58 protein-coding genes and 1 riboswitch (2 of these 59 only partly in view) are annotated in these 57,671 nt (G+C 37.4%); of the genes, 7 read left to right on the top strand and 51 right to left on the bottom strand.

All coding sequences use genetic code 11. The annotated features are described in order from the left end of the window. The 9 genes from JNUCC51_RS21190 to mce all read right to left on the bottom strand — a co-directional run. Positions 1–972, bottom strand: the 5' portion of a protein-coding gene (locus JNUCC51_RS21190; protein WP_337989629.1) for an LCP family protein. It extends 39 nt beyond the left edge of the window; the window shows 972 of its 1,011 coding nt (coding positions 1–972); the start codon lies at positions 970–972; its stop codon lies off the left edge, out of view. After that, entirely contained in the window at positions 962–1,489 is a 528-nt protein-coding gene (locus JNUCC51_RS21185; RefSeq protein WP_337989628.1) for a sigma-70 family RNA polymerase sigma factor, read from the bottom strand. Before JNUCC51_RS21185 ends, JNUCC51_RS21190 begins: the two co-directional genes overlap by 11 nt. A gap of 484 nt (positions 1,490–1,973) precedes the next feature. Further along, positions 1,974–2,861 carry an amidase gene (locus JNUCC51_RS21180; protein ID WP_337989627.1) on the bottom strand — a complete coding sequence of 296 codons (888 nt, stop codon included), beginning with the start codon at positions 2,859–2,861 and terminating at the stop codon, positions 1,974–1,976. A 43-nt stretch (positions 2,862–2,904) separates the two neighbouring features. Continuing rightward, positions 2,905–2,992: riboswitch (cyclic di-GMP riboswitch) on the bottom strand. A gap of 236 nt (positions 2,993–3,228) precedes the next feature. After that, complete coding sequence (locus JNUCC51_RS21175; RefSeq protein WP_337992273.1) at positions 3,229–3,426, bottom strand: DUF6366 family protein; 198 nt, start codon at positions 3,424–3,426, stop codon at positions 3,229–3,231. A gap of 244 nt (positions 3,427–3,670) precedes the next feature. Next, positions 3,671–4,159 (bottom strand): chemotaxis protein CheW, encoded by a 489-nt coding sequence (locus tag JNUCC51_RS21170; protein ID WP_328008209.1) that lies wholly within the window; start codon positions 4,157–4,159, stop codon positions 3,671–3,673. Positions 4,160–4,184: 25 nt separating this feature from the next. Beyond that, a complete protein-coding gene (locus JNUCC51_RS21165) occupies positions 4,185–5,300 on the bottom strand; it encodes a M20/M25/M40 family metallo-hydrolase (RefSeq protein WP_337989626.1) in 1,116 nt (371 codons plus the stop codon). Between the two features lie 312 nt (positions 5,301–5,612). Continuing rightward, positions 5,613–6,578, bottom strand: a complete 966-nt coding sequence (locus JNUCC51_RS21160; protein ID WP_337989625.1) for a hypothetical protein — start codon at positions 6,576–6,578, stop codon at positions 5,613–5,615. 151 nt (positions 6,579–6,729) lie between these two features. Beyond that, the gene (locus JNUCC51_RS21155) at positions 6,730–8,277 is read right to left on the bottom strand and encodes an acyl-CoA carboxylase subunit beta (RefSeq protein WP_100544425.1); all 1,548 of its coding nucleotides are present in this window, start codon (positions 8,275–8,277) and stop codon (positions 6,730–6,732) included. Positions 8,278–8,282: 5 nt separating this feature from the next. Then, a complete protein-coding gene (mce, locus tag JNUCC51_RS21150; RefSeq protein WP_337989624.1) occupies positions 8,283–8,696 on the bottom strand; it encodes a methylmalonyl-CoA epimerase in 414 nt (137 codons plus the stop codon). Positions 8,697–8,821: 125 nt separating this feature from the next. On the opposite strand from mce, the gene prli42 reads away from it, so the two are divergent. Continuing rightward, entirely contained in the window at positions 8,822–8,917 is a 96-nt protein-coding gene (gene prli42 / locus JNUCC51_RS21145; RefSeq protein WP_152911477.1) for a stressosome-associated protein Prli42, read from the top strand. A 20-nt stretch (positions 8,918–8,937) separates the two neighbouring features. On the opposite strand, the gene JNUCC51_RS21140 is transcribed toward prli42, so the two are convergent. The 10 genes from JNUCC51_RS21140 to JNUCC51_RS21095 all read right to left on the bottom strand — a co-directional run bounded on the left by JNUCC51_RS21140 (position 8,938) and on the right by JNUCC51_RS21095 (position 22,520). Further along, complete coding sequence (locus JNUCC51_RS21140; RefSeq protein WP_100544427.1) at positions 8,938–9,915, bottom strand: aromatic acid exporter family protein; 978 nt, start codon at positions 9,913–9,915, stop codon at positions 8,938–8,940. A gap of 754 nt (positions 9,916–10,669) precedes the next feature. Then, a complete protein-coding gene (locus tag JNUCC51_RS21135) occupies positions 10,670–11,110 on the bottom strand; it encodes a BrxA/BrxB family bacilliredoxin (protein WP_053483738.1) in 441 nt (146 codons plus the stop codon). A 191-nt stretch (positions 11,111–11,301) separates the two neighbouring features. Then, the gene (gene meaB / locus JNUCC51_RS21130) at positions 11,302–12,399 is read right to left on the bottom strand and encodes a methylmalonyl Co-A mutase-associated GTPase MeaB (RefSeq protein WP_337989623.1); all 1,098 of its coding nucleotides are present in this window, start codon (positions 12,397–12,399) and stop codon (positions 11,302–11,304) included. Then, positions 12,399–14,552: a methylmalonyl-CoA mutase gene (gene scpA / locus JNUCC51_RS21125; RefSeq protein WP_337989622.1), complete on the bottom strand. Its 2,154-nt coding sequence runs from the start codon at positions 14,550–14,552 to the stop codon at positions 12,399–12,401. Before scpA ends, meaB begins: the two co-directional genes overlap by 1 nt. Beyond that, positions 14,549–16,240, bottom strand: coding sequence for a methylmalonyl-CoA mutase family protein (locus JNUCC51_RS21120; RefSeq protein WP_443136961.1), 1,692 nt, complete (start codon positions 16,238–16,240; stop codon positions 14,549–14,551). The genes scpA and JNUCC51_RS21120 overlap by 4 nt, the downstream gene beginning before the upstream one ends. A 132-nt stretch (positions 16,241–16,372) precedes the next feature. Then, a complete protein-coding gene (locus JNUCC51_RS21115; RefSeq protein WP_337989620.1) occupies positions 16,373–17,734 on the bottom strand; it encodes a dihydrolipoamide acetyltransferase family protein in 1,362 nt (453 codons plus the stop codon). Between the two features lie 56 nt (positions 17,735–17,790). Next, positions 17,791–18,774: an alpha-ketoacid dehydrogenase subunit beta gene (locus JNUCC51_RS21110; RefSeq protein ID WP_049664234.1), complete on the bottom strand. Its 984-nt coding sequence runs from the start codon at positions 18,772–18,774 to the stop codon at positions 17,791–17,793. Further along, complete coding sequence (locus tag JNUCC51_RS21105; protein ID WP_337989619.1) at positions 18,774–19,790, bottom strand: thiamine pyrophosphate-dependent dehydrogenase E1 component subunit alpha; 1,017 nt, start codon at positions 19,788–19,790, stop codon at positions 18,774–18,776. The genes JNUCC51_RS21110 and JNUCC51_RS21105 overlap by 1 nt, the downstream gene beginning before the upstream one ends. Positions 19,791–19,836: 46 nt before the next feature. Next, positions 19,837–21,264 (bottom strand): dihydrolipoyl dehydrogenase, encoded by a 1,428-nt coding sequence (gene lpdA / locus JNUCC51_RS21100; protein ID WP_337989618.1) that lies wholly within the window; start codon positions 21,262–21,264, stop codon positions 19,837–19,839. Positions 21,265–21,425: 161 nt separating this feature from the next. Next, positions 21,426–22,520, bottom strand: coding sequence for a Leu/Phe/Val dehydrogenase (locus JNUCC51_RS21095; RefSeq protein WP_337989617.1), 1,095 nt, complete (start codon positions 22,518–22,520; stop codon positions 21,426–21,428). Between the two features lie 309 nt (positions 22,521–22,829). Between JNUCC51_RS21095 and JNUCC51_RS21090 the strand changes: the two genes are divergently transcribed. Then, positions 22,830–23,066 (top strand): DUF2627 domain-containing protein, encoded by a 237-nt coding sequence (locus JNUCC51_RS21090; protein WP_049664227.1) that lies wholly within the window; start codon positions 22,830–22,832, stop codon positions 23,064–23,066. 67 nt (positions 23,067–23,133) lie between these two features. On the opposite strand, the gene JNUCC51_RS21085 is transcribed toward JNUCC51_RS21090, so the two are convergent. The 5 genes from JNUCC51_RS21085 to JNUCC51_RS21065 all read right to left on the bottom strand — a co-directional run bounded on the left by JNUCC51_RS21085 (position 23,134) and on the right by JNUCC51_RS21065 (position 26,702). Continuing rightward, positions 23,134–23,859 carry a glycerophosphodiester phosphodiesterase gene (locus tag JNUCC51_RS21085; protein ID WP_337989616.1) on the bottom strand — a complete coding sequence of 242 codons (726 nt, stop codon included), beginning with the start codon at positions 23,857–23,859 and terminating at the stop codon, positions 23,134–23,136. Further along, entirely contained in the window at positions 23,852–25,423 is a 1,572-nt protein-coding gene (locus tag JNUCC51_RS21080; protein ID WP_337989615.1) for a flagellar assembly protein A, read from the bottom strand. Before JNUCC51_RS21080 ends, JNUCC51_RS21085 begins: the two co-directional genes overlap by 8 nt. Positions 25,424–25,809: 386 nt before the next feature. Continuing rightward, positions 25,810–26,004: a hypothetical protein gene (locus tag JNUCC51_RS21075; protein ID WP_337989614.1), complete on the bottom strand. Its 195-nt coding sequence runs from the start codon at positions 26,002–26,004 to the stop codon at positions 25,810–25,812. 77 nt (positions 26,005–26,081) lie between these two features. Beyond that, positions 26,082–26,282: a hypothetical protein gene (locus JNUCC51_RS21070; protein WP_337989613.1), complete on the bottom strand. Its 201-nt coding sequence runs from the start codon at positions 26,280–26,282 to the stop codon at positions 26,082–26,084. A gap of 39 nt (positions 26,283–26,321) precedes the next feature. Then, on the bottom strand, positions 26,322–26,702 hold the full coding sequence (locus JNUCC51_RS21065) for a PH domain-containing protein (protein WP_337989612.1): 381 nt from the start codon (positions 26,700–26,702) through the stop codon (positions 26,322–26,324). Positions 26,703–27,468: 766 nt separating this feature from the next. Between JNUCC51_RS21065 and JNUCC51_RS21060 the strand changes: the two genes are divergently transcribed. After that, on the top strand, positions 27,469–27,921 hold the full coding sequence (locus JNUCC51_RS21060; RefSeq protein ID WP_337989611.1) for a hypothetical protein: 453 nt from the start codon (positions 27,469–27,471) through the stop codon (positions 27,919–27,921). Between the two features lie 116 nt (positions 27,922–28,037). Here the strand turns inward: JNUCC51_RS21060 and JNUCC51_RS21055 are convergent, their stop codons facing one another. The 14 genes from JNUCC51_RS21055 to nusB all read right to left on the bottom strand — a co-directional run bounded on the left by JNUCC51_RS21055 (position 28,038) and on the right by nusB (position 43,062). Next, on the bottom strand, positions 28,038–28,715 hold the full coding sequence (locus tag JNUCC51_RS21055) for a GNAT family N-acetyltransferase (RefSeq protein WP_337989610.1): 678 nt from the start codon (positions 28,713–28,715) through the stop codon (positions 28,038–28,040). A 157-nt stretch (positions 28,716–28,872) separates the two neighbouring features. Further along, positions 28,873–29,055 (bottom strand): hypothetical protein, encoded by a 183-nt coding sequence (locus JNUCC51_RS21050; protein ID WP_337989609.1) that lies wholly within the window; start codon positions 29,053–29,055, stop codon positions 28,873–28,875. Positions 29,056–30,341: 1,286 nt separating this feature from the next. After that, positions 30,342–31,133 (bottom strand): sporulation transcription factor Spo0A, encoded by a 792-nt coding sequence (spo0A, locus tag JNUCC51_RS21045; protein ID WP_100544442.1) that lies wholly within the window; start codon positions 31,131–31,133, stop codon positions 30,342–30,344. A gap of 340 nt (positions 31,134–31,473) precedes the next feature. Then, complete coding sequence (locus tag JNUCC51_RS21040) at positions 31,474–32,421, bottom strand: SpoIVB peptidase S55 domain-containing protein (protein ID WP_328010888.1); 948 nt, start codon at positions 32,419–32,421, stop codon at positions 31,474–31,476. 119 nt (positions 32,422–32,540) lie between these two features. Next, a complete protein-coding gene (gene recN, locus JNUCC51_RS21035) occupies positions 32,541–34,232 on the bottom strand; it encodes a DNA repair protein RecN (RefSeq protein ID WP_337989608.1) in 1,692 nt (563 codons plus the stop codon). A 35-nt stretch (positions 34,233–34,267) separates the two neighbouring features. Then, the gene (ahrC, locus tag JNUCC51_RS21030; protein WP_337989607.1) at positions 34,268–34,717 is read right to left on the bottom strand and encodes a transcriptional regulator AhrC/ArgR; all 450 of its coding nucleotides are present in this window, start codon (positions 34,715–34,717) and stop codon (positions 34,268–34,270) included. 101 nt (positions 34,718–34,818) lie between these two features. Further along, on the bottom strand, positions 34,819–35,637 hold the full coding sequence (locus JNUCC51_RS21025; RefSeq protein WP_337989606.1) for a TlyA family RNA methyltransferase: 819 nt from the start codon (positions 35,635–35,637) through the stop codon (positions 34,819–34,821). Then, positions 35,637–37,538 (bottom strand): 1-deoxy-D-xylulose-5-phosphate synthase, encoded by a 1,902-nt coding sequence (dxs, locus tag JNUCC51_RS21020; RefSeq protein WP_337989605.1) that lies wholly within the window; start codon positions 37,536–37,538, stop codon positions 35,637–35,639. The genes JNUCC51_RS21025 and dxs overlap by 1 nt, the downstream gene beginning before the upstream one ends. 163 nt (positions 37,539–37,701) lie before the next feature. Next, entirely contained in the window at positions 37,702–38,583 is an 882-nt protein-coding gene (locus tag JNUCC51_RS21015) for a polyprenyl synthetase family protein (protein WP_337989604.1), read from the bottom strand. Positions 38,584–38,586: 3 nt separating this feature from the next. Then, a complete protein-coding gene (xseB, locus tag JNUCC51_RS21010; RefSeq protein ID WP_053483717.1) occupies positions 38,587–38,820 on the bottom strand; it encodes an exodeoxyribonuclease VII small subunit in 234 nt (77 codons plus the stop codon). A gap of 2 nt (positions 38,821–38,822) precedes the next feature. After that, entirely contained in the window at positions 38,823–40,175 is a 1,353-nt protein-coding gene (gene xseA, locus JNUCC51_RS21005; protein ID WP_337989603.1) for an exodeoxyribonuclease VII large subunit, read from the bottom strand. A gap of 646 nt (positions 40,176–40,821) precedes the next feature. After that, on the bottom strand, positions 40,822–41,637 hold the full coding sequence (locus JNUCC51_RS21000) for an undecaprenyl-diphosphate phosphatase (protein WP_337989602.1): 816 nt from the start codon (positions 41,635–41,637) through the stop codon (positions 40,822–40,824). A gap of 144 nt (positions 41,638–41,781) precedes the next feature. Then, on the bottom strand, positions 41,782–42,648 hold the full coding sequence (gene folD / locus JNUCC51_RS20995; protein WP_337989601.1) for a bifunctional methylenetetrahydrofolate dehydrogenase/methenyltetrahydrofolate cyclohydrolase FolD: 867 nt from the start codon (positions 42,646–42,648) through the stop codon (positions 41,782–41,784). A gap of 33 nt (positions 42,649–42,681) precedes the next feature. After that, positions 42,682–43,062, bottom strand: a complete 381-nt coding sequence (gene nusB / locus JNUCC51_RS20990) for a transcription antitermination factor NusB (protein ID WP_337989600.1) — start codon at positions 43,060–43,062, stop codon at positions 42,682–42,684. Positions 43,063–43,719: 657 nt separating this feature from the next. On the opposite strand from nusB, the gene JNUCC51_RS20980 reads away from it, so the two are divergent. Then, complete coding sequence (locus JNUCC51_RS20980; RefSeq protein ID WP_337989598.1) at positions 43,720–44,889, top strand: MFS transporter; 1,170 nt, start codon at positions 43,720–43,722, stop codon at positions 44,887–44,889. A gap of 82 nt (positions 44,890–44,971) precedes the next feature. Here the strand turns inward: JNUCC51_RS20980 and JNUCC51_RS20975 are convergent, their stop codons facing one another. After that, positions 44,972–45,382 (bottom strand): Asp23/Gls24 family envelope stress response protein, encoded by a 411-nt coding sequence (locus JNUCC51_RS20975; protein WP_049664196.1) that lies wholly within the window; start codon positions 45,380–45,382, stop codon positions 44,972–44,974. A gap of 398 nt (positions 45,383–45,780) precedes the next feature. On the opposite strand from JNUCC51_RS20975, the gene JNUCC51_RS20970 reads away from it, so the two are divergent. The 3 genes from JNUCC51_RS20970 (at position 45,781) to JNUCC51_RS20960 (ending at position 46,985) form a co-directional block, all read left to right on the top strand. Next, complete coding sequence (locus JNUCC51_RS20970; protein WP_337989597.1) at positions 45,781–45,933, top strand: hypothetical protein; 153 nt, start codon at positions 45,781–45,783, stop codon at positions 45,931–45,933. A gap of 223 nt (positions 45,934–46,156) precedes the next feature. Next, on the top strand, positions 46,157–46,576 hold the full coding sequence (locus JNUCC51_RS20965) for an NUDIX hydrolase (protein WP_337989596.1): 420 nt from the start codon (positions 46,157–46,159) through the stop codon (positions 46,574–46,576). 4 nt (positions 46,577–46,580) lie between these two features. Beyond that, on the top strand, positions 46,581–46,985 hold the full coding sequence (locus JNUCC51_RS20960) for an NUDIX hydrolase (protein WP_337989595.1): 405 nt from the start codon (positions 46,581–46,583) through the stop codon (positions 46,983–46,985). Between the two features lie 294 nt (positions 46,986–47,279). On the opposite strand, the gene JNUCC51_RS20955 is transcribed toward JNUCC51_RS20960, so the two are convergent. The 12 genes from JNUCC51_RS20955 to JNUCC51_RS20900 all read right to left on the bottom strand — a co-directional run. Then, positions 47,280–48,404, bottom strand: a complete 1,125-nt coding sequence (locus tag JNUCC51_RS20955) for an ABC transporter permease (protein ID WP_337989594.1) — start codon at positions 48,402–48,404, stop codon at positions 47,280–47,282. Further along, positions 48,401–49,534 carry an ABC transporter permease gene (locus tag JNUCC51_RS20950; RefSeq protein WP_337989593.1) on the bottom strand — a complete coding sequence of 378 codons (1,134 nt, stop codon included), beginning with the start codon at positions 49,532–49,534 and terminating at the stop codon, positions 48,401–48,403. The genes JNUCC51_RS20955 and JNUCC51_RS20950 overlap by 4 nt, the downstream gene beginning before the upstream one ends. A gap of 20 nt (positions 49,535–49,554) precedes the next feature. Next, positions 49,555–50,487 carry an ABC transporter ATP-binding protein gene (locus tag JNUCC51_RS20945; protein ID WP_337989592.1) on the bottom strand — a complete coding sequence of 311 codons (933 nt, stop codon included), beginning with the start codon at positions 50,485–50,487 and terminating at the stop codon, positions 49,555–49,557. Between the two features lie 273 nt (positions 50,488–50,760). Then, positions 50,761–50,991, bottom strand: coding sequence for a hypothetical protein (locus JNUCC51_RS20940; RefSeq protein ID WP_337989591.1), 231 nt, complete (start codon positions 50,989–50,991; stop codon positions 50,761–50,763). Positions 50,992–51,838: 847 nt separating this feature from the next. After that, on the bottom strand, positions 51,839–52,960 hold the full coding sequence (locus JNUCC51_RS20935; protein ID WP_337989590.1) for an S-layer homology domain-containing protein: 1,122 nt from the start codon (positions 52,958–52,960) through the stop codon (positions 51,839–51,841). Between the two features lie 351 nt (positions 52,961–53,311). After that, on the bottom strand, positions 53,312–54,670 hold the full coding sequence (gene accC / locus JNUCC51_RS20930) for an acetyl-CoA carboxylase biotin carboxylase subunit (protein ID WP_337989589.1): 1,359 nt from the start codon (positions 54,668–54,670) through the stop codon (positions 53,312–53,314). 13 nt (positions 54,671–54,683) lie between these two features. Beyond that, complete coding sequence (gene accB, locus JNUCC51_RS20925) at positions 54,684–55,187, bottom strand: acetyl-CoA carboxylase biotin carboxyl carrier protein (RefSeq protein ID WP_337989588.1); 504 nt, start codon at positions 55,185–55,187, stop codon at positions 54,684–54,686. Positions 55,188–55,389: 202 nt separating this feature from the next. After that, a complete protein-coding gene (locus JNUCC51_RS20920; protein WP_337989587.1) occupies positions 55,390–55,947 on the bottom strand; it encodes a SpoIIIAH-like family protein in 558 nt (185 codons plus the stop codon). Then, complete coding sequence (locus JNUCC51_RS20915) at positions 55,948–56,367, bottom strand: SpoIIIAG-related protein (RefSeq protein ID WP_337989586.1); 420 nt, start codon at positions 56,365–56,367, stop codon at positions 55,948–55,950. Positions 56,368–56,429: 62 nt separating this feature from the next. Further along, positions 56,430–56,573: a hypothetical protein gene (locus tag JNUCC51_RS20910; RefSeq protein ID WP_166672062.1), complete on the bottom strand. Its 144-nt coding sequence runs from the start codon at positions 56,571–56,573 to the stop codon at positions 56,430–56,432. A 1-nt stretch (position 56,574) separates the two neighbouring features. Next, positions 56,575–57,486, bottom strand: coding sequence for a stage III sporulation protein AE (locus JNUCC51_RS20905; RefSeq protein WP_337989585.1), 912 nt, complete (start codon positions 57,484–57,486; stop codon positions 56,575–56,577). Positions 57,487–57,498: 12 nt separating this feature from the next. After that, a protein-coding gene (locus JNUCC51_RS20900; protein WP_100544812.1) for a hypothetical protein crosses the window boundary here: on the bottom strand, positions 57,499–57,671 show its final stretch. 205 nt of this gene lie beyond the right edge of the window; 173 of the gene's 378 nt are visible here — the last part of the coding sequence; its start codon lies beyond the right edge, outside the window; the stop codon is at positions 57,499–57,501.

The following is a 57,671-nucleotide window of genomic DNA, read 5'->3' as shown; positions in this document are numbered from 1 at the left end:
AAAATCTTTCTCAAACACAATATAGTATTTACCATCTATCATTTTCGATTGTATTCCCTCACTTAAAGATAACAATTTTAAGGATTTAATTTCCATTTTATTCTCTAACAAATGATCAAATGATGTATTGGCTTCTATTTTAGTAGTAAGTTCTTTTAATTGAGTTTGGGGGATTTCGTTTTTTGTTTTATTAACAACAGCATGAATGAGGTTTAATAGGTTTTCTTCATCGAATTCGTATCTTTTTCCCTCTGAAGCAGCCATCATTAATGCCACAATCTCTTCTCCATTCAAACGATTCGCCCCTTTTTTGAATTCAAATGCCTCTCTGGATATAGCTCTTACTCGAATATCTTCTGGCAAGTCGTAATCTATACCATTCACTGAATCAATCAACGTTGAAAGGGTTGCTATATCCATAACAGCATAATAATCAATTGTTAAACCAAATAGCTTAGAAACTGTTGTTCTTACATTTTCAGCTCCTCCCGAACCGTCAACATAAGCAAATGTCAATTTATCATATGAAGTAGTTCCATTATTCTTATCCAAAATCGGAGCATAAGTATCACGAGGGATAGACAGAACTTTCACCATCTTCTTATCTTTACTATAAGAAAGTAAAAGGTTAACATGTATTCTATTATTCTCATCTTTCACCGTAAATAGAGTCGTGAAAATCTCGTCTTCTTGTAATACTGTTCCGCTTGGATCACTTCTGTTATATTCTTTATTAAAGTTTCCATGAAAAATCGATGGAATAAACAAAAATATACACAAGCCTATTACTAATAAAGAAACTGTAAGTGGAGCGAATTTTTTTGAAAAAGAAACAAGAGACTTGTTATGTGTATTATTATTCTTCTCCAGTTTATCAATTTGTTCAAATACTTCATTACGATCTTCTTTCGTAAATCTTAGTTCTTGTTCAGACATATTATAAAATTTATCTCTTAATCGTTTATCTGCCATTAAGTTCTGCCTCCTTTATCATCGACTCTAATCTTTGTTTTGCTCTTCTTAATCTAGTTTTCACTGTATTAACTGGAATATCCAAAACTTCGGCAATTTCCTCTGTCTTTAATGAATCATAGTAATATAGATAAACCACTTCCCGATACACTTTCGGAAGAGAAAATATCGTATCTTTTATTTCTTCATTATTGTATTTATCGATAACCGTTTTTTCTGTTGATGGTAAAATTGACTTTGCTGTTTCATTTATAAAACTTTTTACCTGTACCATTTTGTAATTCCAACTTTTTAAATAATCTTTACATTCGTTAATTGTTATACGATAGAGCCAAGTTTTTATTTGTGCGTCAAATCGAAACGAATCAAGATTCTTGTAGCATTTGATAAACGTATTTTGAACCACATCCTTAGCAATCTCTGTATCTTTCACATAAGAAAATGCCAATCGTACCAACTCATTACCATATTCAATCATCATTTTTTCTAATATGAAATCTTTTTCTTCTCTGTCCAATCTACTACCCTCCCTTTCAATCTACTTCAAATTCTGCTATTAGACGACTATCAAATCGTAATAGGTTCAATTTTTAAAAAATATTTATTTTAACAAAGATTCTCTTTTAATCGGCGTGTTCAATATTTAATTGATTTTTATAAATATTCCATAAAAAAAGATCCATACAATTATAGCTGAAATAAAAAACCTGTATCTTAGATTTACCAAGTAATCATAGATACAGGCTTATTGTTTATAATTATTCCTTATTCCATTAAACTACTCCGTTAGCCATCCATGTAGCGCAAAAACCAGCGATACACCACAGAGAATGAAAGATTATTTCGTTCTTTCATGGGAATTAAATAATACTTTTTGATTGACGCTCTCAATGTGCTGAAAGAAGTTAAATTGTCTGTAGTAGTCGATGGTGCAATTTCTTTCATCCTAAGCCGGTATTCTCCTAGGGTTAATATGTTCCCATCCTAATGGAGAGGATTCTTTATGGCTGCATATTCATCCAACTATCAACATGATGAATGGCAAAACCATTATAGCTTTTTTTATTTGCATATTGTTGATGAACTTGTGCTAACTGTTTATTCATATAGGCTTCTCCATCATCATAGAAGGTAATATTTTGTCCTTCATCAGAGGCTCCTATTTCCACACCAATTACAATTGATTTCTTTACTTTTTTTGCATAGTTTATTTCATGTTCTACAATATTTATAATATCTTTAGCAGCATCTCGATAAGCCATTATCGAAACACTTTCCACTTGGTCAATCACCCAATCAGCTAATAACCCTTTACCAAATTGGTTTTTGTAAGTAATTTCGTCAAACCAAAATGGCATATCAACTTCCAATGGCAAGGGTAATCGATCGGTATCCCCTTTCGCTCTAGTAAGAAGCGCTTGATAGGATTCAATTGTTTTCGCTTGGTTCGAGCTCCAACCACTATTTAAGTAGGGCTCTACATCAAGATGAACGCCAGAAAATTGCTCTGTTGCTGCTGCATTTTCATTATATGTATGTAACCAATCAAACAGCTGATCCTGCATTTTATAGCCCTCTGTTGAAACCCAACTTTCAGAACCATCTAACGCGTATACTTTTATACCTTTTACCGTTGCTTTATCGATAAAACTTTTGTAATAGTTAATAGCTATATCACTATTAATTTGTAAATATAATTTATTAACTTGTTTGCTTTCTAAAAATGAGAGTACTCCTGATTCATCTTCGACAATCCTCGTCGTATCCCATAACCAGGTAGCCCTATCTTGCATGGCCATTGCGTCTACCTTCCCCATTGATAATCCTAGCGTACTTACAATTGTTACTATAAAAACAATGATTGCTTTTGATAGTAAACGACTTACCATATATTACATCTCCATTCTATTTGCCGAGGCTCATAGAACAGAACCTGGCAACCTGACAATCATGCACTAAATAGTGTTTAGACTCATGGCTTTGCGTCCTTCCCTTTCGGTGAAGTTTGCCTTTGACAGTAGTTTTCTACCTAACATAATACGGCGTTAGAATGATTATGTCTGTAGGTAAAACGCATAATTTTATTGAAGACTTTTATATAAGATAATACGAACACAGGTTATTTTTACTATATCAGCATAAAAACGTAGTTGTGATGATCAAGGTGAACATATTGAATGAATGATATTGAAGATGTATGCGTAGCAATTGAGGATTAAGGAATGCAAAATTAGATAAAGATTCCTTTCGATATCTTTAACTGAAAAACAATTTATATGTAATGTATCCTATAAATAACACTAAAACCAGTACCACCGTCTCTTTCCAACCCATACCATTTAGATTTCCACTAGTTCCTCTATTTATTCCATCGTTTAAAGAACCAGTAGCATTGTTTTTTAATTCAGCTTGTTTTAAACGCTCTCTTTTTTCATCTGGTGTTTCCTTTTTCATTGAATCCATATGACAAATACCTCCCCTAAATTAATATTTACTTATTTACACTATAGAAAGACATATTCATATTTATGCTTATTTGTTATTTAGTGGCTTATTGGATGCCTCCAGGAAAATGCGCCCCGTCGAAGTAGACAAGAGGTTAAAAAGAAAGGCAGAATCACAAACTTGCAATTCTGCCTAAAACATCAACTATGATGTGTAAATTATTGTATTGAATTAATTCTTAATTATAAAAAAATCATGCCTCTACGTTTTCTTTTTCATTTTCAAGCATTTTGTGTAAATAATTTATTATTTCACGTATACCTTCTAATGAATTCACAAGTATTTTCGGGTCAACGTATGTGATCATACGATTTTCAAGATTGGCCACAGCTGTAAAATAGCGTGTTTTTGAATAATTGACAAGTCCCATCTGCTTTAAAACCGACTCATCTAAATCGAGAATTTCACGAGCTTCTGTTACAAGTAACCCATAATTCACAACATCCGTGTTCAACACAATAATCCGTGCTGTTGCAGCATTAGAGGAACGATTATAAAGAATACGCTCAAAATCAAGCACAGGCACAAGCTCGCCACGAATTCTTGTGAAGCCTAGTAGATAATTAGGCAAATGAGGAATCGGTGTTACTTGCTCTAATTTTTCAATCGAAATGGCTTGTTCCACAGGCACTGCATATTCCTCCGTACCACAAGCAAAAACTACTGCCTTTACACTTTCCATGCGGTCACTTCCTTAGATTCTGTTGTTATTTTTGTGCAGACTCTTTTACGATTTCAACAAGTAAATCTGCTAATTTTTCTAATTCTTCTACTGGAATTTTTTCATTTGTTGTATGAATGTCCTCGTATCCAACAGAAAGGTTTACTGTAGGGATGCCAAAGCCTGCAATAACATTAGCATCAGAACCCCCGCCTGAAATACCAAGCTTTGGTGTGCGTCCGATGTTGTTAGCAGCTGCCATAGCTACTTGCACAACTTTATCTGATTCTGTTACACGGAATCCAGGATACATTAGCTTCACTTCAACTTCAGCCTTTGCTCCTAATGAAGCTGCTACTTGCTCAAACGTCTCCTGCATATGCTTAGTTTGTGCATCTAGCTTCTCTTTGTCAATTGAGCGAGCCTCTGCAATAATCGTTACTTCATCACACACAATATTTGTTGCCTGACCACCCTCAAAGCGACCAATATTAGCTGTTGTTTCTTCATCTAATCGACCAAGCTTCATTTGTGCAATACATTTGGAAGCAACCGTAATCGCAGATATTCCTTTTTCTGGAGCAACACCAGCGTGAGCTGTTTTCCCAATTATTTTAACGAAGATTTTTGCTTGGAATGGAGCTGCAGTTACAATTCCTCCTACTTTGCCATCGCTGTCTACTGCAAAGCCATATTTTGCTTTAATTTTAGATGAATCTAACTCTTTAGCGCCAACGAGTCCACTTTCCTCACCAGCTGTAATAATAAATTCAATATCACCATGTTCAATATTTTGCTCTTTTAAGCGTTTAGCCATTTCAAATAATGCAGCAAGACCTGCTTTGTCATCAGCACCTAAAATAGTTGTACCATCTGAAACGATATAGCCATCTTCACGAAGAGATGGTTTAATCCCTTTACCCGGAACAACTGTATCCATATGAGACGTAAAATAAATTGGTTCGATGTCTAATGAACCCTTAAGCGTAGCAAGTATATTACCTGCTCCATGCCCGTTACGTGTATGTGCATCATCTTGTTCTACTGAAAAACCAAGTGCTGTTAATTTGTCGATTAAAATCGGCGCAATCACTTCTTCATGTTTTGTTTCTGAATCGATTTGTACGAGCTCAAAAAACTCTTCTACTAAACGACTTGTCATGTTGTAGGACTCCCTTAGTTTACGTGTTTTTCCACGTTATAGTATATGTATTATTTTAGCACAACGTCTAAAGAGTTGAAATAATTCGCTTACAGGAACTTCGCTATTTATTAAAGAATAGCAATTACTTCTTTGCAAAACGTGGGGTTGATTTCCGTTCTGCTGGGCTCTTTCGGGGCGTCCAGTCTCCACTCCAATCAACATTTTCACACCGCTCACCGCGGGAAAACCAGTAAATTGAAACATATATCACCAATCATCCTATGTTGATAAATAAAAAAAATGTGAAAAGAGGGAAAGTCTTTTCACATTTTACTTTATATCTGGGTTTTGAAAGATTGCTTCTTTTTCTTTATGTAGAGACTGCAAATAGCCATCTGCCTTGTTATGTTTATCCTGTAGACGCAAAATCGTATTATGTACATCATCTTGTACACGAGAAACCTGCTCTCTTGCGGTAGATATTTTAGAATGGACAGACCAAGCTGAAAAAATATCATCAAAGAAATAGTCCGCAAATTTTACAAATCCATCTGTTTCAATTGCTAACGATTTCGTTGACATGTCATGTACATCCAGTAGTTCGTTATGGAAGCGCTGTAACGCAATTTGAGCATTATGAAGATAATTTTCGGACTGATCAAGTGCATCATGCTTTAAATGTGTAGCAATGAGTCCCCCACCAAAGAACGTATCCCAAGCTGAGTAACCATTTGCGGAATGCAAGGACTCTGCAGCTTGCCCAAGCTTTGTAAGCGCTGCTTCACCAGCTTCTTCTGCTTCCCCTATTTCTGTAATTAGTTGTTTCGTTAACATTTCTTCATGTGCTAATTGTTCAAGCCTTTTTGCCTGTTCAGGCTCATGTAATTGTAAATAGCCTTTCTTTTTAGCATTTAATTGGCTTAAAACTTCTTGCAACTCTTGTTCATTAATTTGAGTAAGTTTAGTGTTTATTTGCCCTAAATCATCTGTCAAATCAAGTTCCATCTTCTTTGCTTCATTTATTTTTAATTCAAGAATGGCCGCTTTATCAATTTTTTCAGCACGTAGCTCATCTTGTTGCCCTGTCCACGTACGAATCATATTCATAAAAGAAAAGCCTTCTAACTTATCTAGTTTCAAACGAATTTGATTGAGTGCTTTAGAATGTTTATAAATTTCCTGTTGTGCACGCTCGATTTGCTTTTCAATTAAATCCTTTTGTTCACTTAACCTACTAGCAGTTCTTAATTGTGCATGAATCATTTCTTGCTCTTTTTGTAATTGTTTCCATTCCATTCATCTCAACTCCTCTACATATATGTACGAATGAAGTGAGGATATGTTTCAATTATTTAACATCTTTAATAAAATCTTTTATTATCTAAAGTTCTTAAAAATCAGAAAGTAAAGCCTAGTAATCTCAAAGGATACTAGGCTTTTACAATTTTTATAGAGGAATGTTTCCGTGCTTTTTCTCTGGACGTGTTTCGTGTTTGTTCGATAACATATCTAGTCCTTGAATTAGCTTAATACGTGTATCACGTGGATCGATAACATCGTCTACCATACCGCGAGATGCTGCCACGTAAGGGTTTGCGAATTTTTCTTTATATTCTTCGATTTTCGCTGCACGTGTTGCTTCTGGATCTTCCGATTTTGCAATTTCACGCGCGAAGATAATGTTAGCTGCACCTGCTGCACCCATAACAGCAATTTCTGCGTTAGGCCAAGCAAATACTAAGTCAGCCCCAATTGATTTAGAGTTAAGGGCAACGTACGCTCCACCGTATGCTTTACGCAGAATCACTGTAATTTTTGGTACAGTTGCTTCTGAGTATGCATATAGGATTTTCGCTCCGTGACGAATGATACCGCCATGCTCTTGTTTAACGCCTGGGAAGAAACCAGAAACGTCTTCAAATGTGATGATTGGTATATTGTAAGCATCACAAGTTCGAATGAAACGAGCAGCCTTGTCTGAAGAATCAATATCTAATCCACCAGCTAATACTTTAGGTTGGTTACATACAAGACCAACTGATTCACCAGCAATACGCGCAAAACCAACTACAACGTTTTTCGCAAATTCTGCATGAACTTCCATAAATGAGCCTTCATCCACTATTTGCTCGACTACTTTACGTACATCATAAGGACGAGTAGTTTCGATTGGTACAGTATCCACGATTTCTGGACGATAGTCATCACCCTCTGGTCGTGCCTGACGCGGCGCTTTTTCTTTATTATTTTGTGGTAAGTAGCTTAATAGTTTCTTAATTTCATTAATAGCTTCTTCTTCAGATGGTGCGCGGAAGTGTGCGTTACCACTTACAGCGTTGTTTACTTTAGAACCACCTAAATCTTCAGCAGAGATTTTTTCACCTGTTACCGTTTCGATAACTTTAGGTCCTGTAATAAACATTTGAGATGTTTTATCAACCATTAAAATAAAGTCTGTAATTGCTGGAGAATATACCGCCCCTCCAGCACATGGACCCATAATAACTGAGATTTGAGGAATTACCCCAGAGTAGATTGCATTACGGTAGAAAATATGTCCATAACCATCAAGTGAAAGTACACCCTCTTGAATACGAGCGCCACCTGAGTCATTAATACCGATAAATGGTGTACCATTTTTTGCAGCTAGATCCATCACTGTTGCCATTTTCTTTGCGTGCATTTCACCAAGCGCTCCACCAAATACAGTGAAATCTTGAGAGAATAAGTATACTGGACGTCCATTAATTTTACCGAAACCAGTGACTACACCATCACCAGGACCTTCCATCTTGTCCATGCCAAAGTCTACTGTACGGTGTGTAATGAATGGGTTGATCTCGAAAAATGTACCTTCGTCTAGTAATAATTCTATACGCTCACGAGCAGTTAGCTTGCCTTTATCATGTTGCTTCTCGATGCGCTCATAGCCGCCACCAAGTTCAATTACTGTCTTACGGTCATACAAGTCATTAATTTTGTCGAACATATCCATACTAATCACTTATCCCCTTTTCCACTTTTATCGCATAATTCATATAACACACCGAAAGATGATTTCGGGTGCATGAAAGCAACCTCTGCACCACCAGCACCTGGTCCTGGCTCTTCGGATAAAAGACGTACGCCTTTTTCACGAAGCTCTGCCATACGCTCACGAATTCCAGTTACTCCGAAAGCTACATGGTGAATACCTTCTCCACGTTTTTCGATGTATCCGTGAATAGTACTTTTTTCACTCATCGGTTCTAATAACTCAATTTTTACATTACCCGCATCAATGAATGCAACACGAACCTGTTGAGATTCTACTTCTTCCACTTTCAGCAGCTTTAAGCCTAAAGTTTCTGTATAATATGTAATGCGTTCATCAAGATCGCGGACTGCAATCCCAATATGATCTACTCTCTCCATGGTGACATCTCCTTCTGTTATGGTACATAATCTATTTTACAGACTTTTTCGTCAAAACTCTACTACTTGAGAAATTTTTCAGATTTGATAAACTATTTATAAGAAAAGAAGGAGCGAACGAGCATATGAGTAATAAAAAATTTCAAAAAATCGTCGTTTATACTATGATTGCTATTATGGTAATTTCATCTCTAGCATTCGGCTTATCAATGTTTGTGTAATGAAAAGCTAGGCGTCCGCATTACTGCGGGCGCTCTTTCTTTACCTTTAACCCCTTAAAAGATTGCTTAATTTCTAAATATCGATCCATTTCCTCAATAAATTGATAGAGTGCCGCTTGTGCTAGAAATTGCTCATGATTTTCCGGTAAAGGTAACTGGGCGAAATCTAGCTTTACCTGCTCTAACTTCTCTCTAAAATGACTAGCCGTATTTCCTGAATGAACATGCTCACCGAGGTCCTGTAAAAAGTCAGCGACAATCACCGCCTCTTGTACTATAACAGGCAGTGCCGTTATTTTCGGTAAAACCCTATCGATAATTTCTAGCTGCTGTTCACGCATATCAAAATACACGTAGTAGTCATTTTTTCGTCTCGTAAAATGATTTTCAACATCTTTAAACGCTAGGGATTTTGCACTATTTAATGCTTTAATCGCCTCAATAATTTCCTGCCCATCCCACAATGTATCGCCTTCTCTTAAATAGTTGGCGATTTCTAAAAAAATCTTACTGTAGAGCTCCTCAATTTTAACTCGATAGTAATTTAATTCCTTTTGAATGTCTGGCATATACATATTTATAGCTATTCCCGTACCATAACCAATTGCCATTAATGCAAATTCATTAGAAACAAGCGCCAATGAAAAACTTTTAGCTGCATAAATATGCATGATAATTACTGCACTAGAGACAAAGCCGTCCGCTACCTTTAAAGACACAATTGTTGGTATGAAGACGATTAGCATACCTGCTAATGTAAGCGGATGATAGGAAAATAGCTCAAAGCTCAAAAATGCATAAAGCATACCGATAATACTTGCGACGAATCGTGTATAAGCCGCATGAAGAGATTTTTTCTTCGTTGGCTGTACACATAATATTGTTAGAATACCAGCAGATGCATAAGAAGCTAATTCAAAGTATTGGGCAATGGCAATAGCGATAGCTGCACCAAATGCCGTTTTTAATGTACGATAGCCGATTGAAAACTTCTTCAAGTCGACTGCCTCCTATCTTTCAGTACTCTAATTTTACAAACGTGTTTATTAGCTATATTTCACTACAAACATAGGATCATCACCATAATGTGGGGTTGATTTCCGTTCCGGCTGGGCGCTTTGTTGCTGCCGCTTCGCTTTCGCACAGATAAAACATTTGCCGCTGACGCTTCGCTTTCGCGCAGAGCAGAGCTTCCTGGGGGCGTCCGATGAGCCGCTTGGGCCAACACGATGTTGGTCACGAAGGCGTTATCACAGGATGTGATGTTTTTAGCCTTCGTTCCCCTGCCTGCTCGCTCCAGGGTCTCGGGCCAACACGAAGTTGGTCACGAAGGCGTTATCACAGGACGTGATGGTTTTAGCCTTCGTTCCTCTATTGCTTTTCCCCAAGGAGTCACCCAGCCTCCACTCCAATCAACTAATATTCGAATAGGTTATTACAAATGTCACCCACAACTTTTGATGATGAGCCGAAATATAGTTTTAGAAAAATAATGGTTATCACCACAATAATGCCCAATATTTCTAATCTACAGCCCTGTTAATTTTATTCATTTCGAACTTTAGGTGATTCATTTAGCCAATATTTCAAATATTCCGAACACCAAATGACTATATATTGATATAAAAGAAGGTTATCTATGGAGTCATGCTAATCGGGGATCAACTATCATGGCTAAGCAGTAAGCCTCCGCAGTGTTTTTGTAGCTGCGGGGCTTACTAATAGCTCCTCTTTTAACTCTTGTGAATAAAATTAAAGTTCGTCGCAGTATTCCTCAAAGTTTGCTTGTAGGTTTGTTACTACTGACATTGGGTCATGCCCCTCAATTTCATAGCGTCCAACTTCTGCTACTACTTGTCCATCCTTTAATAACACAAATGATGGCGATGATGGTAAATGATCTTCACCGAAGTGATAACGAGCAGCTGCAGTAGCTTCTTTATCTTGACCAGCAAACACCGTTACAAGATGGTCTGGACGTTTATCGTAATGTACGCATTGCGCTGCTGCTGGACGTGCGATACCGCCTGCACAGCCACATACTGAGTTTACCATGACTAATGTAGTACCTGGACGAGCAAACGCCTCTTCAACAGCTTCTGGCGTGCGAAGTTGCTCATAACCTGCACCCTCAATTTCTGCACGTGCTGTTTTTAAAATTTCTTGCATAAATAAATCGTAATCCATATTCATATAGCGATTAGCTCCTTTCAAGTTCGCGTCATCATCAAATTTGCCTCGGCATAATTGCGTCCGGAGACTTTAACTTCTTTCAGCTGAATGAAGTTAAACTTACTAGCTTTAGATAGTCGACGCACATACATCTCCTATCATAGCAGTTAGTGACGAATTTGTGCACCTAGTTGCTCAGATAAAGGATTATATTATTTCTGTGATTGTTCATCGCTAAATAAACGATCTACACCTTGTGTGACTGTCAACTGTCCATTTAAAATTTGACGCTCTAAAAGTTGCACCTGTGCTTTACGTTCTGGATTACCATAAAACATATCAATCAAATGGTCAGTAATCATCGATTGGAACCAATCTCTCGTCTGATTTTGGCGTCTGATTGACCAGTAATTATTTGCCTCAACGATTTGTCTGAACTCCCCTATTGTACTCCAGACTTTGTCGAGGCCCCGTTTTTCCCATGAGCTTACCGGCATTGCTGTGGACATCCAACCTGGGGTTGCAGGCTGTAAGAAATGTAAAATTTGCTTATACTCGGATACCGTTTTTTTAGCAAGGCGAACATTATCACCATCAGCCTTATGAACAACAATGGCATCTGCTAACTCCATAATGCCCTTTTTCATGCCTTGTAGCTCGTCCCCGGCACCTGTTAAAACTAACAGCAAGAAGAAATCAACCATACCGCGGACATAAGTTTCACTTTGTCCAACACCGACTGTTTCTATTAAAATGACATCATAGCCAGCCGCTTCACAAACAAGCATCGTTTCACGTGTCTTTTTATGAACACCCCCTAGGGTACCAGCTGACGGGGAGGGACGAACAAAGGCATTAGGCTTTTTCACGAGTTCCTCCATTCGAGTTTTATCGCCTAATATACTTCCTCCCGATAAAGAAGAGCTTGGATCAATCGCAAGGACTGCCACTTTTTTCCCCATCTCACAAAGCATCGTTCCGAAAGCTTCAATGAACGAACTCTTTCCCGCACCAGGAACGCCTGTGATCCCAATACGGACACTATTTCCTGTATGTGGTAGAAGCTCTTGTAAGAGTTCTTGTGCTTGCACTTTATGTGCTGCATTTGAACTTTCAATGAGTGTAATAGCTTTTGACAAGTGTGTACGAGAGCTTGCACGTACTTCTCGTGCAAGCTCCTGTATGTTTAAACTGTCTGCTTTTTTCTTTCGGAATTTTTTCGGTGTACCATATTGCATTCCGTCGTGAGTTGCCTCTACTCCGTCCATAACAAATAGCGCACTTTCAGGCATTCCTTTGTTTTTGTCCATTATTCAGACACTTCCTCATAGCCTAAACGTTTGTAAATCTCTTCAATAATCTTTTGTGCAGATACAGGAATAACTGTACCAGGTCCAAAAATTGCTACTGCTCCAGCGTCATAAAGGAATTCATAATCTTGTGCTGGAATAACACCGCCAACAATAATAATGATATCTTCGCGACCTAATTTTTCTAGCTCTGCTACTAATTCAGGAACTAGTGTTTTATGACCGGCTGCTAACGAAGATACACCAATGACATGAACATCGTTTTCAACAGCCATTTGAGCTGCTTCAGCAGGTGTCATAAATAATGGTGAAATATCCACGTCAAAGCCTAAGTCAGCATAGCCTGTTGCCACAACCTTCGCACCACGGTCATGTCCATCTTGTCCCATTTTCGCTACTAAAATACGTGGACGACGACCTTCATTTTCAAGGAACTCTTCTGTCATTTGTTTCATTTCAGCAATTTGCTCTTCATCTGAGAAGTTTGCAGAGTAAACACCAGAGATTGAACGAATTATTGCCTTATGGCGACCTGAAACAACTTCGATTGCATCAGAAATTTCACCTAAAGAAGCACGAGCACGCGCTGCATCTACAGCTACCGCTAATAAGTTTTCTTCACCATCTTGCGCCGCTTTTGTTAATCGAGCTAGATGTTTTTGTACTTCTGCTTCATCACGAGCTGCCTTCATTGCTTCTAAACGTTCAATTTGCTTTTGACGAACTAATGTATTATCAATGTCAAGAATATCGATAGGTTCTTCTTTTTCTAAACGATATTTGTTTACCCCAACGATTGTTTCTGTTTTAGAGTCGATTTTCGCTTGACGTTTTGCCGCAGCCTCTTCGACTTTCATTTTTGGAAGACCAGTTTCAATCGCTTTCGCCATACCGCCTAGTTCTTCGATTTCTTCAATTAATGCCCACGCAGATTTTGTAATTTCGTCTGTTAATTTTTCCACATAGTACGAACCGCCCCACGGATCAATGACCTTTGTCATTGCCGTTTCTTCTTGTAGGAACAGCTGTGTATTACGTGCAATACGTGCAGAGAAATCAGTTGGTAGGGCAATCGCTTCATCAAGTGCATTTGTGTGAAGAGATTGCGTATGCCCCATTGAAGACGCATTTGCTTCGATTAATGTACGTGCCACATTGTTAAATGGATCTTGCTCTGTTAAAGACCAACCAGATGTTTGTGAATGTGTACGAAGTGCTAATGTCTTAGGATTTTTCGGATTAAACGTTGACATCATTTGTGCCCAAATTCGACGCGCAGCACGCATTTTTGCAACTTCCATGTAATAGTTCATACCGATTGCCCAGAAGAATGATAGACGCGGTGCAAAGGCATCAATATCGATTCCAGCTTTTAGTCCTGTACGAACGTATTCAAGACCATCTGCTAGTGTATAAGCAAGCTCGATGTCATTTGTTGCTCCAGCTTCTTGAATATGGTAACCAGAGATCGAAATTGAGTTAAATTTTGGCATATATTTCGCTGTATATTCAAAAATATCTGCAATAATTTTCATAGACATTGCTGGTGGATAAATATATGTGTTACGAACCATGTATTCTTTTAAAATATCATTTTGAATCGTACCCGCTAATTGGTCTGGTGTAACACCTTGCTCTTCAGCAGCAACGATATAGAATGCAAGAACTGGTAATACAGCACCATTCATTGTCATAGAAACTGACATTTGATCCAAAGGAATTTGGTTAAATAAAATTTTCATATCCTCTACGGAGTCAATCGCTACTCCAGCTTTACCAACATCCCCTGTTACACGAGGATGATCTGAGTCATAGCCACGGTGAGTTGCTAAGTCAAAGGCAACTGAAAGACCTTTTTGACCCATTGCTAGATTACGTTTGTAGAATGCATTTGATTCTTCAGCTGTTGAGAAACCAGCATATTGGCGAACAGTCCAAGGACGAGCTACATACATAGTAGGGTATGGACCGCGCGTATTTGGCGCAATACCAGCTACATCATTTAAATGTTTTGCCTCTTTAATATCTTCTTTTGTGTAAATATCTTTAATTTCGATACCTTCATTGGTCATGAATTTTTCTTCTGACGCTTGAGGTGCTTCTGCTGCTAAAACTTTTTCAATTTCAACTGCACTAAAATTTGGCTTACTCATCGTTGGACCTCCTTCATGCTAGCGAACACTGAGTTTAATTTTTCGATGATGTTCTGTCCTGCGAAAATAAAGCCATTTAAGCCATTTGCTAACCAAGCTTCTTCTTCGTCTTTAAATTTACCTGCAACGTCAACAATTACTTTAGCTGGTTTGCCTGCTAAAATTGCTGGTACTAATTCTTTAGTATTGTCATCATTACCTGCAATCACCACATATGTTGCTTCTGTAGTGTTTAACCAAGCTAATGCTTCTTCTGCTGTAGCAACCGGTTCGCTTTTTTCTGGCACAAGACCTACTGTATTTAAGAAACCTGACACGAAATCAGCACGTGGCTTTGAGCTTTTTAGTGTACCTAATGCTAAGATTCCTGTTTTCATATTTGCAGCTGTCATCTCCGCACGTAATTGCTCAAAAGGTTTAGCAATTCGCTTAATTGTTGTAAATGCTGGGTTTGTTTCGCTTTCAAGCACATCTGCTGGATTAGCATAAATATTTGTACCTATTAATGATTGCTTACGAGTTTGCACTGCTTTGATACGAGCTTGATAGGATTTTTCTATTTCCTCAGTAAGCTTTCCAGATGCAGTGTAAGCGTCAATGCCTCCAGCTGCTTCAATTTCTAAGAATAATGCCCAAGCTTCTTTCACAAAATCTGCTGTTAATGACTCAATAAAGTAAGAGCCACCAGCTGGGTCTATAACTTTTAAAACATTTGTTTCTTCTTTTAAGATTAAAGATACATTACGTGCAATACGAACCGATTGATCGGTTGGCTTCGTTAATGCATCATGAGGGTGAACTGTAAAGACATCCGCACCGCCAATTAAACCAGAAAGAGCTTCATTCGCTGAACGTAATAAGTTTACATAAACATCCAGCTTCGAGAAGCTTCTTAACGATGTTTCAGCAATAGTTGGAACTTTTACGCAATTAGATACACCATAAGCGGATGAGAACGCTTTCCAAAGTACTTTAAAAGCACGGAGTTTTGCAATCTCTGTAAAGAACTGTGTATCAACTGCAAAGGATACATAAAATTTCTTCGCGAACACTTCAAAGCTTTCTTCTTGATTTGCGTATTTTGCGGCTAATGCTAGTGCATATGCTAACTCTTGCACAGCATTTGCTCCTTCATTATGATAAACCATCGTTTCCGCACCGACTGAGCGCACGCTCGGGTATTCATTTAAAGAGATCGGGTTTTTCGATACGACGAAACCGTTTACAGTTTCTCGCTGATTAACTGCTATTTTGTCGAACACTGCTAATAATGGGTCATTTGAATTTTCAACCGTAATTTTAAACGAATATTCAGAGAAATAAGTCGCTAATTGTGCCAATACTTCTTCTGTCCATTCAAATTTCATACGGCTATCAATTGTTACTACTTCATTGCCTCGAGCTAAGCTATCATCAAGCTGCGCAAAAAATGCCTCGCTTGTATCAGCATATATTTGCTGTGCCACTCGAAATACTTCGTTATTTTGTAGGGAACGGATTGTAGCAACTTGTTTATCAAGTTCTTCACCAAGTTTTGCTACTAAACTTTCTTGGGTGTAAAGAGGTTCTAATGTAATACCTTCACTCGTTTTCGTTAAAAGAGACTCGAATGGTTTCCCTTTTAAAGCCTTGATTGCTGCATCTTGCCATTCTGAATAGGACGGCTTTTCAAATTCAATATTTTTCATGTTGTTTGACATGCGGACGCTTAATCAGCTTCCCCCCTTAGTAGTTTCTATTTGTTATTCTACATGACAAATTGCGACTCGAAAAGCAAAAAAAAATCGGAAACCGTTATATAACAGGCTTCCGACAAGTCATCAGTAGACTGACGTTGAGGATTTATTTGTATTTTCGAGTATTTCTTTTACTCTATTTAGGAATTTGCCACAGACAAGTCCATCAAGAATACGATGGTCTAAAGATAAACATAAATTCACAATATCTCGTGCAGCAAACATTCCACCAGGTAAAACAACCGGTTTTTTCACAATACTTTCCACTTGGAGGATAGCCGCTTGCGGATAATTAATGATGCCCATTGACTGCACAGAGCCGAATGCACCCGTATTATTGACCGTAAATGTACCACCACTTATATCATCCATCGTAAGTTTTCCGGAACGAACTTTCACTGCAAGCTCATGAATTTCTTTGGCGATACCTTTAATTGATTTTTCATCAGCGTGTTTTATAACAGGAACAAATAATGCATCATCAGTAGCAACTGCAATGGAAATATTTATATCATGCTTTTGAATAATTTTGTCTTCTGCCCACATGGAATTCATCATCGGGAATTCCTTTAGAGCTTGAGCGACTGCTTTTACGAAGAAAGCAAAATACGTAATATTAAAGCCTTCCTTTTGCTTAAACTCTGTCTTGATGCTATCACGATATGCAACTAAATCAGTAACATCTATTTCCATCATCATCCATGCATGTGGCACTTCATGAACACTCCGTACCATATTATTGGCGATAGCACGGCGCACCTTCGTTACCGGAATTTCAATGTCGCCTGCCTGAATTGGTTGTACAGTTGTGGCTGGTTTAGTATTCTCCTGTGATGTAAGTGCTGCTGCAACAGGTGCTGACTGTGGAACGGCTGTATCGACTGCTGGCGGTGCTTCATCTATAGCAGTTGGTACATTTCCTGCTTCAATCAGTTTCATTAGGTCTTTTCTTGTAATGCGTCCCCCTTCACCTGTACCTGTGATTTGATCAAGTGCAATTTCATACTCTTGCGCAAGTCGAAGAACAGCTGGTGAATAACGCACTTTATCTTGTCGCACTATTTTTGGCGATGCTACTGTAGCTGTAGTTGTAGTTGTTTGCTGAATTTGCTGAGTCTCCTGTTTCTTTTGTACTCCTGCATTTAAAATTGCTGTACTAACCGCTGATTTTTTCGGCGGAGGCGGAGGAGGTAACTCACTGGCACCTGCTATTTCAACGGAACAAACGATTGCACCAACCGGTAAAGTTTGCCCTTCCTCTGCAAGTAGTTCTGTAATGACTCCTTCAAAAGAAGACGGGATTTCTGCATTTACTTTATCTGTTACAACTTCTGCTAATGGATCATATTTTTTTACCGTATCACCTGGCTTAACAAGCCATTTTTCAATCGTACCTTCTGTTACACTTTCGCCGAGCTGTGGCATTGTAATATTTTGAATAGCCATCATCTATTCCTCCCATCAATATTATGCCTAGGTGTAATTATATCTTTCGAATACTATTAGAATGCTGCAAGTTCTCGCATCGCACGCTCTACTTTTTCAGGGTTGATCATAAAATACTTTTCCATTGTTGGTGCATACGGCATAGCTGGAACATCTGGTCCTGCAAGTCGTTGAATTGGTGCATCAAGCTCAAATAAACAATGCTCTGCAATAATTGCTGCAACCTCACTCATAATGCTACCTTCTTTATTATCTTCAGTAACAAGTAAAACTTTACCTGTTTTACTAGCCGCCTCAATGATCGCTTCTTTATCAAGTGGATATACTGTACGTAGGTCAAGAATATGCGCTGAAATACCATCTGCCGCTAGGCGTTCTGCCGCCTGTAATGCAAAATGGACAGCTAAACCATACGTAATGACAGTAACGTCTTCACCTTCCCGCTTAACATCTGCCTTACCGATTGGCAATGTATAATCATCTACAGGGACTTCACCTTTAATGAGTCGATATGCACGTTTATGCTCAAAAAATAGTACTGGATCCTCATCTCGGATTGCTGCTTTTAACAAGCCTTTTGCATCATAAGGTGTTGAAGGTATAACAATTTTCAACCCTGGTGTTCCTGCAAACAGTGCCTCTACAGACTGCGAATGATAGAGCGCTCCGTGAATACCTCCGCCAAATGGTGCACGTATAACCATCGGGCAAGACCAGTCATTATTTGAACGATAGCGGATTTTTGCTGCCTCAGAAACAATTTGGTTAACGGCAGGCATGATGAAATCAGCGAATTGCATCTCGGCAATCGGGCGCATCCCATACATCGCAGCACCAATACCAACACCTGCAATCGCACTCTCTGCAAGCGGCGTGTCAAGTACACGATGTTCACCAAATTGCTCGTAAAGACCAGCTGTTGCTTTGAAAACCCCACCTTTGCGACCAACGTCCTCACCTAAAATGAAAACACGCTCATCACGTTCCATCTCTTCCTTCATCGCTAATGTAATCGCATCAATATAAGACATTACTGCCATTACACATCACCTCCGTCCACTGGTGCATACACGTATTTCAAAGCATGCTCAGGTGTTGCATACGGAGCAGCTTCTGCATAATCTGTTGCTTCATTCACCTCTGCCATGACACGTTCTTCTATTTCAGCACGTAGTTTTTCTGTCATAACTCCTGATTCTGTTAGATACTTTTCAAACAATAGAATTGGATCCTTGGCCTTACCTTCAGCTATATCCTCTGCAGTTCGATATTGACGATCATCATCATCCGAAGAATGAGCCGTTAAGCGATAAGTTACTGTTTCTATTAAGCTCGGACCTTCACCACTACGAGCGCGATCAGCTGCTTCTTTTACAACCTTATAAACTTGTAAAGGGCATTTTCCATCAACAGTAACACCTGGCATTCCATAACCAATACCGCGATCTGATACTTTCGCACAGCCTAATTGACGTTCTACAGGCACAGAAATTGCGTATTGATTATTTTCTACCATTATAATTACTGGCAACTTATGCACTCCTGCGAAATTCGCACCTTCATGGAAATCACCTTGGTTAGAAGAGCCTTCACCAAGCGTAACAAAAGTAATGAAATCTTCTTTTTGTAGACGACCTGCTAGAGCTACTCCCACCGCGTGTGGAACTTGTGTAGTAACCGGCGAAGAGCCTGTTAGAATACGATTTTTCTTATGTCCAAAATGACCTGGCATTTGACGCCCACCCGAGTTTGGATCCTCTGCTTTAGCAAATGCGGATAACATCAATTCTCTTGGAGTCATGCCAAAATGTAAAACAACACCCATATCACGATAGTAAGGTGCAATATAATCTCTATTATTATCAAGAGCAAAGGCTGCCCCTACTTGTGCTGCCTCCTGTCCTTGACAAGAAATAACAAACGGAATTTTACCAGAACGGTTTAATAACCACATACGTTCATCTAGTCTTCTCGCCATTAACATCGTTTCGAACATTGCAAGTACATCTTCATTTGATAAACCTAAATCTTCATGCTTGATTTGAACACCTTGCATTAGAACACCCCTTCCTGACGTTTCACTTTCGCGACCAAAAGAAAAATTAAAAATGAATTGCGCGATTATCTACTGCTAACGCTGATTCCGCTAGCACCTCATTGAGTGACGGATGTGGATGAATAGCCTGGCTAATTTCCCAAGGCGTTGCATCCAATAATTTAGCAAGTGATGCTTCTCCAATTAAATCTGTCACATGTGGTCCTACCATATGAATACCCAAAATATCATTCGTTCCTTCATCGGCAATAATTTTCACAAAGCCATCTGTCTCTCCATTAACAAGCGCTTTTCCAATCGCCTTGAACGGAAACTTACCGACCTTCAATGAATAACCCTGCTCTTGTGCATCACTTTCCGTTAAACCAATACTTGCAACCTCAGGGTAAGAATAAACGCACTTTGGTACATTTAGAACATCAAGTGCCTCTGTTTCACCCTTTGCGATATGCTCAATAGCAGATACCCCTTCGTGTGAGGCAACATGCGCTAATTGTAAGCCACCGATAACATCCCCTATGGCATACATATGTGATTCCTTTGTTTGATACGAATCATTGACTTTGATAAACCCATTCTCAACTTCAATTTCTGTATTTTCTAATCCAATACCTTGTGTATTTGCTTCACGTCCTACACAAAGCAATACTTTATCAGCCTCAAATAATTCATCTTTATCATTAACCTTCGCAGAAATGAAAACGTTATCATTTTCAATTTTAAAGGTTCCTGTATCTAAGCGAGCGTTTGTTACAATGCGGACACCTCTTTTTTCAAGCTGCTTGGTTACTTCTTTTACAATATCCGTATCCTCTGCAGGTAAAATGGATGGCCCATATTCAATGACCGTTACATAAACCCCAAAATCACAAAGCATCGAAGCCCACTCAATACCAATAACTCCTCCGCCAACAATTAACAATGACTTTGGGAGATTTTCCATTTCCAGTGCATGATCAGAATTCATCACATATTTACCGTCAACCGTTAGTCCCGCCATTCCTCTTGGCTTTGATCCTGTTGCAATGACTACATTTGTTGGGACTAGCATTTCATTTTCATCGCCATTATTCATTTCGACTGAAATAGTGCCAGGCATTGGTGAGAAAATTGATGGCCCTAAAATACGACCAGTTCCCTGATAAACGTCTATTTTGCCCTTTTTCATCAGTGTATTCACACCTTGGCTCAATTGCTCAACGATCGTTTGCTTCCTTGCCTGCACTTTGTCAAATTGCAATGTAACCCCTTTAATATCAACACCATATTCAGCAGCCGTTTTATTTGCCAAACGATATACTTCTGCACTTCGAAGTAAGGCCTTACTTGGAATACAGCCTTTATGCAAGCATGTTCCACCTAGGCGCTCACGTTCAACGATAGCTGTTTTTAAGCCCAGCTGTGCCGCTCTAATTGCTGCAACATAGCCACCTGTACCTCCGCCTAAAATGACAACATCATAATTTTGAGCCATATGGATTCCCCCTTATGAGAAAGATGCTAAAGCATCCTGTTCCTTTGGTACCTAAGATAAATGATCTGCCTTTGCAGTTTAAATTCATTAGTTAATCTATTAATTTACTATAAAGTTAGAAGAAGTCGACAATGCGACTTCTTTAAACGAATAAGCGGTTCTTAACGACCATTTAAAATATTTTTTTCATTTTTTAAGAATTGACTACGAGACTTTGATACTCGAGCGATACGTTCTTCTGCTAAACGATTAGCTGCAACATATGTCGGTATACCATCACGTTTAGAAATCTCAAAGATTTTTTCGATACTATCATAAATGCCTTCAACACGCTTCATCGCACGCTCACTGTTATATCCATATAATTCATCAGCTACATTTATTACCCCACCTGCATTAATTACATAATCAGGTGCATAAGCTATCCCTAATTCATGTATATAATCACCATGGCGAGAATCTTGTAGCTGGTTATTAGCAGAACCAGCTATAACTTTTGCTTTTAGTTGCGGAATCGTTTCATCATTTAAAATCGCTCCTAATGCACAAGGTGCGAAAATATCAACTTCCTGTGAATAAATTTCTTCTGGTGCTACAGCAGTCGCATCAAAATCATTCACAACTCGATCAATTGCCGCTTGATTAATATCTGTAACAACAAGTTTTGCACCTTCATTATGTAAATATTCGCAAAGCTTGTAGGCTACATTTCCTAAACCTTGTACAGAAATAGTACGCCCCTCTAATGATTCAGATCCAAATGCTTCTTTTGCTGCTGCTTTCATACCACGGTATACTCCGTAAGCAGTTACTGGAGATGGGTTTCCTGATGAACCAAAAGCCGGAGAAATTCCCGTTACATAATTTGTTTCCTCATGAATTAAATCCATATCTGTCACTGTTGTACCAACGTCTTCTGCCGTAATATAGCGACCATTAAGCCCTTGGATGAAACGTCCTAATGCACGGAACATTTCTTCATTTTTATCTTTAAATGGGTCACCAATAATAACCGTTTTTCCTCCGCCAAGGTTTAAACCAGCCGCAGCATTTTTATAGGTCATCCCTCTTGCTAAACGTAATGCATCCTCTATCGCATTTTCTTCTGATGCATATGTCCACATACGTGCCCCGCCTAGTGCTGGCCCAAGTGTTGTGTCATGGATAGCGATAATCGCTTTTAACCCCGATGCTTCATCTTGGCAAAATACCAATTGTTCATAATCATACTTTTCCATATACTTGAAGATTTCCATGAAAACTCGCCCCTTTGCTTAGGAAAGTGCATCCCCAAATGCCCATTCCAATTAAGTATAATAAATGTTCAAAAATGTTTAACAATGGATAATATTGCTCCATTTATTTTTACAATACTCACAATTTCACAATTTATCAACTATTATTACACTTTCTTGTTTAAGTAAGAATTTTCTAAACATTCAGTTACAATTGATCTATTATTTCTTTACTTGTTTTTGGGTCTACTGGATACTTAGTTCCATAACCTTCCTTGACATTCCAATATCCACAGGTACAATTAAAATTAGGAATAAGGGGGGACATGCATGGGTCGTTTAGCTGCTTTTATTGTGATGCTAATTCCAGGTCTTATGGCTGCAGGTGGTATTAAATTTATGCGTGATACATTATTTGGTAAGCTCATCTCACCTTTCCCATTTTTATGGCTTCAATTCGTCGTTGGCATTATTCTTTTTGTTATAGGCTTTGGCTTTTTCGCAGGATTCTTACTTCACCGCGATCGAAAAAATGGAAAAGTGGCTCCGCGCTTCCAAAAAAAATAAAAATAGCTATCCTTTTAAGTCCAAAAGACTTATTGGATAGCTTTTTTATCTTCATTCATCAGAATGATTAACGTTGTTGTTTTACAATTACTTTATCAGGAAAATCAGTAATCCAACCAATTACAGAAGGATGCGGATTCATTAAAAATGGTTCATCCCCATCAATTGCATAAACACGACATGCTTTGTCACTCGCTACACAAGCCTCTAAATATCTTGGTTTATAATACCTTTTATGCATATGAACACTATCAATTGCTTTGTAATCACTAAGCATATCCCATTTTAATTTTTTTGTTGCTATAAGTGCCGTTTCATAGTCCGGCCTATATTGTTTCACAATCTCCAGAAGCTCATAGTGAAACGATGAAAAATGACTGCCAACAGGCAAAGTTAGCCCATGAAGCATTTGAATAAGTGCGCTTTTATTATCGAGTATTGTTGATTTTAATTCGATATTAAGGGGTAGCTGTTGTGAATTTGCCCATACTAAAACTATATCAAACGTTGGGATTTTATACGTTGAAAATAATCGCCTCCAAGGCTTCCCAAGTTTAAAGCTTATTAGCTCCTCTATCGTACATTCATTCACAAGCTTATTGATGCCAGCCAATCTTGACAGCTGTGGGTCGTGATACACAACCGGAATACCTTCTTTTGAAAGTTGGATATCTAATTCAATCCCATCTGCGTCTAGCTCTAAAGCCTTTTCAAAAGCCTTCAAAGTATTTTCAAGTGTATACGCTGAAGCCCCCCGATGTGCAAATACAGGAATGAAAGATTCACTAGACATTTAACTCACCTAATTCGATTAGAAATTTACCATTTGTCATTTTACTTAATAGGGATGATTTTTTGCCAATCTGAATATAGGTACCTGGATGAGCTTCCTTCGTCACAATAATTTCTTCTTTTCCAGCATGACGCATTTCATCCATTATTAACTTAACCTCACGATCAATTATTACTGCATCCGCTTTCAGTTTTGTTAAGCTCTGTTTTGTTTCCTCAAATGTAGCTATCTGTTCCTTAGACATTTTGTTAAGGAACGGCAGTAAGTTTTTAATTTTCCCCTCGTGATTAGAGATTTCTGCTTGCAGCGAATTAAGCTGTGTAGCCTTCTCTTGCATACTAGAGTATCTTTCCTGTTTATTAACGCTTTCGATAATTAAGTCCGTTCGACGCTCTAAACGATTTCCTGAGATGGCAGTGACGATTGTATTCTTAGCTATTGCACGTCCCCCAATAATTTTCCCTTTTCGTTCATCCACAAAGATTGAGTGTGCAGAGAGCTGTGATCCTAATGCATAAGATCCTATATGAATGCTGTCAGCTGCAACTAAATTTGCTTCATTGACATGCTTAACGAAAATATTGCCGCCTGCCTCTACAATAGTTGAGCCCAAACCAAAAATCCCACCACGAATATAAACGTCGCCTTCAATGGATTTAATAAGTTTGGCACCGCTTACACCTTCTGCACCCTCAATGGAAATATCTCCAGTAGCAATTACTGTATAGCCTGATGAAACTGTTCCTTTAATGCTTAAAGAGCCATTAAATTCGAGATTCCCTGTTTCAACGCCAACGTCCCCATTAATCGGCAAATGTCTATTAACACCGATCATGCCTTTAACATCATCTAATACACCAGCTATTTTAGAACGGATGACTGTTTTCCCATCCTCTTCTACTTCATAAGCTGATTTTTTATCATATCGTATAGGGAAATCACGTCCGGGTACAGCAGCAATAATTTCGCCTAGTACATTTTCCCCTGGTTTACCTAATGTCGCAGGGATTTTTTCGCCCAGCCACGAACCTTCTGAAATTTCAGAAATAAAGTTCATGTCATAATAATCAGCCTTCCCATCTTCGCTAATTACCGGCTTTCTCTCTGGTTTAGGTAAGTATGTAATTTGTGCATCTGTTCCCGCTACAGGTGGTGTTCCTTGTGCAATTAAAAATGCTTTTCCTGACTCAACTTTAGAAATATCAAAATCTAATATTCCATGAACAATTCCTTCGTTCTCAATTGTTTCCAGAATTTGTTGAGTTAATTTCTCTTTATTCTTTAGTAAATAATCATGAGTTTCATATACAAATATAGAGGCAGACATTTTATCTCTTGCAATTTCTGCTTTAACATTTGGAAGCCAGCGTCCAATTTCAACAGGGCTTGTGCTTTCTGTTGCTAAGACATTTTTTAATATTGAAAAATTTGATAATTTAAGTCGGGGATGACTTCGTAAAATACTATCAAATTCTTTTAATGGATAACCGGCACTGTAAGTAAGCATATAGACCTTGCCATTTTCTTCGGTGATTTCGAATTTATCATTTCGAACTAAAATCAAGCTACCTCCTCCTTCCCTCTAACTGTAAGTATATACAATCTATTTATATTTGTTTAGAGACAATTGTCACTACTGAGAATGAATTCACCCATACTTTGTAAGTAATACACTCACATATCCTTTTAAATTTCATATCAAAATTAGTCTATTTATACCACAAAAAGGTATGTTTTTACTCAAATTTAAAAATCCCGCTTCATTAATTGAACAATTTCCACTTTTAATAATCAGGGAATTCACAAATTTTTTAACAAATTGATATAAAAAAGATAATGTATCTGTCATAATTTTCATAAACATACATTAGGCCTTCAATACTAAATGAATATATCTTGTAAACCATTTAATCAACTACTTTTACAAGCGTTCGAAAAGTTGAAATGTGGTTACTGGTCATTCTCTAAAATAGCCTCAATGCGAATATGAGCACCTAATTGATCAAAATTCAGGAGCTGTTCACGCGTCATATAATAAACACTAACAGTTCCATTAATGCCAAGTCGCACCTCAAATAAATTTTCTTCTATCTGCGTTATTTCTAACGAGTTATTTTCGTCAAGTTGTAAGTTTACGCTTTTCATATGTTATCACCCAAAATAATTATATACGTTCAAGCAAAAATAAACGATCAACAGTATTTTGACATCCACAGGAGACTTTAGGCCAACAAATTTTTTTGCCCGAAATTGTAGTGGCTGCAGCAGATGTTTTTTGCGCGAAAGCGTAGTGCTAACGCAGCGGCAGTAGCAGATGTTTTTTGGGTGATAAATTGCCGCAGGACAAGGCGTTTTAGACTGAGTCCCTCAATTTCAGCGGATGTCTGTACATCCGCTGAAAAGTAACTTAAACCCGCAATCATTTCACCACCTATGAGGCGGGAGAATCTGTACCTGACGCTTCACTTTCCTAATACATGCTCTGCTAGCACACTTTGAATTTTATATATGTTAGTTGTTTTATTAAAGTTTTTTTGTATCGGTAATTCATTACTCGAAACCCAAATTTTCAACTCTGCATCTAAATCAAACGTTCCCGCAGTTTCAACTGAAAAATGAAGAATACTCTTATATGGAATCGAATGATATTGCGTTTTCTTACCAGTTACTCCCTGTTTATCGATTAAGATTAGTCTTTTATCCGTAAAAATTAAAGTATCTCTTATGATTTTATATGCATTCTTAATTGTTTCATGAGGTGTTAATAAATCATTAACTTCTTCCCGTAATTTTTCTAGATTTACTTCACTTGCATTCCCGATTATCCCATCAAATAACCCCATCTTAATTCCCCCTCCAAAAGTCCATTCTTCATTTAAAGTATGAGATTATTTTTCCATAAATTCTATACGCTGTAGTTTATCTTTAAAACAAGTAACATCAGCGAAGGCAATTGAAAAAAGAATGCTCTTTTAGGTATTTTATCCAACAGTCCAACATATAACGCTCGATTTCGGATTTATGGACAAAAAAATAAGCCCCTCAAACAGTCGGCATAAACTGTCTAAAAAGGCATTATAATTTTCTCATATACGTTATCTAATTTAAGCCAAATGCTAATCCCATATATAATCGAATATTCACTATTTATCGGTATCGATTTTAAATTATGTACCGTATAATAACCAAACATCGACGAAATCTATTCATAATTGCCACGATTCCATGCGACTTTTATGCATGACGAATCACACGTTCTTTGTCCTTCTACTTCAGGTTTTTGTTTTGGTAGTTCTTAAAACATCTTTAGGTTGTTAATAACCATATTTGGCTTTCCGATTTCTTCAGTTAAGAAATTGAGGTTCTTTTCCACATTATCAAAACGTTTGTCCAATTTGTTTAAGCGTTGATTCATGTCTTGCTTCATTTCTGCCATTTCGACTTTCATTTCTTGTAGCATTTCAATTATCATTTTTTAAGTTTCGTTTGCCATTTTGAATTCTCTTTAATTTAGTATGATACCATAATGTTTCAGAGAAAAAGATGGCTTTCTCCCTTTATTAAAAATGCTGTTTAGTTTCTGTTCCATAAAGGAATGCGCATAAGTTATTGTTGAATAGTATAGAATACTGTATGTTAGTTCTATCCGTCGTTTCAGGGATTCTTTCCTTCGCTTCGGGGGTTCTATCCATCGTTTCAGTAATTCTTTCCGTCGCTCAAGAGAGGCTTTCCGTCAATTCGAACGTTCTATCCATCAATTCAGAGATTCTATCCATTTTTTCGATGGTTCTATCCACGACTTTGGGCTTTCTATCCACCATTTCGGAGGGTTCTTCCGTCGCTTCAGGGATTCCGTCGCTCCGGATGGTCTATCAGTCGTTTCGGGCAATCTTTCCGTCGCTCCTGAGGGTCTATCCGTCGCTTTTGGGGTTCTTTCCGTCGTTTCATCGTTCAGAGGTCTTTATTAAACTAATCTGCTCAGTAATTGATATAAGAAGCCTTGCTAATAGGTTCTCTTATCGATGGTTATTTTTAAAACTCTACAAGGATACTACTTTTTAATGCTAAGAAATGAAATAAGGGACTGGCTTATTGCTTTATAAATTGATTTTTAACAACACTTAAAGTTGCGCCACTAACTAAGCAAAGAAGGCCGCTAAAAAATGTGAATTACGCCTCTAACTCATATGAATGTCTATTCCATACTGATGTAATTTCAGTTTCCTTGCCATAGATTGGGATGCGAAATTATCCCACGAGGTACTATATAAAGCAATTCGACCTCTTTTTTGTACCTCTGCTGCCCAAGCATTTGTAACATCTATACCGTACCCTTTTCCACGGTAATCTTCACGTGTGAATACGCTCGCTTCATCTGCTTTTTGGGACCTCCTTGCACTACAACAAATAGAAACAGGAATATTGTCCTCCACTATTACAAAACAGGGTTCCTTATATTCAAAATCCTCAAATGTATGTGGGAAGTAAAATTTTAAAAGTTCTTTATTTTCGTGAGTTACTTGTATTCCTTGTGTATGAGAACAGACCATGACATCCGTAAACACATACGCTGGGCCAATCCATAAATTATTTATTTGACTGTCTATGCTTAAAACATTGATTAATTCTCCAAGATAACTAACAGAATTTGTACCAATAACCTGTTCTAATTTCTTTACAAGGGTCGCATCTAACGTTTTTGAATACCTTACTACACTTCCAAGGTGGGTGCCACCAACGAAAATTCTTGGTGCAACATCGTATGGTGGTTCATTCACGACTGTTACTCGATTATCAGTATCGTGTTTAAATAACACGTTCACATGAAGCTCCATCAATTCTAAATCAGATAACATTATATCCCTCCGTAATTTAACGTATTAATCTAGGTTTGATCCTCCAACTTCTTTATCAGGAGGCATTTCTCGAATACTTGATATTGCTCCTAAAGCGTTGAATTGAATTAGTAATGTGCTTTTCTTCTGTTACATCTATTGTATTCCCGCTCCCCTCTTAAATTGCGTTCATAATAAGTTCCATCTCTGATGCTGCGTAAATTACATTGTTGATCGTTAAAGGTTCGCCCATGAATACGTATAAGGCACCTTGACCTTCGCTGTAATATACGTCTGTTTTACGTCCAGTCCGTTCGAGTAGTTTGCGTTGGATATTAACGATACCTGCTGCGATTTCCATTCCTTTCAACCCTCCTTGTTTTCCGTTTGATCTAGCGTCGAAATGCTTTAGGTGATAAATACGTTGACTTGCGATATAAAACCGTTTTTAGCCACGATTTATAAAGGCGAAATAAAGGCGTTATGCTTCCTTATTACTTATACCCGAGCATAATCCCGTTTTCGGACAAGATATCCGCAAAAACATTTAAATATTTCCCTCGATGGATCCACGCTACCTTACCATTGATTTAGCCGTTATAAGCCGTTTAGGATAAATACTATTACTTGCGTACCACGGCGGTTAGTGCAAGAAGGAATAACGTTGAATTAAGTTTAGAAAATTAAATAATTGGAAGTGGTCATTTAAATGCAAGAAATATTAAAAAGTTTTATGAACGAACCCTGGTGGTTGATTTCAACAAGTATGTTCTCTACGAAAAAGAAGCTGTAACAAAGTGGCTAGAGGAAGAGATAATGATGATGTTATTTTTTTTGATTAAAAAGCTAAATAAATATGTTGTAGTTCATTTAATATATTCAAAAGAAACTTCAAGTGATTTTACTATTTACATTAAGTAAGTTAGAAGAATACTGTAAGACTGTTTCAAAAATTTCATTAATCAAATGGAGAATATTAGTTAAAACTTAGTCAAACAATTCTCCTATTCTAGCCCCAGTATCGAAGATTTATGCGCAATTACCCAGTCGCGGTAAAGAACGAATTTCGAAACGCGAAAGAACGGAAAAACTGTTTTAGTTCATCTTCGAGCATAACTTTGATTTTTCGCTCAGGTTTAACATTCTTTAAATCCTTCAAAGGATTGCTGAGTATAAGTTGTTCTGAAAATAAATGCGAATAAAATACTTTTATGTTTCGTACATAATTACTATTGTCGTTTTACTAACTGCCTTGCCAAAATCGCTACGCCGTTCCGGATAGTTTACAGGCTTTCATCAGCACTTACCTCGAACTTCCCCCTTTCTTCTATTGAACGTTTATAAGCTTGTAATAGCTCTCCCCTGAAGTTTTTAACGTCATCTTTTAGAAATATCTTGCGAAAAGTCTAAGCGTTGTTCATAGGATTTTAGCGTTTTAGGCGAAAGACCTTTTGAGGAACAATCCAACATATAACGGTAAATTTCGATTAAAAATGAACTTATAGACATAAAAAATACGCCCCCTCAAACAGTCGGCGTAAACTGTCTAAAAAGGCGTTAAAAATACGTAGTATAATTGCTTTAAACAATAAGTTTATCGGTCATTCTCCGATAAGCCTGTCATCCCAAACGTAGTCACATCAACGTTTAACTAGCCATCATATCAATGCGAATCTTGTCTGCAATCATGGCGATGAATTCGCTATTTGTCGGCTTCGACTTTAAATGATGTACCGTATAACCAAACATCGACGAAATTGATTCATAATTGCCACGATTCCATGCGACTTCAATGGCATGACGAATCGCACGTTCAACTCGTGATGGCGTTGTGTTAAATTTTTTAGCAATTTCTGGATATAAAATTTTCGTCACAGAGCCTAATAACTCGATATCTTCGAACACCATCTGAATAGCTTCTCGTAAATAAGAGTAACCTTTAATATGTGCAGGAACGCCGATTTCTTTAATAATAGCTGTAATCGTGCTATCTAATTGATGTTGATTTAATTTTTGAGGTGACGCTGGTTGTAAAACACTTGTCTTTTTAGGAAGTGTAGCCTTCTGTCCAGCACAATGTAAGATCTTTTGAACCAATTGATCAAATTCAAATGGCTTTAGCATGAAATAGGATGCACCTAAGTCTACAGCCTGTTTCATCACATCTTCTTGACCAAAAGCAGTTAACATTATAACTTGAATTGATGACATTCGTTCATTTTGATACATCGACTCTAAAACAGCTAACCCATCAAGATGTGGCATTATTATATCTAGTAGTAAAATATCTGGTGTGAATTCCTCTAGCATTTGTAAACAAACTTTCCCATTTGAAGCAGTTGCAATTATTTCAATTTCAGGATGCCCTTGAAAATACTGCTCCATCGTTTTCAATAACTCACGATTATCATCTGCAATCGCTACTTTAACCTTTGTCATTTAAATTCCTCCTTCTGAACTGTGCTTTGAATCACCTCAAAGCGCCACCTATCCCCAAATGCAATTTTTGCACACTTTGGAATTTTCGACATTTTTGTTTCAAAAACCTTTTCTATTCTCAAAAATGAGTATGTAGTCTGATACTTTCTTTTTATATCGACAAGTTATGATAAATACCTGGCAAAACTTCATATGCTTATATCATTTATTTTAGAGAAAAAATGGAGATAAAACTACAGTTTTTTTAAAGTGTCGCTAATCGCTTCATAAATAAACGAAATACTTGATGAACAAGATATTTTCATGAAAGAATGGAGCTACCTTTTGGCAGCTCCTTCGTTTATGATGATTTTTTTAACATTTCTGCTACTGTAAGTGCTGCTCCCTTTTTTGGCTCCTCCACAAACATATGTGTAACCGCACCTACAAAACGACCGTCTTGAATGATAGGACTGCCACTCATTCCCTGTAAAATACCACCTGTTTTTTCAATGAGCTTTTTGTCAGTTACTATAAATTCAAGGCGTTCATTTTCAACCTTTGTAATTTCAATTGAAAAAGTTTCCACCTTACTGCCCTCAATCGCCGTGTAGATTTCAGCTTTCCCTGTTTTTATATCCTTTTCATGCATAATTTCAATTGCTTTAGGCAAACTTTGTTGATAACCGTCTTCCCAACGGCCAAAAATTCCATAAACTGTATTTTTATCTATACTCCCTAATCGATCCTGATGTTTTTCAATGGAGGATATTTTGTAGCCAGGTTGACCGGGTATGCTTTTACGAATTTGTTGAATCGAAGCTAAAAAAATGGAGCCAGCATGGAAAATAGGGGCTTCTTGTAACGTTGAATCAACGATTTGGTGGCCTAATGCACCGTAATTTTTTGTCTCTGGATCAATGTATGTCAATGTTCCTACTCCATCTGTTTCATCTTTTAGAAAGGAAATAACATGTTCTGCTTCTTGCTCCTGTAAATCAAGTGTCACTTCTTTTCCTTCACTTTTTATCGTCCATTTCTGTTGTCCTTGCCGAGCAACAGCTTTTTTGGCATCTTTTAGCGTTTTTACTGTAATATCATTTATTTTTTCAATTACAGCGCCTCCCTTCATCCATTGATTGGAGGCTAATAGCACGTCATGTGCTACAAATACATGTGATAGCTGAAGTTGAATACCAATTGCTTCGCCCATCGGAATTAGCTTTTTTGCGGCAAAAGCCTTTACGGGCATGAATAATAAAACGATGAGCATAGGCAAAATGACAAATTGACGCCAACGACGATACATACGACACCTCCTTTTTATTTTTGTCTTTTTACTATGTGTTTTTGTGGCGTTCTTATAAGCGGTAAATATTTGCGCAAAAAGAAAAAACCCAGAAACAATGCTGTTTCTGGATTCTTTTGCTATCTCATTTGTTTTTTTCGTGCATTAGCCATTTTTAAGAGCTCCGTTGCGTGTTGCAAAGTTAAATCCGTAATTTCCGCTCCAGACATCATACGACTGATTTCTTCAATACGAGCATTCGTATCTATTTCCAGTAATGACGTAAATGTTCGATCATGCTCGACTTCTTTTTTAATAAAATAATGATGATCTGCCATCGCAGCCACTTGCGGTAAATGCGAAATACATAAAACTTGAGAATTAACGGATATTGCAGCAATTTTTTCTGCGATTGCTTGCGCTACACGACCACTTACACCTGTATCTACCTCATCAAAAATAATAGATGTTATGCCATTAGAAGATGAGAAAATCGTCTTTAACGCAAGCATCATACGTGATAATTCTCCACCAGAAGCAATTTTCGGTAAAGATTTTGGCGGCTCGCCTACATTTGTAGAAATATAAAAAATTACTTGATCTTTACCATTCGCATCAAAGTAAGGCAATTCATCAAAATTAACAATGAATTTTGCTTTTTCCATATGTAATTCACGTAGTTCGGCCATAATAGCTTCACTTAAATTATGTGCAGCGTCCTTTCGAACTGTAGAAAGTTCTGAAGCAAGCTCATTTAACACTGCTTCCATTTCCAATACTTTACGTTCTTTTACTTGCAAAATTTCGTCTCGATTTAAGAGCTCATTTAGCTCTGTTTTAATTTTATCGTAATACGCTAAAATCTCTTCAACTGTTGAGCCATATTTGCGTTTCAAATTTTGTATTAAGGCTAAACGTTGCTCAACTTCATTTAAACGAGCAGGATCAAATTCTAATTCGTCCAACACATTTTTGACTTGGTAAGCAGCATCCTGTAACGCATAAAATGCAGTTGTGACAGATTCTGCTGCCTCTTTAAATTGCTCGTCAATCGTCGCAGCATCCTCTAAGGCACCCATCGCATTGCCAATCCAGTCGAGGCCTTTTGATTCACCTTGAATAGCTTCATATGCGGCACTCGAGCGTTCGAAAATCTTATTGAAATTCATTAGACGGCGACGTTCATCAAGAAGCTCATCTTCTTCGCCAAGTTTTAAATTGGCATCCTCCAACTCTTTCATTTGGAATTGGTACAAATCAATACGTTGCGCCATTAACTGTTCATCAATCGAAATCGAAGCTAATTCTTTTTTTAGTGAACGATATTCATCATATTGGGAACTGTACAAATCTTGAATAGGTGTAAGTTGTTCCTCGGCAAAATGGTCAAGTAAATTGATATGTTGTTTCTCATCCATAAGTTCTTGATTTTCATGCTGTCCATGAATATCAATGAGGCTAGATCCAATATCACGTAGTACAGATAATGGCACAAGTTTTCCGTTTACTCGACAAACACTTTTTCCAGTATCATTTAAATCACGGCGCAAAATTATAGTATCTTCTTCAATTTCAATGCCTGCCTCTTCAAGTTTCTTATGAACAGGATGTCTAGAACTTGAAATTTGAAATAAACCACCTAATTCAGCCCTTTTAGCTCCATGACGAATAAATTCGGAATTTCCTCGTCCGCCAGCAAGTAAATGCACGGCATCGATAATAATTGATTTTCCTGCACCTGTTTCACCTGTTAAAACTGTTAAACCACCTGAAAAACTAACTGTTAAATCCTCAATGATGGCAAAGTTTCGAATACTAAGCTCTCTTAACACAAATTGTCACCTCTGTATCAAATTACCCAACTATTTTACAGCATTTCTAATAAGCGATTTTTTGTATTTTCACGCTCATCTTCGTTACGACAAATAATTAAAATAGTATCGTCTCCAGAAATAGTACCTAAAATTTCAGGCCAATCTAAATGGTCAAGTAGTGATGCAATAGCATTGGCATTACCAGGAAGAGCCTTCATTACTAAAAAGTGTGATGCACCATCAATACTGATAAAAGCATCAGCTAACGCACGGTGTAATTTTTGTATAGGATTGAAACGTTGGTCTGCGGGCAAGCTATATTTATAGCGTCCATCCTGTAAAGGTACTTTTACAAGATGAAGCTCTTTAATATCACGTGATACTGTTGCTTGTGTCACATTATAGCCTGCTTCTTTTAAAAAATCGACTAAATCATCTTGTGTTTCAATTTCATGATTGGCAATAATATCCCGAATTCGAATATGTCTTTGTCCTTTGTTCATGGTCGGTCACCTCTTATAAATAGTTGAATATTTGTATATTTACACTACCATTTTAAACATAAAAGCACAAGAAAAAACACGGCTCTATAAGCGAGCACGTGTTATTTTAGTGCACTATGCGCTTCTTCAACGAGTGCATTAAAAGTTGTATATGCAGGAATTTCTTCATTACCAATAGGATTCACTAAATGGAATAAAAATTCAATATTTCCCTCTCCTCCTGTAATCGGAGAAAACGAAGCATCCTTAACGACAAAGCCAACCTCTGTCGCCATTGCAGCTGTCTTTTCTAAAACTTCTAAATGTACTTTTTTATCACGAACAATACCTTTTTTACCGACATTCTCTTTCCCAGCTTCAAACTGAGGCTTCACCAGTGCCATTACATCGCCACCTGGCATTAACAATGTTTTTAAGACAGGTAAAATAAGTGATAATGAAATAAAGCTAACATCAATTGTTGCAAAGTCTGGCAATCCCTCTGTTAAATCTGCCGCCGTCGTATAACGGAAGTTTGTTTTTTCCATTACAGTTACACGTTCATCAGAACGGATTTTCCATGCAAGTTGGTTAGAACCAACATCTAATGCGTAGCAATGTCTTGCACCATGCTGTAATGCGCAATCGGTAAAACCTCCTGTAGAGGAGCCAATATCAAGCATTAGCTTCCCCTCTACAGACATATCAAATATTTGTAACGCCTTCTCAAGTTTCAAGCCGCCACGACTAACATATTTTAAATCAGAGCCTTTTACTTGTAATGGTGCATCTATAGCTATTTTTTCCCCCGCCTTATCAATGCGAGTTTCATTAGAAAAAACTAGCCCTGCCATAATAGAGCGCTTTGCTTTTTCTCGCGTTTCGCATAGCCCACGCTCTACAAGTAAAATGTCTACACGTTCTTTTGGTTGTTTTGTCATTATTTATTCGAACCTACTTGCTGTTTTTGTTGAAGTAACACGTGCATACGTGCTACTGTATCCTCAGCCGTCATATGAATTTCAGCGAGAAGCTGATCTACATTACCATGCTCAATAAATTGATCAGGGATTCCCATGCGATCGATTATTGCAGTTAAATAGCCATGGTCATGGGCAAATTCTAATACACCACTACCAAAACCACCTTGTAGGACTGCCTCTTCAATCGTCAATATTGGTTTACGACTTGTTAATATACGGTGAAGCATATCCTCATCCATCGGTTTAATGAAACGAGCATTGACTACTTCTATCTCTATACCTTGCTGTGCTAAAATATTGGCTGCTTCCATTGCCATAGAAATCGTCGTACCAAAGGTTAAAATCGTTGCATCCTTACCTTCACGTAACACTTCCCAGCTACCAATAGGTAACGTCATAAGCTCATCATCTAACGGAACACCTATACCATTACCTCGTGGATAACGTAACGCAATTGGACCGCCATCATAGTCAATGGCTGTTTTCACCATATGCTGACCTTCATTTTCATCTTTTGGCATCATAATTGTCATATTTGGTATTTGACGAAGGAATGCAATATCAAATACGCCTTGATGTGTTTCACCGTCTGCACCAACTAAGCCTGCACGGTCAATCCCAATAAAGACATTTAGATTTGGACGTGCGATATCATGTAGTACTTGGTCATAGGCACGTTGAAGGAATGTTGAGTAAATGGCTAAAAATGGCTTCATGTTTTGTGTCGCTAAACCTGCCGCCATCGTTGCTGCATGTTGTTCAGCAATCCCCACATCAAAGAAACGTTCTGGGAAATCCTTTTGAATCCCTTGTAATTTTGAACCTACTGGCATTGCAGGAGTAATAGTGACAACGCGTTTATCCTCATGAGAAATTTTGCGGACTGTCTCAGCAATCAAGCTACTCCATGCTGGACCTTTCGACTCAGACTTTACAAAGGCACCGTTTTCAATTTTATAAGGTCCTGTCCCATGCCAATTACCAATTGTATCATCCTCTGCAGGTTTATAACCTTTGCCTTTTTTCGTAATGACATGAACGAGCACTGGGCCTTTTACTTTTTTAGCTTGTGATAAAGTTGTCTCCAGAGCATCAAAATCATGTCCATCAATCGGACCAAGATATTTAAAGCCTAACTCTTCAAAGAACACACCTGATACTACTAAATATTTTAAGCTATCCTTTACACGTTCAGCCGTTGTAGCAAGCTTACCACCTAGCACTGGAATTTTATTAATGAGCGATTCCAGTTCTTCTTTTGCTTTTGAATATTCTTTGGCTGTACGAAGACGCCCAAGTACATTGTGTAACGCTCCGACGTTTGGAGCGATTGACATTTCATTATCGTTTAAAATGACAATCATATTTGTTTTAGCATGACCTATATGGTTTAATGCCTCCAGTGCCATACCACCAGTCAAGGCTCCATCTCCAATAATTGGGATTACGAAATTCTTTTCTTTTTTGATATCACGTGCTGCTGCCATACCCATGGCTCCTGACAAAGATGTCGAGCTATGACCTGTCTCCCATTCATCATGTTCACTCTCCACACGCTTTGGAAAACCACAAAGCCCTTTGAACTGACGTAATGTATCAAATTGATTTGCACGACCCGTCAAAATTTTATGCACATAAGCTTGGTGGCCAACATCCCATAAAAACTTATCTTGTGGACTGTCAAACATTTTATGGAGCATAATCGTTAGCTCCACAACGCCTAGGTTCGGTCCAATATGACCACCTGTGACAGAACATTTTTCGATTAAGAAGGTACGAATTTCTTGTGCAAGTCGCTCAAGACCCTTCTTATCTAAGCTTTTTAAAAAGGCTGGACTAGTTATCTTATTTAAATCCACCTTTCTCACACACCTTTTCAATAAATTATTCACCGTAATTGTGTTTCCACCATTATAACAGTGTTATTAATATGCTAAAAGTACGAACACTTTATGTTTACACTTTGGCAAACGCCCTCACCTATTCTAGCATATTATATGCCGTTAACGCCTCGTTTTTCCCCTAGTTTTTACGATGTACAATATAGGCTGCAAACTCACGCAATAAGCTGGAATCCACTTCCAATTTATCTAGTGCTTTAATGGCATGCTGATAATGCTCAGTAAGCTTTTCTTTTGCTCCATCTAAAGATAATAGAGCTGGGTATGTGCTTTTATCACTTGCTACATCTTTACCGGCAGTTTTACCTAGTTCTTCTGTAGTACCCTCAATATCTAAAATATCGTCTTGAATTTGGAAGGCAAGACCGATATGATGCGCATATTCCTTTAAAGTTTCGCGATTTTCTTGCGTTACATCAGCTAACACTGCTCCCGCTTCAATACTAAATCGTAAAAGAGCGCCAGTTTTATTGACATGGACATGCTCAAGCTCAGCTAAGTTTAGCTGACGCTTCTCACCTTCCATATCGAGTACTTGACCCCCAACCATACCTTCTGCACCAGCTGCTTTACTTAACAGATTGACTAGTTCAATGCGTTTTTCAGCTGATACATCCATGCGTGCTAAAATGCCAAACGCAAGTGTATTCAATGCATCGCCTGCAAGTGTCGCTAATGCCTCACCATAAACTTTATGATTTGTTGGCTTTCCTCTACGGAAATCATCATTATCCATACTTGGTAAATCATCATGGATTAACGAATACGTATGGATGACTTCAACTACAGATCCTACAGTTAAACCATCCTTCAAATTCTTATTGTATAGTTCAAGAACAGCTAATACGAAAAGAGGGCGAATACGTTTACCTCCAGCTTTTAATGAATAAAGCATTGATTCTTTTAAATTAACTGGTGCATCAATTTTCTCAACTAGTGCAAACATTTCAGCTTCAACTTGTGGTATGTTGCTTTCAATAAAATGTTTTAATTGCTCGTTCATTTTTTAGTTCTCTCCCTTTAGTGGATCAAATGCCGTAGTCTCACCTGTCTCTTGGACAATAGAAATTAACTGCTCCTCAGCATGTTGCAGCTTGCTATGACAAAATTGAGATAGCTCCATTCCTTGTTTATATAGATCAATTGCATTTTCTAGCGGCACATCACCTTGCTCTAGCTGACGGACTATTTCCTCAAGTGCCGTCATTGCATCTGCGAAAGTTTGTTGTTTCTCTGCCACAATTATTCCCCCTCATTTTTCGGCAAGATCTTTACCACATCAGCAATAACCTTTCCATCATGGAAGGAAAGTGTTAATTGATCTTGTGGCTTTACATCAGCTGATGATTTTAACATTTGATTATCTTTATAAGCTACAGTGAAGCCCCTTGTTAAAATGGCAAGTGGATTCAATGCCTCTAAAGTTCTGACAGTTGCCTCAAATTGTTGTTTTTGCTTCGTTACATAATGCGTTGCAGCACGAGTTAATTGTTGGACGTGAGTTTCTAGCTCTCGTTGATGGAAAGCTAATGCCTTTTTCGGCGAGTGCTGTTCTACCGCACTATGTAATTGTTGAAACTTCGCTGTTTTCTTCATCAAATCGACTTGCATTGCTTTTTGTAATCCCGATTCGAGTTGTGCTAGCCTTTCCGTAAATGGTCGATATAGGCGTTCTGGCATTGACAACGGATAAGATTGTTGGAGCTTATTTAGACGTTGACGTTCTGCCATAAGTTGCGCTCTTACAATTTGATGTAGTTGTGATTTTTGTGTAAGCACTCGTTGATATAAATCTTGTTGATCCGGTACAGCCATTTCAGCAGCTGCAGTTGGTGTCGGTGCGCGCAAATCAGCTACATAATCCGCGATAGTCGTATCAGTTTCATGACCTACTGCACTAATAATAGGAATATGACTTCCAAAAATCGCTCGTGCAACAGCTTCCTCATTAAATGCCCATAAATCCTCAATTGATCCACCGCCACGCCCAACAATCAATACATCGCAACTAGCATCCATATTTGCTCGCTCAATATTTTGAACAATATTTGGCGCTGCTTGTGCTCCCTGTACAAGGGTTGGATAAATAAAAACTTCAGCAAGTGGATAACGTCTTTTTAATGTTGTACAGATATCTCGAATGGCGGCACCTGTTGTCGACGTTAAAACACCGATTTTTTCTGGAAACCTCGGAATTGGTTGTTTCCACTCAGGTTTAAAAAGCCCTTCTTGTTGTAACTGCTCTTTCAGCTGGTTAAAGGCAACAAACAAGCTACCAATTCCATCTGGTTGCATTTCCTGTACATATAATTGATATGTACCGTAGCCTTCATAAACGTTTACATCTCCACGGATAAATACTTGCATACCTTCCTTTGGTTCAAACGCTAATTTTGTGGCTGCCGTTTTAAACATGGTAGCAGCAATTCGTGCTCCATCATCCTTTAATGTAAAGTAAATATGTCCTGATTGATGAATCTTGACATTGGATAGCTCTCCCTTTACATAGACTTCACGTAAATGCGGATCAGCATCAAATTTCCGTTTAATATATTTTGTTAATGCTTTTACAGTTAAATAAGAAGCAGATGACATTTTTCCGGCTCCTTTACTAAAATCAAGTTTTTCACAAAACTACACCTATCATAACATTTTTTATAGCGCCTGACGTGCCAAAATGCAGTTTCGTTAGAAAAAACAACTGTCTTTCTCATACTTTGAAAATCTTACTATAACATTTCTATTGAATAGTTACCTCGATAAAGCTTCTATAAATTGAAATGATTGCTTATGCAAATGTATTAGAATTACAAATCAAGGAATTCCTGTGCAACTTTTCGGCAAAGTAAGGGGTTGCTTTTCGTTCCGATTTGGCGCTTTTGAAGCTGCTGATCCCGGAGGAGTCGCCTATTCTCCACTACAATCAACTATTTCACTTTAAATTTAATAGCAATTAAGTGAAGCGGCAGCAACATGTCTTTTTTGTGCGAAAGCGAAGCGGCAGCAACATGTCTTTTTTTGTGCGAAAGCGAAGCGGCAGCAACAAACACTTATATCTGCGATACAAAGGGGAAGGAAGTAACAGTAAAGCTACAAGCACGTTGCTGAATAAAAGTCTATTCTTTTCAATTATGGCTTGTAGCCTGGAACGGTAAACCTCCTCATTTAAGACGCTACAACATTCATTTCATTTTTCAACATGAAAACCTCACAACTAATTATAGTTATGAGGCTTTTTAAATTAATAAAATATTAATAATAACGTACCTACGAGAAAGCAATAATATGAAAAGTAGCTAAGCTTGCCACTTTTCATGATTCCCATAAACCAACGCATCGCAAAATAAGTCATAAATAATGTAACAATAAATGTCGCAGCATAAGGAATTGCTAATGCACCTTTATTAGGTTCCTTTAAAAAATCTGAGATTCCAATGACAACCCCACCAAGACTTACAGGAATATAAAGCATAAAGGAAAATCGCAAAGCGGTTTCCTGCTTCATACCAACTGCAATGGCTGAAATAATAGTTGCTCCTGAACGACTAATGCCAGGTGTTAAAGCTACAGCTTGACCAAGACCTACGATAATGGCGTCTTTTGCAGTCAAATCCGCATCCTTTTTCGTACCATGCATATTACGGATTAGCCTTAAGGCAATACCTGTCACAAATAACATAAGAGCAATTGTAGTCATACCAACATTATCCGCAATAACATCACTTAATAAAACACCTAAAAGGCCTGCTGGAATAGAACCAATCACAATGAATACTGCAAAACGGAAATCAGCTTTATAACGATTCTTTCGTGTTTTGAGATAAAGGAAAAAGTTTGTGATGAGTCGGACAATATCCTCCCTATAAATGTAGACAATGGCTAGTAAAGAAGCTGTGTTCGTTAATATAGCAAAAGTAAAACCTTGCTCACCTAGACCAAGAATTTCGCTAGCAATCATAACATGTCCGCTCGATGATACAGGAATCGGCTCAGTAAATCCTTGTACAAGACCGATAATGATATGTTTGATTAGAAGTATTAAATCTATGTTTTCCATAAAAACCTCCCTATTAATATGTATGACCCAAACGTTACATTAGACGTTCGTTCACAAAGAACACCAAGTAAATAAAAAATGCAAAAAAGCTACCTCAATAAGAATATTGAGATAGCTTTTAGCAAATTAAAGAGTCATTTTAAATTATAACTTAACTTGAAGTACAAGCTTATTTTCTGCTGCTTGAACTGTGTTGAATAGTAGCATAGTAATTGTCATTGGTCCTACGCCGCCTGGTACAGGTGTAATGTGAGAAGCAATACCATCGACCTCACTAAAGTTTACATCACCGCAAAGCTTGTTGTTTTCATCACGATTTATTCCAACATCTATAACAACTGCGCCTTCTTTAACATGCTCCTTCGTAATAAAGTTTGCACGTCCAACTGCTGCAATTAATATATCTGCTTGTTTAGTAAATGAAGGTAAATTTGGTGTTTTGGAATGCGTGTATGTAACGGTTGCATCTTTTTGTAGTAGAAGTTGTCCCATTGGTTTCCCAACGATATGACTACGACCCACGATGACCGCATGCTTTCCTGCTATTTCAATTCCTGAATATTCAAGGAGCTTCATTACGCCAAACGGTGTACAAGGCAAAAATGTTTCTTGGCCAAGCATCATTTTCCCAACACTTACTGGTGAGAAGCCATCAACGTCTTTTTCAACAGCAATTGTGGCAATAACAGTATCCTCATCAATATGTTTTGGGAGTGGTAATTGTACTAAAATACCATGAATATCTTCACGATTATTTAATAATTCAATTTGTGCTAATAATGCATCCTGTGTAGTTTCCTCTGGTAGTTTGATTAGCTCAGAAAACATACCAATGGCTTCACAAGATTTTTGCTTATTTCTCACATATGTAGCTGAGGCTTGGTTGTCTCCTACTAAAACAACCGCTAAGCCTGGTGTTAATCCTTGCTCTTTTAAACGCGTTACTCGCTCTGCTACTGAATTACGAATTTCTTGACCAATTTCTTTACCATTAATAATTGCACTTGACATAGACCTTAGTTACTCCTTCCAATTCAACACATTTTATTGTTCTGTAAATTTAGAAAGTACGCCATTAACAAATTTCGACGAGCCTTCGTCTCCAAATGTTTTGCATAACTCGATTGCTTCATTAAGTACTACTCTTTTTGGTGTTTCTGGCATGTATAAAATTTCATATACAGCTAGACGTAAAACCGTTCTTTCAATCTTAGGTAAACGGGCAAGTGACCACTTTTCAAGATGCTGCTCTAAAGTAGCATCGATTTCCTCTAAATGTTCAACTGTTCCAGTAACAATCTTTTCGTAGAAGACATTTGTTGGTTGGCCTTTAATATGGCCCATTGCTTCTTCTACTGTTAGTTCAGTATTGTCTAGCTGAAACAAAACTTGCAACGCTTTTTCGCGTGCTTCATGTCGTTTCATGTAAAGCTCTCCTTCTTAAGTGGCATTAAGGTTTATAATAGCATAAATTCGTATGAGAAACACGAATTCAAGCAAGTTTTAAATAATCTGATACTTTTTTCAAGCAAGTTTTTGTTTATTTTAACACCCTTCAATCAACTTTATGAAATTAAATGTAGAAAAATGAAAATCAACCATTATTATTTAAATAACAAGAATGTTATAATTAAGGAAAATAATTCATCTTTCGAGGTGTTCATTATGCATTATGAAGTTAGATGTACAAGCTGCAAAAGAACTTTCAAGTTATATGAGGGTGAGGAACAATATAAGCAATACAAAGAACGCAAATCCCTCCTATTTTACTGCGAGAATTGTAAACATAAAATTCGTTTTGATGCCATAAAAAACTTCTTTAGGAATTAGTGGAGGGAATACTTAAATAGTGAAACAACACTTCGGTGCAAGAAAAAAATTATTGTGCTCATTATCTGTTACCTTAAATATTATTGCTCCACCTAGTATAACTACAAACTAATACTTCCAAACTTATAAAAAACTGAAAAAAATTAAAAACAAATCTTTTGACCCTATAGTTACTATAGGGTTTATTGTATTACGTGGAAATATTATAGTAGATTTAGATTCATGTATCGTGAAAGATTGAAGGAGAACAAAATGAATAAGAAACAAATTTTAACATTAAGTATTTTATTATCGAATTTATTCATTGCCTTTTTAGGTATTGGTTTAGTTATACCTGTGCTACCAACAATCATGAATGAGCTGAAAATTTCAGGCTCTGTTGTTGGTTATATGGTGGCAGCATTTGCTATTACTCAACTTATTGTCTCACCGATTGCCGGTAAAATGGTGGATAGTATTGGCCGAAAAATTATGATCGTTGCAGGTCTTTTTATATTCGGTTTTTCAGAGCTACTATTCGGACTTGGACGCACAGTTGAAATGCTCTTTATCTCACGTATGTTAGGTGGTGTAAGTGCTGCCTTTATCATGCCTGCGGTGACAGCATATATTGCTGATATTACAACATTGTCACAACGTTCAAAGGCACTGGGCTATATGAGTGCTGCGATTAGTACTGGCTTTATTATCGGACCTGGTATCGGAGGATTTTTGGCAGAATTCGGAACACGCATACCATTTTACGCTGCAGGTATACTTGGATTTTTAGCAGCTATTTTATCAATTATATTACTAAAAGAGCCGACACGTACTTCAGATGATACAGAGTCTGCACCATCAATTTTAGGCAGTGCGAAGCGTATTTTTAGCCCACTATATCTTATACCATTCGTACTTATTTTCGTACTATCATTTGGTTTAGCTGCATTTGAATCGTTATTTAGCCTATTTGTGGATCATAAATTCGCATTCACACCTTCAGATATCGCAATTATTATTACGGGAAGTGGAGTAGTCGGGGCCGTTGCTCAGCTAGTATTATTCGATTGGCTGACAAAGAAAATGGGCGAAATTAATCTTATCCGATATTCACTCATCCTATCTGCAGTTTTAACATTTGCTATGACCATTGTTAACCACTATTTCGCAATATTATTTGTCACTTTCTTTATTTTCGTCGGCTTCGACTTAATACGTCCTGCCGTTACCTCTTATTTATCGAAAATTGCTGGTAATGAACAAGGATTCGTCGGTGGCATGAACTCGATGTTTACAAGTCTCGGTAATATCTTTGGTCCTATTTTAGGTGGGATATTGTTCGATATAAATTTAAACTATCCATATTACTTTGCGACAATTGTATTAGCAATCGGCGTAATACTTGCTTTATTTTGGAGAAAGCCAAAGCAAATTGAAATATAATAAAGTAGCGATACTAATCACTGCTAATCAATTTCCGTTAACTACGTAAAAAGAAGGATTGCCCTATAGGCAACCCTTCTTTTTATTCTTGTACAGCTACTTCTTCTTTTTCAAAGTGAATACCTGTAATGTGTACATTCACTTCTGCTGTTTCAAGTGCTGTCATATTATAAATCGCTTGGCGAATTTGAGTTTGTACTTCCTTCGCCACTTTTGGGATTGTAAAGCCATATTTTACAGAGCAAAATACATCAATGGCAATCTCACCAGTTTCAGTAACACCCGATTTAATGCCCTTATTGTGAACTTTTTTACCGAAGCGTTCTACTACGCCAGTAGCAATATTACCACGAGTTGCCGCGACCCCTTCTACCTCGTTCACTGCGATTCCAGCAACAACCTCGATTACCTCTGCTGCTACTTCAATTTTCCCAAGTTCTTCTTTTCCAGAAGGCGTTGGTTGTACGAAAGATTGTCCTACTTTCTCTGCCATACAAATATCATCCTTTCCCTTACACATCACAAACAAATGCTGTACTTACGATTATTATACTATAAAAAGGAAGGTTTGGCTTCGCAAAGCCGATTTAATTTATTTGAGACAGATTAATGTCGATAAATATGAAAAGCGAAAACAGTTGCTACCCCACAAATGAAATTTCCCCACCCTCTATGCAAATTAATCAAATTTAACTTACAGAAGAGTGTATCCTTCTACTAGCCACTTAGAAACCTGACGTTGATTTTATTACCTACAACTATAGATGAAATACCAAAATAATTCAGTTTTTCCATTTCTTATTTCTACAAACAATCATAATACGCTATAATTACCTTATATATGGAATTTCTGAATAATTAAGAAATATGTAAGAGAAGGAATTGAACTAGATGGGTATTTTTACGTTTATATTAGTGTTACTTTTAGTTTTTACTGCTTTAGCAATAGAAAGAATTTTGAAAGATATACGCGACCAAAATAAAGAAATCATTGAAATATTGAAAAAGAACAACCCAGATAAAGAAGAAAATACAAGCGATTAAGTTGAACATCAATTCTAGGCTTGTGCGTATGATACTTAACCCTAGCAAATCAAACGAACGCCTTTAATGCGTGATGTCGATAGATTTAAAAAGTTGGGTGATAAATCCAAAATTTTGTTAGATAAATTAACAAAGTTACTCGATAAAAACGAAAAGCGAAGAAATCTTCATAGATTTCTTCATTTATATAAGAAAAAGACAGATAATATGGGGGGAAATAGATTTGTTTATTGTCAATGTTGAAGGGGCTATAAGAAAAGATGATAAGTGGATAATTGTTGAAAGAAGTAAAAAAGAAGAACATGCAGGTGGGTTACTTTCACTTGTTGGAGGAAAAGTAGATATTGAAGGAAATTCACCAAATATATTAGAAAAAACTTTAAAAAGAGAAATTTTTGAAGAAATTGGTATTACGGTTAAAGATAATTTGAAATATATACATAGTACTTCATTTGTAACAGATAAAGGTGAAAATGTTGTTAATATTATTTTCCTCTGTGAATATGAATCTGGTGATTTTTTTGTTAAACAACCTGAAGAAGTAGAAAACGTATTTTTATTAGCAACGGAAGAAATACTTAACAACCCTCAAACACCTATATTTTTAAAAGAATATATCCAATGTGCGGAATTAGCACTGTGAAATAATGGGAGAAATAAAAGTAGCAGTCAAAGGTGTTTTGATAAAAAATAATAAAATGTTAATTGTGAAGCGCTCTGCTTTTGATGAAACAGGAGCAGGCACATGGGAGAGCGTTGGTGGTGTTTTAGAATTTGGTGAATCATTTGAGGTCGCTTTGAAGAGAGAATTTCTTGAAGAAGTTGGTCTACATGTTAACGTAAGTAAGCATCTTTTTTCCACGACCTTTTTAACTCATAATACACGACAAATTGTACTTCTAACATTTCTTTGTGAATGTCATAATGATGAAGTATTTCTTTCGGAGGAACATGATCAATTTATATGGGCTACAAAAGATGATTTGATGGAATTATTACCCGAAATAATAATTAATGATTATAAAAAATATAATGTTTTTGAATTACTCTAAAATGTTTTAAAGATTTGATCCAATAACAAATTTAACATAGCCTAAAGATAAGGCTTATGTGTATCAGGATTAGTTACTACACGCTAGTCTTTTTTTCGCTTCTTCAATCGCTCCTATTACTTCACAATAAGCTACTTATCAATTATTAAACAACCTCCGTAACTGATTCTCTTGCCCTCTCAGTCTAAAAAACCCCCTAACTAATAAAAGTTAGAAGGTAATAAAATGTATAGACTTCCTCTATACCCCTTTTACATGTGGTGCACTTCATTCATGACTGGAGTTTATTTGTATTTATCTCACTTTTTCCGACTTAAAGACAAATGTTACGATCAACAACAAAGCAGCAAAGCCAATCAAATATGATAATTCAGAGATGGCACCGTTTAAACCTTTGCCGTACAAAACAGTCTCCCCTGCTTGTAAAAACCAAGTCGTTGGCATAAAATCACTAATTCTTTGCATAATGTCTGGCATGATTTCTCTAGGCCAAAAACATCCACCGAGCATTAGCATCGGGATATTGATCAATGCTGTAAGCGAGCTTGCCATCAGTGTGCTTTTTGAAAATCTGCTGATGGCAACGCCAATGGCTACGCAGGCAAGGGCGAACGCAAGACAAACTGCGATGACCTCCAGTTGCTGATTTGACGTCGACCCATAGGATATATTAACCAGTTTCGGTAAAGAACTGATTAACAGCAGAACCTGAATCGCTGCAACAAGGAAGCTGGCTAACATATGCTGTGAGAAATAACTGGAGCGTGTCAGCGGGGTTGCAGTGATCCGATCATAGACTCCTGTAACCTTATCCTCCAAAATCAAGCTTGTGGAAAAGGAAATCAGAAACAACATACCAAACGCGATATATCCCAGTGACGTAACCGCATTGCTTACATCTTTTTCAGAGACTCCAGTGGAAAAGCTCTTATATTCAACAGCAAATGCATTCTTATTGTAAGCTTCCAACCCCTTATAGAATGAATCTTTATTCCCTTTTGCAGATGTCGCAATTTGTTTCGCGGACGATATGTAACTGGATACATACACTTGAACGGGTCTGGCCACATTGGAAGCTTCAAGAGCATAGCTTATAGCAGCAACATCTTTCCCTTCAAGCATATCTACGGTGAATCCTGATTGAAAAGTAAAACCGGCGTCCAGTTTTTTGTTTACAATTAAGCCCTTCACATCGTCACTTGGGGTCAGTAATGTCACATTGTATTTTTCTTGCATTTTCGAGACAAGTTCCTTTGTGAACGGGGTAGAATCCTGATCCAGTATGCCTAAATTATATTTTACATCTTTGGTTGCAGCTGAAATCAAAAACAAATTCAGTAGGATCGGAATCACAAGCATAAACAAGATGTTTGTTCGTTTGCGAAATATCCGTTTTATGCTGTTGGATAAGATTGTCATGCTCTTTTCCTCCTTGAAACCAAAATGCTAATCACCGCGAATAATATCGTGATAGCCAACATCTGACCAATATTCATAAAAGCAGAACCCAGCTGATCGTTATACACGACATTGAATATCGCTGATTTTGCATAATAGCTTGGGGCAATTGCTGCGAAGTCTCCAAAATCAACAATGACGAAGCCGCCAATAAGGAAAGTTGACCCCAGAGTCACAATGTTGGCAATAGAATCGGCTTTTACGGGATCCTGAGTGAGAATGGTTAACATGCCACCGAGCGTCGTAGTTAATAAGGAGAACACAAAGACAACCAAAACGATGACAGCAAAGTGATCACCCCAATCAACGTCGTATACATATTTGGTAAATAGGATAATCACCATCCCCTGCAAGAAGGTCACCAAGGAAAGACCAATCGTTTTACCTAGGTATTGTTCAAAAGGTTTAATCGGCGAGAGCTTGAGCCGATCACCAACTGTGCCCAAATAGTCTTCTCCCATCCCGGACACGCCGTATTCCTGACCGCGTAACAGAAACATCAGAAGCATCGCAATGGCGTAATACCCCATCGCTGTCGCCGATTTGGAATCGGTTAGAGGCTCTTCTTTCAAACTAGTATCCGAATTCGCTTGTTCAACTTGCAAATCGCCTGACATGGTGGCGACTACACCTGCGGTATTCATGCCATTCACCAGAGTGTCCACGACATTCCGGACGATTGTCGTATCCACGCCGGTAGATTTGGCAAGGTAGACTTCAACCGTTTTGCTTGTCCCTTTCGTTTTTCCTTGATTCGAGAATCCATTAGGAATATAGATAAACGCATCTGCCTCATCGTTGTTTAGAATCTCTCGCCCCTCATCAAGAGAGTGAACTTGTTCGAACTCCGCTAAGGATTTAATGTCTTGCGAACCGATCATAGATTTGATGAACAGTTCACCAAGTGGACCTGAATCCTCATTACTGTAGGCGACCTTAACTTTATCCAATGAGGTGACATTAAACTGGTCTTTGAAAGCTGTACCCAATATTAAGATAATGACCATAAAACTGAGCAATCTGACGAAGATAGGTTTAGGATCCATCAAGATCCGCTTTCCTGAATAATAAATTTGTGTAAGAATATTCATAGTTTCACCACCATCTCCAATTAGTCTCTCAGTTTTTTACCAGTTAACTGTAAGAACACCGTCTCCAGATTCGGTTTTTCCATCGTCATGGATTTAATTTCAAATTCATTTTGGATCAGATTTTCCAATAACGCCGCAAGGGATCTCTCATTTTTTTCCAAATGGATGTCAAGTACACCGTTTATGTTATTGCATGCGATGACGTCATCCGTCTTTTCAATAACTGAAACGGCAGTTTCGGTATTCGATACAAGCTCCAGGCTCAATCGATTTCCTGTCGAAATAGAATCAATCAGCTCTCCGATGCTTCCAAGTGCGATCACTTTACCAAAGTCCATAATAGCAACACGTTCGCAGATGGCCTCGATTTCTTCCATGTAATGTGTCGTATAGATGATAGTCATCCCATTTTGATTCATGATTTTGATTGATTCCAGAATATTGTTGCGCGATTGGGGATCGATTCCGACCGTCGGTTCATCCATAAACAGGATACGCGGCTTATGTACAATCGCACAAGCAATGTTCAGACGTCTCTTCATACCACCCGAAAAAGTCTTAGCAATGCCTTTTTTTCTTTCCCAAAGTCCGGTAAACTCTAGCGCTTCCTGCACGGCTTTATCTAACTTTTCGCCACGCAAACCATATAACTTACCCCAATAAGTCACATTGTCGATGGCGCTTAAAGTCTCAAAAAAAGCATAGTCCTGCGGCACATATCCGACAGATCGTTTAATTTCTCTTGCATGTTTGGAAAAATCCTTGCCGAACATCTTCACTGTGCCGTCGTTGACTCTTAACAAGCCCAGCAACGTATTCATTGTTGTCGATTTGCCTGCACCGTTAGGTCCGAGCAGGCCAAATATTTCACCTTCATTAATACTCAAATCAATACCATTCACAGCTGTATAATCCTTGTACTTTTTTACCAGACCCGTTACTTCAATGATCATCCTTTTTCCCTCCTCAAACGTTTTGCAATGCGGGTGCTCTCCGATTACTCTCTTGATTTCACATTTCTTTCCTGCAAAGACGTGAGAGGTTACTTCTCCTTGACCACCTTACCACTGTCACTGTCACCTTTCATACACAACTCCCCCCATCCCATCGGCAAATTCATTTACCCAAAGATAAAAATACCCTAGCAACCCAAATAAAGAATGCGCTAGTGCCCCCTTCTACGACCACCGGGGACACATCGCATTCTTTCTATCGATTCTTTGAAACTACGCATACCTCTTTCTCTTAATAAGCTGTACGATCCCACTAGATAAAAGAAACAATCCGTACAAATAAAGAATCATATTGATTCCGACAAAGATACCTTCCGTGACTGTCAAAGGAAAGATTTCATTGAAAGAAGTGATTTTTTTGGACAAACCTAAGTTGGTTGTAACATAATCAAATGCGGAAGAAGCCAACAAAATAAAAATACCGTGTTTAATTTTGTTTCTCATTGTTATGTGCCCCTTTTTGTTGAAAGATAATTACATGTAACTTTAACCCCTTTAGTTTTCGCACTATTCAGTATAGTTATTTTTTTACATTTTGTCTATTGAAATATCAATACAATTAATTGGTAGGTTTAATAAACTTCTTAATGAATACTCTTTAAATTTGTAAAAATGACTATTCAAATTACAATCCCCTCTTAAAAAAATACTTTAATAGATTGAACAAAATAAATTTTTCTCTACGAAAATTTTATCCATTAGGAAAACCATACTCTTGTCCTTTTGGTACTGTTTCTCTTTATAGTCGAAACAATCGCACTAATAATCGAAATTACTAATTTAGCAACCTTTAGCAATAGACGCCTACTATAACTTTATGCTACAAACAGAATATATATTAAGTGTAAAAATTTAACATTTAAAACTAATCTATTTATATGTATTTTCAAAAGTGTGGCCCATAGTAAGTAGACTGATGTTCTTAGTAAAATATATAAATTTATTAAACTATAGAAGTGTTTTTCTTGAAAATCATTAAGTTACATATGCGGCTCTTTTTTTTTGTGTGGAATCTATTTTGAACTTATCGCTTCTCCCTGTGCTGTATGCCTCTTATAATGTCAATCATGCCTGTTATCTGCTTATTTTAGAAGACATAAAAAACCTCCTAACTAATAAAAGTTAGAAGGTTATAAAATTATGTACTTTGATAGGTGTTCTATTCCCTATTCTATTAAGGGCATATAGAGTGGGTAGACAACAAAAAAGACGGCAGCCAATAAAACGGCTATCGTCTTTCTTTTTATTTACGTTGCTTTTTATGCCGATTTCTTTTTCCGCTTTTTTGTTCTTAGTTGATCTCAGTTTCTAATGTTTCTTTCCAATCTTGTTCATTGTCATCTTCATCAAGAACAACGTTATAAATTTTCCATTTACCATCATCACTTTTCTTAAGATGAGCAGTTCCTGATAAGTCAATTTTCATGTTAAAAGACATATCTGGAGCTGTCAAAGATACTTTATATACTAAGTTATCAATGCGGACTTGAGCAAAATGATTATTTACAGAAACAGCATTGATCACATATTCACCAATCTGTTCCATCTTGAATAAAGTATCTGATTCTTCAAACATACCTACCATATCCAAACTTTCAAGTGAATAAGCTAATTGGTAACCAATTGTCGTTTCACGATAAAGTGCTTCTAATGCTTTTACGTCTTGTTGTTCAGTGAATTTCATCTCATCTTTAATGTTACGATCAACTGTTTGAATGATCGCAAGTTGATCTCCATCTGATTGGGGCTCTAGATGCAAGGCACGGTCAATCATCACGATAGCTTCAGCACGAGTCGCATCATTATAAGGTTTGAAAACATCTCCGTACCCTTTGATAATTCCTACAGCTGCCGTTTTCATAACCGCTTCATAGGCGAAATTTCCCTGTGGTACATCCGGGAATACTTTTCCTGATGCTGAAAAATCAAGCTTTGACTCGAATGCACGGTAAATCATGACTGCCATTTCGTTACGAGTAATCTTGTCATTCGGTCGGAAAGTACCGTCTGGTTTACCATTGATAATGCCTTGGCTACTAGCAACCTTAACATACTCGTAATACCAATTCGCAGGTTTTACATCAGGGAAAGTTTTAACTGTTTCACCTGCACGTAAATTCATCGAATTCACTAAAATTTTAGTGAACTCAGCACGAGTAATCGAATTTTTTGGTTTTATAGAGACGGATGTGTATTCATATTTCTCTCCATCTTCTTCAAACGATTCTGTTTCCACATATCCGTCTATGATATCCGAATACAAGAAGCGTTCCAATTCATTGTATGCCCAATGATCGTAATCAACATCCTCCAAAAAATACCTATCGATGGATTTTTCTGCTGCTTCTGCTGGCGAAACAGAAATAAGTCCAAATAATACAAGGGAAGATAAAAAAACATATATTGCTTTCATTGGTTTTCCTCTACTTTCTTCTATTAAATTACTACCAATAGTCATAGTTTACATGACTGCTACAAATATAAATAGAGTGAAAAAAATGGAAATTTTAATAGTTTTACGCATGACAACTGCACCCAATAACTAGCAGAATGGCCACGCTCTAGGAAGTCGGCTGAAACGTAGTTACCTTATGTCGTAAACCACAAAATAAAACATAGTATTTTCTAAATCAAAAATCCCTGTACGCTGACCTTTTCTAGTCAAATAAAAAACCTCCTAACTAATAAAAGTTAGAAGGTAATAAAATTGCGAACTTTGATAGGTGTTCTATTCCCTATTCTATTCCCCAAATCTACAAATCAATTACTTGCTTGTCCCCAAAACATCATTCTCTTCTAGGAACTTCGTATTGAATTGCGCTGATTTGAAAACGTCATTGTTCATCAATGCTTGGTGGAATGGAATTGTTGTATTGATACCAGGACCAGATACTTCAAATTCGCTAAGCGCACGATTCATTTTAGCAATCGCTTCTTCACGTGTATTGGCATGAACAATTAGTTTTGCAACCATAGAGTCATAGTATGGTGGGATTGTATAGCCAGCATATACAGCAGAGTCAATACGTACACCGTAGCCACCTGGAGTTACGTAAGTATCTACAGTACCAGCTGATGGCATGAAGTTTTTATAAGCATTTTCTGCGTTAATACGGCATTCAATTGCCCAACCATTTAATTGAATATCATCTTGAGTGAAAGGAAGTTTTTCACCAGATGCAATTTTTAATTGTTGTTGTACAAGATCTACACCAGAAATCATTTCAGTTACTGGGTGTTCTACTTGGATACGAGTATTCATTTCCATGAAGTAGAATTTATCTTCTCGATAGTCATAAATAAACTCGATTGTTCCAGCACCTTCATAGTTACAAGCTTCTGCAGCTTTAACAGCAGCTGCACCCATTTCAGCACGGCGCTCAGAAGATAGCGCTGGAGATGGAGCTTCCTCTACTAATTTCTGCATACGGCGTTGAACTGTACAGTCACGTTCACCTAAATGTACAACGTTACCATGGCCGTCCGCTAATACTTGGATTTCACAGTGACGGAAGTACTCGATGAATTTTTCTAAATATACGCCCGGGTTGCCGAATGCTGCAGCAGCCTCTTTTTGCGTAATTTCAATGCCTTTTACAAGGTCTTCTTCTGTACGAGCTACACGGATACCTTTACCGCCACCACCAGCAGTTGCTTTGATGATCACTGGGTAACCAATTTTAGCAGCCCATTCTTTACCTGTTTCGATATCTGGAACAATACCAGTACCCGGAACAAGTGGAACACCTGCTGCTTCCATTGTTGTACGTGCAACGTCTTTAATACCCATAATTTTAATAGAATCAGATGAAGGTCCAATGAACTTAATGCCTGCGTTTTCACAAGCCTCAGCGAAGTCAGCGTTTTCAGATACGAAACCGTAACCTGGGTGGATACCGTCTGCACCAGTTTTTTCTGCTACGCTAAGTAAAGCCGGGAAGCTTAGATATGAATCTTTTGATAGCTTTGGCCCGATACAATATGCTTCGTCTGCTAATTTCACATGTAATGCGTCTGCGTCTGCTTCTGAGTATACGGCAACAGATTGAATACCTAACTCTTTACAAGCACGAATGATACGCACAGCGATTTCGCCGCGGTTTGCAATTAAAACTTTTTTCATGGTTGTGCACTCCTTACTCAGCTTTTACAAGGAATAATGGTTGACCGTATTCTACTAATTCACCGTCTTTAACTAGTACTTCAACGATTTCCCCTTGAACTTCTGCTTCAATTTCGTTGAATAGTTTCATAGCTTCTACGATACATACAATTGTTTCATTACCAACTTTGTCCCCCACTTTAACGTAAGCTGGTGAATCTGGATTTGGAGATTGATAAAAAGTTCCAACCATCGGCGATACAATTTTATGCAACGACGAGTCGTTATTTGTTGGTGCTGCAGTTGGTGCTTCTTCAGCTTTTGCTGGTGCTGGAGTTGCAGGTGCTACAGGAGCTGCTGCAGGTGCAGACTGTTCTACAACAGCCGCAACTACTTCTTTTTTAGGTGCTACAGTTTCAGTAACAACACCATTCTTTTTTAATTTAACTTTTGCGCCATCTACTTCGTAAACGAATTCGTCAATTGAAGAAGAATCTACTAATTTAATAATTTCGCGAATTTCTTGAATTTTGAACATTCCTAACTCTCCTTATGAAATAAAATCTACTACAAACACTATTCTATATTTTTTTCGAACAATTTGAAATACTTTAATGCAAATTAAGTAAATATGAACAAAATAAAAGGCTTTCCTTTAATAAACGAAAGCCTTTTCAATATGCTGATATATAACAATAGTTATTTAATAAATGGAATATTCATATTTTTCTACCTATTTTTTAATAGTTATTTGCACTGAATTTTACTTGGACGTCATTTGCGTCTTCCATCTCTGTTTTTACCAAGTAAATAATTTCATTTGCTTGAGCTTTTGATAGCTCCTCCGCCATAACAGTTACCTGCACTTTATCACCATCTGCTCGTACAAACGCATCGGAATAACCTAAAGATTTAATAAGCATTTCTAACATTGCTTCAGAGGATTCTTGTTTTATAAGGTTATCCATTTCATTATAAGCCTCACTTTTTTGTTCCGCTGTGTAATCTTTTGAACCGATCTTCGTTGTTAATTGTTCACGTAGTTGGCTTCTTTCATCACTAACTTGCATGCGCATTTCTTCAAATAAATGACTTGGAGAAGATACTTCCTTCGTCTCTCCGTCTTTCGTTGCTTCTTGATCAGTCACACCCGTTACCGCAGTTTGCTGTAATGCGTCATCTGTGAAAATAGTTAGTCCATTAAATTGTTTTGCTGGATCAACCAAATAATACACTGAAATAACCGCTACTAGACTTAATAATGTCATAAACCAAACTGTTCTTCTACGTACGCGCATTTACTTTTCCTCCTTATTCTCCATTGGAACGATAATAATTCGATGAATCGGCAATTGCATTACTTGACTAACAACAGCACGAATTTCATTTTTCACAAAGATATCTGATGCTCCTTTTGAAACAATTAGCATCCCTGTTAATTCTTTCGTGCCTTGTTCAGTTCCTCGAAAATATTGACTGAATAGTTTATTGTCTTCCATCTCATCTTTCATATCTCCGTAATAAAAATAGACTTTAACCTCCCCAACACCTTTCATAGCCTTTAGTGTCTTCTCAAGTTTTTCTTCATTGGTCATCGATGTTACTTGCCCATTCGTTGTACTCGTTTGATACATTGGTAAAATGATGAAAATTCCCACGGAGGCAGCGATAAGCATTAAGACTATAAATGACGTTGTTTTTTTTCGTTTCTTTTCCACATCACTTGTACATTGCCTCCTTTCATCTTCTCTTTTTCAAGTGTATGTACGCTTGTTTCCTCCTATGAATTGATAAATGGAATCTTTAATAGCAATTGCAAAAATACTAACGTAATAACAAGCTTTGTAAGTGAAATTATTTCTTTATCGTCAGTTAGAAACACAAATATCTGACAGATAAAGAGCATTGCTAATAAAAGAATCAATCTATCTCCCCCCAGCCATAACTTGCACAAAAACGATGAGGAATAAACAAGAAAACATAAATGAAAAAGCAATTAGAAATGATACAGCACATAAGGTAAATAGAGATTTACTAACATGATCAAGTAGTTTACAAATATCATCGAAGGCAATTGGTTCTAAAATAGCAGCTAACATTTTCAACGAATATGCACTGACAACAAGCTGAACTGTTGGAATGAACGACACGGTAATAACCGCTATAAATGCAGAAATACTAGTAATTGAAGAGGAAAATTGTGTCATATGTTGGAACATCGAAAAACTATCTACTATAAAGGAACCTACAACCGGAATATTTTCCTCTATTAATTTCTTCACAGGCTCTGCAACAGCTGCATTGACACTAAATGCGGCAACACCACTCGCCGACATTAAAATGATGTAACAAATAACAGATGCCGAGACGATACTCATAATCGTAAAACGAATCAATTCAGCAATTCTGGTAAACGAAATTTCTTTAACAATGACACTGCAGACATCAAACACAATGGCAAAAAGCACTCCTGGGATAAGCCACTTACTACTAACAAACGTTAAGACTTGTACAAAAAAAAGTAAAAAAGGCTGCCAAGAAGCAATCGCAGTAATACTACTAGATAAAAGAAAGCTTGATGTAAGAATCGGATAAAATGCAGTAAAAATATGAGCAAGACCTTGTGCTATTTCGTCTATTAATTTAAATGAACTCACAACAACTGGTCCTATAGTTGCCAGTACAATAAGAAAAAAAAGTATCCTTGTCCCTTTTTCAAATTCTGGTAAAATCATATTTACAATCAAAATAATAATGACATAGCCACACAAAATAAGTGTCATCTTCAGCAATAAAAAGAATGGATCAGTTAAAAACGAAAATATTTGCTCCAGCAATGTCTTCGCCCCTTAGTTTAGCCGTTGTAAAATGGCCGACACCTCCTGTAAAACAGCCAAAAATTCCTTAAACCAGTACAACAAAATAACAATCTTGACCCCATCATAGACAATATGCCCGAGTACTTTATAGCCCTGTTCTACAAGTAAAAAAGACACCCATTGCCCTATATAAAAAAGGCTAG

The organism is Lysinibacillus sp. JNUCC 51 (genome assembly GCF_015999525.1).
Lineage (GTDB): Bacteria > Bacillota > Bacilli > Bacillales_A > Planococcaceae > Lysinibacillus > Lysinibacillus xylanilyticus.
This window is presented reverse-complemented; position numbering and strand designations above follow the sequence as displayed.

What these genes read in the sequence shown, in the direction of transcription:
- JNUCC51_RS21180 (WP_337989627.1), bottom strand. Translation starts at nt 2,861, where the DNA reads ATGGTAAGTCGTTTACTATCAAAAGCAATCATTGTTTTTATAGTAACA.
- JNUCC51_RS21175 (WP_337992273.1), bottom strand. Translation starts at nt 3,426, where the DNA reads ATGAAAAAGGAAACACCAGATGAAAAAAGAGAGCGTTTAAAACAAGCT.
- JNUCC51_RS21170 (WP_328008209.1), bottom strand. Translation starts at nt 4,159, where the DNA reads ATGGAAAGTGTAAAGGCAGTAGTTTTTGCTTGTGGTACGGAGGAATAT.
- JNUCC51_RS21165 (WP_337989626.1), bottom strand. Translation starts at nt 5,300, where the DNA reads ATGACAAGTCGTTTAGTAGAAGAGTTTTTTGAGCTCGTACAAATCGAT.
- JNUCC51_RS21160 (WP_337989625.1), bottom strand. Translation starts at nt 6,578, where the DNA reads ATGGAATGGAAACAATTACAAAAAGAGCAAGAAATGATTCATGCACAA.
- JNUCC51_RS21155 (WP_100544425.1), bottom strand. Translation starts at nt 8,277, where the DNA reads ATGGATATGTTCGACAAAATTAATGACTTGTATGACCGTAAGACAGTA.
- mce (WP_337989624.1), bottom strand. Translation starts at nt 8,696, where the DNA reads ATGGAGAGAGTAGATCATATTGGGATTGCAGTCCGCGATCTTGATGAA.
- prli42 (WP_152911477.1), top strand. Translation starts at nt 8,822, where the DNA reads ATGAGTAATAAAAAATTTCAAAAAATCGTCGTTTATACTATGATTGCT.
- JNUCC51_RS21135 (WP_053483738.1), bottom strand. Translation starts at nt 11,110, where the DNA reads ATGAATATGGATTACGATTTATTTATGCAAGAAATTTTAAAAACAGCA.
- meaB (WP_337989623.1), bottom strand. Translation starts at nt 12,399, where the DNA reads ATGGACAAAAACAAAGGAATGCCTGAAAGTGCGCTATTTGTTATGGAC.
- scpA (WP_337989622.1), bottom strand. Translation starts at nt 14,552, where the DNA reads ATGAGTAAGCCAAATTTTAGTGCAGTTGAAATTGAAAAAGTTTTAGCA.
- JNUCC51_RS21120 (WP_443136961.1), bottom strand. Translation starts at nt 16,240, where the DNA reads ATGAAAAATATTGAATTTGAAAAGCCGTCCTATTCAGAATGGCAAGAT.
- JNUCC51_RS21115 (WP_337989620.1), bottom strand. Translation starts at nt 17,734, where the DNA reads ATGGCTATTCAAAATATTACAATGCCACAGCTCGGCGAAAGTGTAACA.
- JNUCC51_RS21110 (WP_049664234.1), bottom strand. Translation starts at nt 18,774, where the DNA reads ATGGCAGTAATGTCTTATATTGATGCGATTACATTAGCGATGAAGGAA.
- JNUCC51_RS21105 (WP_337989619.1), bottom strand. Translation starts at nt 19,790, where the DNA reads ATGCAAGGTGTTCAAATCAAGCATGAAGATTTAGGTTTATCAAATGAA.
- lpdA (WP_337989618.1), bottom strand. Translation starts at nt 21,264, where the DNA reads ATGGCTCAAAATTATGATGTTGTCATTTTAGGCGGAGGTACAGGTGGC.
- JNUCC51_RS21095 (WP_337989617.1), bottom strand. Translation starts at nt 22,520, where the DNA reads ATGGAAATCTTCAAGTATATGGAAAAGTATGATTATGAACAATTGGTA.
- JNUCC51_RS21090 (WP_049664227.1), top strand. Translation starts at nt 22,830, where the DNA reads ATGGGTCGTTTAGCTGCTTTTATTGTGATGCTAATTCCAGGTCTTATG.
- JNUCC51_RS21085 (WP_337989616.1), bottom strand. Translation starts at nt 23,859, where the DNA reads ATGTCTAGTGAATCTTTCATTCCTGTATTTGCACATCGGGGGGCTTCA.
- JNUCC51_RS21075 (WP_337989614.1), bottom strand. Translation starts at nt 26,004, where the DNA reads ATGAAAAGCGTAAACTTACAACTTGACGAAAATAACTCGTTAGAAATA.
- JNUCC51_RS21070 (WP_337989613.1), bottom strand. Translation starts at nt 26,282, where the DNA reads ATGATTGCGGGTTTAAGTTACTTTTCAGCGGATGTACAGACATCCGCT.
- JNUCC51_RS21065 (WP_337989612.1), bottom strand. Translation starts at nt 26,702, where the DNA reads ATGGGGTTATTTGATGGGATAATCGGGAATGCAAGTGAAGTAAATCTA.
- JNUCC51_RS21055 (WP_337989610.1), bottom strand. Translation starts at nt 28,715, where the DNA reads ATGTTATCTGATTTAGAATTGATGGAGCTTCATGTGAACGTGTTATTT.
- JNUCC51_RS21050 (WP_337989609.1), bottom strand. Translation starts at nt 29,055, where the DNA reads ATGGAAATCGCAGCAGGTATCGTTAATATCCAACGCAAACTACTCGAA.
- spo0A (WP_100544442.1), bottom strand. Translation starts at nt 31,133, where the DNA reads ATGACAAAGGTTAAAGTAGCGATTGCAGATGATAATCGTGAGTTATTG.
- JNUCC51_RS21040 (WP_328010888.1), bottom strand. Translation starts at nt 32,421, where the DNA reads ATGTATCGTCGTTGGCGTCAATTTGTCATTTTGCCTATGCTCATCGTT.
- ahrC (WP_337989607.1), bottom strand. Translation starts at nt 34,717, where the DNA reads ATGAACAAAGGACAAAGACATATTCGAATTCGGGATATTATTGCCAAT.
- JNUCC51_RS21025 (WP_337989606.1), bottom strand. Translation starts at nt 35,637, where the DNA reads ATGACAAAACAACCAAAAGAACGTGTAGACATTTTACTTGTAGAGCGT.
- JNUCC51_RS21015 (WP_337989604.1), bottom strand. Translation starts at nt 38,583, where the DNA reads ATGAACGAGCAATTAAAACATTTTATTGAAAGCAACATACCACAAGTT.
- xseA (WP_337989603.1), bottom strand. Translation starts at nt 40,175, where the DNA reads ATGTCATCTGCTTCTTATTTAACTGTAAAAGCATTAACAAAATATATT.
- JNUCC51_RS21000 (WP_337989602.1), bottom strand. Translation starts at nt 41,637, where the DNA reads ATGGAAAACATAGATTTAATACTTCTAATCAAACATATCATTATCGGT.
- folD (WP_337989601.1), bottom strand. Translation starts at nt 42,648, where the DNA reads ATGTCAAGTGCAATTATTAATGGTAAAGAAATTGGTCAAGAAATTCGT.
- nusB (WP_337989600.1), bottom strand. Translation starts at nt 43,062, where the DNA reads ATGAAACGACATGAAGCACGCGAAAAAGCGTTGCAAGTTTTGTTTCAG.
- JNUCC51_RS20980 (WP_337989598.1), top strand. Translation starts at nt 43,720, where the DNA reads ATGAATAAGAAACAAATTTTAACATTAAGTATTTTATTATCGAATTTA.
- JNUCC51_RS20975 (WP_049664196.1), bottom strand. Translation starts at nt 45,382, where the DNA reads ATGGCAGAGAAAGTAGGACAATCTTTCGTACAACCAACGCCTTCTGGA.
- JNUCC51_RS20970 (WP_337989597.1), top strand. Translation starts at nt 45,781, where the DNA reads ATGGGTATTTTTACGTTTATATTAGTGTTACTTTTAGTTTTTACTGCT.
- JNUCC51_RS20960 (WP_337989595.1), top strand. Translation starts at nt 46,581, where the DNA reads ATGGGAGAAATAAAAGTAGCAGTCAAAGGTGTTTTGATAAAAAATAAT.
- JNUCC51_RS20955 (WP_337989594.1), bottom strand. Translation starts at nt 48,404, where the DNA reads ATGACAATCTTATCCAACAGCATAAAACGGATATTTCGCAAACGAACA.
- JNUCC51_RS20950 (WP_337989593.1), bottom strand. Translation starts at nt 49,534, where the DNA reads ATGAATATTCTTACACAAATTTATTATTCAGGAAAGCGGATCTTGATG.
- JNUCC51_RS20945 (WP_337989592.1), bottom strand. Translation starts at nt 50,487, where the DNA reads ATGATCATTGAAGTAACGGGTCTGGTAAAAAAGTACAAGGATTATACA.
- JNUCC51_RS20940 (WP_337989591.1), bottom strand. Translation starts at nt 50,991, where the DNA reads ATGAGAAACAAAATTAAACACGGTATTTTTATTTTGTTGGCTTCTTCC.
- JNUCC51_RS20935 (WP_337989590.1), bottom strand. Translation starts at nt 52,960, where the DNA reads ATGAAAGCAATATATGTTTTTTTATCTTCCCTTGTATTATTTGGACTT.
- accC (WP_337989589.1), bottom strand. Translation starts at nt 54,670, where the DNA reads ATGAAAAAAGTTTTAATTGCAAACCGCGGCGAAATCGCTGTGCGTATC.
- accB (WP_337989588.1), bottom strand. Translation starts at nt 55,187, where the DNA reads ATGTTCAAAATTCAAGAAATTCGCGAAATTATTAAATTAGTAGATTCT.
- JNUCC51_RS20920 (WP_337989587.1), bottom strand. Translation starts at nt 55,947, where the DNA reads ATGCGCGTACGTAGAAGAACAGTTTGGTTTATGACATTATTAAGTCTA.